Here is a 57,671-nt window from a genome sequence, read left to right as displayed (position 1 = left end):
CTCCGACGGGCGCCCCGGGGTGCTGGTCGTCCAGGGCGGTCCGGGGACCGGCAAGACGGCCGTCGGCCTGCACCGCGTCGTCTGGCTGCTGGATCCGACGAACCGGGGGCTCACCCCGGACGACGTCCTCGTGGTGGGGCCGCACCGGGGGTTCCTGCGCTACGTCAGCCAGGTCCTGCCGAGGCTCGGCAGCCGGGGGGTCGCCACCGTGGAGGTGTCTCGGCTCTGGGACGGCGAGGTCCGCGCCGAGGACACCTCCCAGGCGCACCTGGTCAAGTCCGACGAGCGGATGGCCGAGGTCCTGCGCCGCGCCGTCGAGAGCGGCATCCGCCCCGAGGCGCTGGCCTCCCACATCAGCGACGACGTCTTCAGCACCCCGTACCGAGGGACCGCCCTGACGCTTCCGGCCGCCGAGATCGAGGCGCTCGCCGTCGACGCGCGCGACTCCAGCGGCCCGTACCTGGTACGCCGCCGCAAGTTCGTCGACACGTTCGTCGACCGGCTGCTGACCAGGTACGCCAAGGCGCTGCCCGGCCAGCGCCCGGACGGCGCCCTGCGCTCCGGCATCGAGAAGCACGGCCGGGTGGCCTCCCTGATCAACGCCGTGTGGCCCGCGCTCAACGCCGAGACCATCCTGCGCAAAACGCTGAACGACCCGGAGACGCTCCGGGTCGCGGCCTCCGGCCTGCTGACCGCCGAGGAGCGGGAGACCCTCGCGCGGCCCCGGGTGGCTCGTGCCTCCGAGGAGCCCTGGACGCTCGACGACCTGGTCTGCCTTGAGGAACTGCGCCACCTGCTGTCCGGCGACGAGCCGCGCCGCTACCGCCACATCGTCGTGGACGAGGCCCAGGACCTCACGCCCATGCAGGCGCGTTCCCTCTCCCGCCGCTGCCCCGGCGGCTCCATGACCGTGCTCGGCGACCTCGCCCAGACCACCGGCGCCCGCCAGTACGACGTGTGGGAGCGGCTGGCCGGGATCCTCGGCGGGCGCGACGGCTGGCATCTGGCCGAGCTCACCGTGGGCTACCGGGTCCCGGACGAGGTCATGCGGTTCGCGGCGCCGCTGGCCAGGGCCGTGTCCCTCTCCACCGCGGTTCCCGTGTCGGTGCGCGGCGCCGACGAGACGTCGCTGACGATCACGCGTACCGAACCGGATCGTTTGGCGAACGAGGCCGTCTCGCGGGCGCTGGACCTCGCCACGGCCGGTCTGGAGCGGTCGCGGTCGGTCGCGCTGATCGTCCCCGACGGCACCGCGCTGCTGGAGGAGCTGGAGCGGAAGGTCGGGGAGATCCAGGGGGCCGTTCCCGCGGACGGCGTCCCGCCGGTGAGCGTCCTGCCCGCGACCATGGCCAGGGGCCTGGAGTTCGACCACGTCGTGGTGGTCGAACCGGCCGCCATCGCCGATCAGGGACCCGCCGGGCCTCGACGGCTCTATGTGGCGATCACCCGGTGCACCCAGTCGCTCAGCGTGCTGCACGCGGCGCCGCTCCCGGCCCTGCTGGGCGGCCCCGCCGGCCCGGCGCTCGCCGTACCGGGTGAGCAGGTCCTCGCCGTACCGGGTGAGCAGGTCACCTCGACGCTCGCCATGACGAACGAGCCGACCGCTCCGACGCTCACCGTGACAGACCGGCCGGCCTCCCCGGCTCCGACCGTGCCGGACGCGCCGGTCACCTCGATGCCGGCCGTTCCGATCGTGCCGGTCACCCCGCTCACTACCGACCCGCCCAGCCGGCCCGCCGAGGAGAACACGACCATGGATTCCGGCACGACGGTCACGGGCGACGGCTTCCAGGACTTCGTCTCCTCGCTGGAGGAGCGCGTCCGCGCCGACAGGCGGTGCCACGTCCACGAGCAGCTGCGCCACATGCTCATCGCCGAGCTGCACGGGGCCCGGCTCGCCCCCGAGCAGTCCCCCTTCGCCGACATCACCTGCAAGGGACCGGGAGGGACGGTCCTGTACGAGGTCCTGGGAGAGGGCGGGCACACCTACGAGCGCATGCGCGAGGCCGTGCTCCGGATCATGGAGGTCGAGCACGTCGGCGGGGAGCGCGCGGAACACAGGTTCCTCGTGCTCCCCCAGGCCCCCGAGCCCGCGTGGGCTCCGGCGATGCCCGCCACGGCCTTCACCGTCACGACGATCTGGAGAGACGGTGCCGGGTGGGCCGGGGAGAACCTCGCCGTCGCCCTTGGCCAGGTTTCCCCGGCCGAGTCGACTCCCGGGTGAACTGAGTCAACGGATAGGCTGCGAAGGGACCTTCCCAGGAAGGCACGGTGCCCGCCCACCTCGGCACATCCCGTCACCGTGCCTCCCGGCGGTGGGGTCGCCACCGTCCTGTCCCCTACCCGGAGACACCATGCCTCCTTCTGCCGACCCGTCTGTCTCCGTCACCCTGGCGGAGATAGCCAGGATCGCCGGTGTCGGGCGCGCGGCCGTCAGCAACTGGCGCCGCCGTCACGACAGCTTCCCCGCGCCGGTCGGCGGCACGGACACCAGCCCGCAGTTCGCGCTGTCACAGGTGGAGGAGTGGCTGAGACGGCAGGGGAAGCTCGACGAGGTCGGCAGCCGGGAACGGCTGTGGCCGGAGTTCGAGGCGCTCGGGGACCGCGACACGATGGGGAGGGCGATCGCCGCGGCCGGTGCCCGGCTCGCCCGGGAGGAGGCCGGACCTCCGGCGAGCCCACCGGGCGCGGGACACCTGGCAGACCTACCGGACATCGGCGCGGCCGGAGGACTTCCGGACGACACCGGTCTCTCCGACGCCCAGCGGTCCCTGGTGGAACGCGCGGTCGGCCTGGCGAGGAAACACGGGGCCCGGGAGACCTACGACTTCCTGCTCGGCCGCTGGCTCGACACGCACGTCCGGCAGATCGGTGTCACGCCACCCCCGCTGGCGGCCCTGATGGCCCAGGTCGCCGAACTGTCGCGCGACGGCGAGGCCGGTGACGTCGGCACCGTGTTCGACCCCGCGTGCGGCACGGGCGGTCTCCTGCTCGCCGCCGCCCGGCAGTGGGCCGGCACGGTGGACGCGCCCCCCTCGGACGTCCCGCTGAAACTGCTCGGCCAGGACGTCGACCCGACCCAGGCGGCACTGGCCGCCGTACGGATCCTGCTCGCCGGTCACTCGCCGGGGCGTGAGGCCGCGTGGGAGGTGGACGTCCGGGCCGGGAACACCCTGCGCGCCGATCCCCACCCCGGTGTCCGCGCCGACGTGGTGCTGTGCAACCCGCCGTTCAACGAGCGCGACTGGGGATACGAGGAGCTCGCCACCGACGCCCGCTGGACGTACGGCCTGCCTCCCCGCACCGAGCCCGAGCTCGCCTGGACACAGCACGCGCTGAGCCGCCTGGCGCCCGGCGGGACGGCGGTGCTGCTGATGCCCCCCGGTGTCGCCTCCCGCAAGGCAGGGCGCCGGATCCGGGCCGGGCTGCTTCGTAGCGGCGTGCTGCGCGCGGTGGTCGCCCTCCCGCCGGGGACCGCGCCCCCGCACAGCGTCGCGCTGCACCTGTGGGTCCTTCGAGCACCGGCCGAAGGCGGAACGGGCGCGGGGACCGGGGTGCTGCTGGTCGACGCGGCCGGGGTCCAGCCTGAGCCGTCGGGGGGAACGCAGCGGACGGGCCGGGCGGCGATCGACTGGCCCCTGTTGCACAGGCGCGTGGTGTCGGCCGTCCAGCCGGGAGACGAGGACAGGGACCGGCCGGCCGATCACGCCGTGCTCCCGGTGATCGATCTCCTGGACGACGAGGTGGACCTCACCCCCGCACGGCACGTCCCCAAGGTGGCGGCCTCGACGGACCTGGGCCTGCGGCGCTCGTGGAACCGGTTCGGCACCCTGCTCCACGAGCTGCGGGACCTGACCGCGACCCTGTCCGCGCTCGAACCGAGCGGCGAGGAGCCGGCGGGCCAGGGCGCGGTGACCGTGGGCGACCTGCTCCGGGCGGGCGCGATGACGATGCGGGCCGGGCAGCAACCGGCGGACGGCGCGGTGCGCACCGGAGACGCCCCCGATGACGCCGTGCCCGTGCTGACCGTCGCCGACGTGCTGGCCGGAGGCAGACCGTCCGGCTGGTTGCCCGTGCGGGAGGTCTCGGCGGGAGAGACCGCGGGCACCCTCACCGTGACCGTCCCGGAGGAGGTGGTGGTCGTCGGGGCCTACCGGGCGTTCGGCGCCTGGGTCGACACCGGCGCCCCCACGGTGCTGGGCTCACAACTGTTCGCCCTGCGCGTGGATCCGACGCTGCTCGACCCGTGGTTCCTGGCCGGTTGCCTGCGCGCCCCGGCCAACGCGAGGCAGGCGGGAACCCACGCCTCGACCTCCTCCCGTCTCGACGTCCGCAGGCTGCAGGTCCTGCGGTTGCCCCTTGAGGAGCAGCGCCGCTACGGCGAGGCCTTCCGGCGGCTCACCGCCTTCGAACGGTCACTGCAAGAAGCCAGGGCGATCGGCGGGGAGCTGGTCGACGGCCTGACCGACGGCCTGTCCGCCGGGAGGATGCCCCGCCACTGGCCGGAGCGGGCGCCCCGGGGCGGGGCGTGAGCTGACCACCGGCTCTGTCCAGGACCCGTCGTGTCCTGTCTCGTCGCCGGCCTACTCGATCGCGTCAAGATGGGCGAGCTGTTCGTCGGACCGTTCCCCCTCCGCGTGCGAGCGCACCTCGGCGAGTGTCGGGGCGGGCACCTCCAGCTGTCGGGCCAGGACGGCGATCCTGGCGGAGAGATCCGCCAGGGTGCGGACCTCGCGCAGACGTGCCATTCCCAGCGTCCTCTCCTTCACGGCGCGGAGCCGGGGGGAGTCGTCGTCGCACAGCTCGAGCCGGATCCCGGTCTCCGCCTGTTGCCGGCGGCGCCAGGAGTGCCACCAGCGCAAGGCCGGCGGGTCCATGCTGCACGGGACGCACAGCACCCACTGACACGTCTCTTACCAAGAGAAGCTCCGGGGGGCGTGCGAGAGGAAACGATCTTTGGGGCAAGCCGACGGGCGAAGGCCGGAACCTCGCCACCCCAGTTCTCATGCGAGATCCGCACGTTTTCCCGGAACTCGACGGAACCGCACCATACCTGGCCACTCTGGATCCAGGCCCGAAATCCAGACATGGCCCGCTGGACAGCCCGGCGACCTCGCGATGACCGCGGGTTACTTCTCCACCGAGGCCCGACAAAGTCGGTTGAGTTTATAAAATCGCGACACATCTACCACGGCCCCACCATCCCCACAAGTTCCCCGGAGTCCGGGATAACGCCGCCGGCTCGTGCCGTTCATCGCCACCTTCGCGCCCGGCGGCGGTCCCGCGTGCGCATCGGCGTGGACCCCTGACGCCCGCCGCGCGGAAAGAGCCCGGCCCCCGTGCGGGCGTCCCGGACGGCCACCGAGCTGCGACCTCCGCAAAGGCCATGACACCACGTCAGCATGTCGTCACACTTGGGTGCGACAAAGTCGGCCGATTGCGGCAACCATGAAGCCCTTGAACCCGATTTACGTCATATAAAGCCTAATTCCACATTAAAACAGCATTTATGGTGCACCTTGCACCTGCTGGAACCTGCGGAGCCCGGCTGACATCCAACCCCGTACGACTGGCGTCCACTTATCGGACGTGAGCCGCACATCCCCCAGGTTGATGACATATGAGGTGTCGTGACTATGGCGTCGAACGTGACGCGGTTATATCGGGCGGTGCTGCGCGACCCGGCCGCCCCCATCTCGATCCGGCTGCGCCGCACCTTCTCGGAGTGGGTCGAGCGGAAGGGGTTCCCGCCCCCGGGCGCGGCGCGGGCGATGGTCGAGGCCGAGGCCGGCCGGGCACGGCTCGCGATGGAACGGCGCGGTGACTGCGGCCGCTACACGCTCGACGAGCCGGACGGGGAAGGGCACCTGCGGACCCGGGTGACCTACGCGGAATCGGTGCCGGGCATGACCGGGTGGGTCATCGTCACCGTGGACCGGCACGAGGGGCGTGAGCCGGAACGGCAGCGGCGGGAACCGTACCGGAGCGGAAGGCGCGAACCGGAACGGCGGGAACGGCAGGAGCGGCACGAACCGGCCGTGGTGAGCGTGCCCGGTTTCCTCCCCGCGTACCTGCGCACCGCGCGCATCAGCGACGGCGGCATCCAGGTGGAGGACGGCCCGGTGGTCCTCGACGAGGAGGGCATGGACCGGTTCGTCCCGGTGATGACCGAACCCCGCCGGAGGATGCCGATCCTCGTTCTCTCCGTGGACCCCCAGAACCCGGAGGCCGCGCGGGCCCGTGCCGACTATCTGGCCGGCGCGGTCACCGGCGCGGGCCTGGTGGTACGGCTGGCCGACCTGCGCGCCCAGAACCGGTTCAACAAGGCGATGGGCAGGGAGCTGGGCGTGTTCGGCGGCGGGATCCGCACCTACCTCGCCCCCTTCGACCCCGCCGAGGAACGCCACCCCCGCAGGCACCCGCCCATGGGCGCCGCCATGATCCGGGACCAGGGTGACGCCGCCCTGGACCGGATCGTCGTCGGAGCGGTCGGCGACACCGTCCGTCGCGACCTTCCCGCGGACGTCCAGCGGACGCTCCACGTCGTCTACCGGGTGCTCGCCGGGCGCGCCGACCTGAGCGAGATCGCCGAGGCCGCGCGCCGTCCCGCGAAGACCGACTCCGCCCGCGAGGAGCTGCGACGGCGGATGATGACCATGACCCGGCGCCCGGCGCCCGCCCCGGCCGCCGGAACCGGCGAGGCCGGCCCGGTCTCCACCGGGTCCGCCGGGAAGCAGGGGCCGCCTTCCCCGGACAAGGCCACCGTCATCACGGAGAACGAGGAGACCGAGGAGACCGAGCAGGACGAGGAGACCCGGAAGAACGAGGAGACCGGGAGGAGCGGGGAGGTCCTCTCCGGGGGCGGCGGCCCGCTCTCCGGGGTGGAGCAGATCGCCCAGGTGGTGGCGGACATGGTGGTCAAGGAACTGCGCGGCGATCTGGACGCGGCGCTGGGGCTCGCCACGTCGTCACAGGCCTCCGCCGGTGACCTCGCCAGGGTTCTCCGCGAGCTCCACACGCTCGGCGCGCACCTTTCCGGCCTGCGTGACGTCGTCGCGGAACGGCGTGGCGAGGCCATCCTCGCGGACGAGGAGGGCGACCGTCCGGCCGCCGAGGCCGGGAGCCTTCGCGAGGAGTACCGGCTGCTCACCGAGGAGTACGCCGAGGCCGTCACGAGCGCCAGGAAGCTCACCGAGCGGGTCCGCTGGCTGGAGGGCAGGCTCGCCGCGGCGGGCCAGCCGGTGTACGGCGTGCCCGAGGAGACCCCCGTCTTCGAACCCGCCAGCCTGGTCGCGGTCCTGGTCGAGGCCCGCGAGAGCCTGCGCCACATCGTCGTCGGCGACACCGACGGCGCCGCCGCCCGGCTCGACCTGGACCACCCGGCCCAGTCGCGTACGTGGGCGGCGAAGGCGTGGGACTCCCTGCGCGCCCTGGAGGACTTCGCGAGGGCGCGGTCCGGCGGGGAGTTCTCCGGCGGCTTCTACGAGTGGTGCTCCCACGGCTCCTCCGGCCGCCTCACCATCCCCACCGGGATGCTGTCCATGCGCGAGTCGAAGAGCGTGGTCACCCGCGCCAAGTTCAGCGACCGCCGGACCTTCGCCGTCCCGCCCGAGGTGAACCCGGGCGGGCAGGTCCTGATGGAGTCCCACGTCAAGCTCCGGTCCGTCGGCTACCCCGCGCCCCGGATGTACTTCCACGACGACTCCGGCGGCGCCACCGGCAAGATCTGGATCGGCTACCTGGGCGAGCACCTCCCCAACACCCGTACGAACTGATCGGTGACGGGCACCTGTCGCGTCAAGCCGGAACAACGCCGGGGCCGTGGGTGCGGGGGAGGACGGCCGTCACGACCAGGCCGCCGCCTTCGCGCGGGCGGGCCGTGACGTCGCCGCCGTGGGCCCGGGCCACGGAGCGGACGATGGACAGGCCCAGTCCCGCGCTCTTCGCCGTGACCAGGCGGTCGGCACCCAGGCGGCGGAAGGGTTTGAAGAGTTCCGGGATGTCGTAGGGCGGTACGGCGGGCCCGGTGTTGCTGACCTCCACCTCGACGAGTCCGTCAGGCGCGGTACGGCTGACGACCCGCACCCAGCCGGTACCGTCGCCGGTGTTGTGCCGGATCCCGTTCTCGACCAGGTTGTGCACCAGGCGTTCGAGCAGGAGCGCGTCCCCGCTGGTGGGCGCGGGGCCCGCCGCCTCGTGCACAGTGATCTTCGCGTGCTCCGCCTGCCGGGCGGTCTGCACGATCACGTGGGACACCACGTCGGCCATGTCCACCGGTGACCGGTCTGCGATCTCGTGCTCGGCGCGGGCCAGCAGCAGCAGTCCCGAGATGAGCTGCTCGTGCCGGGCGTTGATCTCCAGGAGGCTCTCGCCGAGCTGCCTGACGTCGGACGACGCCGCTCTGCGATGCATGGCCAGCTCGACCAGCGCCCGGTTGAGCGTCAGCGGTGTGCGGAGTTCGTGCGAGGCGTTGGCGACGAACCTGCGCTGACCGTCGAAGGAGTGGTCGAGCCGCTCGACCATGGTGTCGAAGGCGTCGGCGAGCTCCTTCACCTCGTCCTCCGGCCCGCGCAGAGCGATTCGCGCGCGCAGACCGTGGTCGGCGACCGTGGTGACCGCGATCCGCCGCGCCGTGTCGGTCACCCGGCGCAGCGGGGCGAGCACCCGGCCGGCGACCACCCACCCGAGGCCCGCCGCGGCGGCACCGACCGCGGTCAGCGCGACCGCTCCCTGGGTGAGCAGCGAGGTGACCGCGGCGGTGCGCAGTTCCTCCTCCTGCCGCTGCAGCCACCGGATCGCCGCGGGGCCCGTGAACACGTGGCCGTTCGCGTTGATGAGGACCATCTCCTTCTGCCCGCCCCCGGATCCCCCGTACCTGTCGGTGAAGGACTGGGTCAGTTGCTGGTTGAACAGCAGGTAGGTGACGCCGAGCAGGGTCAGGCCCGCGGCGAGGAACAGGGCGCCGTACACGAGGGTGAGCCGGGTCCTCAGCGTGAGGCGGGGCAACCTGTCGATGATCATGCGATCCGGTACCCCTCACCCGGCATCGTCTCGATGACCGGGGGCTCCCCGAGCTTGCGCCGGAGTTTGAGTATGGTGAGGCGCACCGCGCCGGTGAAGGGGTCGGCGTGCTCGTCCCACGCCTTCTCCAGCAGTCGCTCGGCGGAGACGAGCGCCCCGTCGGCGCGCAGCAGTTCGGTCAGGACGGCGAACTCCTTCTTCGACAGCGGCACGTACCGTCCGTTCCTGAACACCTCCCGACGCGCGGGGTCGAGGGTGATCCCGGCCCTCCGCAGCACCGGCGGCACGGCCGGCCGTGAGCGCCGTCCCAGCGCCTGGACACGGGCGGCGAGTTCGGCGAAGGCGAACGGCTTGGCCAGGTAGTCGTCGGCCCCGAGGGACAGCCCGGCCACCCGGTCACCGATCTCCGCGGCGGCGGTGAGCATCAGCACCCGCGCGGTCGACTCCGATGCGACCAGTTCCCTGCAGACGTCGTCGCCGTGCACGAGGGGCAGGTCGCGGTCGAGAACGACCACGTCGTAGTCGTTGACCGCGATGCGTTCCAGCGCCGCCTCGCCGTCGTGCGCGGTGTCGACCGCGTGCGTCTCGCCGCGCAGCCACTCGGCTATCGCGTCGGCCAGCATCCGCTCGTCCTCCACCACCAGCACTCGCATCGCGTTCTCGCGCCCCCTCGTCATGTACGGACGAGGCGATGGTGCCGTACGCGGTGTTTGCTCGCCGTTAGCGCCGGTGGAAACGCGACCGAAACGCGCTCCCCTGTTGCATCACCTCTCGAACGGCCGGTGGAGAACCGGCCGGCGGAAGAGGAGCTGATATGAGAGTTCTCGGCGCTCTGGCGCTCGCCCTGGTCCTGGCAGGGTGTGGTACGGCCGGCGAAGGCGCGGACGTGGCGTCGGCGGGCGGCGGTGGTGACAAGCCCGCCGTGAGCAGCGCCACGCCGAGCCTGGACCAGCACGAGAGGGGGATCAAGTTCGCGCAGTGCATGCGTGAGAACGGTGTCGACATGGCGGACCCCGAACCCGGCAAGGGCGTCACCATCCGGCTCGACAAGAGCGTCGGCAAGGAGACGGTGGACAAGGCCACGGCGGCCTGCAAGGAGTTCTCCCCGATGGGCGGTTCCGGACCGGACGGGGCGGACCCGCGGAGGGCCGAGTCGATGCGCAAGTTCGCGCAGTGCATGCGGGACAACGGTGTGGAGGACTTCCCGGACCCCGAGGCCGGCGGCGGCCTGCGCGTGACCGGGGCCGTCGGCGAGGATCCGGACTTCCAGGTCGCGCAGGAGAAGTGCGCGAAGGAGTTCCTGCCCGAAGCGGGTCAGGGAGGCTCCTGATGGGCACGGCCACCCGCAGCCCCCTGGACGGGCCGCCGGAGCCGCAGGGGTCAGGGAGGCTCCTGATGGGCACGGCCACCCTCGACGACGGAACGGACATGGACGCGTCCTCTCCCCGTTCGCGGCGACGTCGTGGTTTCGGCCGCGGCAAGAAGGTCGCCGGACTGGTCGTCGCGGTCGCCGTCCTCGGAACGGCCGCCGCGGCCACGAGCGGCATGGTCGGCCCGGGCGGTACCGGAACGGACAGAAGCTCGGTCCTCCTGCCTCCGGCCACCACCCTGGTGAAGCGGCAGACGCTCGCCGACACGCGGGACGCCGACGGCGAGCTCGGCTACGGCCCGGCCGCCACCGCGGTGAGCCGGCAGCCCGGCACGGTCACCTGGCTCCCCGACAGCGGCGCCCAGGTCACCCGCGGCAAGCCGCTCTACAAAGTGGACGACAAGCCGGTGGTGCTGATGTACGGCACGACGCCGGCCTATCGCGACATGCGGATCGGCACCGAGGGGCCGGACGTCAGGCGCCTGGAGCGCAACCTCCGCCGGCTGGGCTACACCGGCTTCACCATGGACGACGAGTACACCGGCGCCACGGCCTCGGCGGTCGCGCGGTGGCAGGACGACCGGGGCCTGGAGGAGACCGGCGTCGTCGAGCTCGGCCGGGTCGTCTTCGCCGGTGGCAAGGTCCGCGTGGACAGCCTGGAGGCCGAGACCGGCCAGCCCATCGCCCCCGGTCAGAAGGTGCTGACCTACACCGGCACCACCAAGGTGATCACCGTCCGGCTACGGACGGAAGACCAGCGGATGGCGAAGAAGGGCGCCAAGGTGTCGGTCACCATGCCCGACGGCAAGAGCGTGGCGGGCAAGGTCACCGAGGTCGCCACGATCATCGAGCCCGGGGAGGGCCCGGACGCGGACCCGGAGACGAGGCTCGAGGCGCTCGTCTCCCTCAGCCGCCAGAAGGCGGCGACCGGCCTCGACCGGGCCGCGGTGGACGTGACCTTCACGGCGTCCAGGCGTAAGGACGTGCTGACCGTACCGGTCTCCGCGCTCGTGGCGCTGAGGGAGGGCGGATTCGGCGTCGAGGTCGTCGAGGGCGCCACGTCCCGCTACCTCAACGTGAGGACAGGACTGTTCGCCGGCGGCCGGGTCGAGATCTCCGGAGACGGCCTCGCCGAGGGCGCGACCGTGGGGATGCCGAGATGACGCCCCCGATGGTCTCTCTGTCGGACGTGACCAGGGTCTACCCCGGCGGGGTCACCGCGCTGGCCGCGGTCTCCATGGAGATCGGACGCGGCGAGCTCGTCGCCATCGTCGGCCCCTCCGGCTCGGGCAAGTCGACGATGCTCAACGTCGTCGGCACGCTCGACCGCCCCTCCTCCGGAACCGTGCGCATCGACGGGTACGACGTCTCGAAGCTGTCGGACAGCCGGCTCTCGGCGTTGCGGGCGACCCGGATCGGTTTCGTCTTCCAGCACTTCCACCTCGCCGCCAAGGTCCCGGCGCTGGACAACGTGGCCGACGGCCTCCTCTACACCGGCCTCGGCCTGTCCGAACGGCGGCGCCGGGCCTCGACCGCGCTGGAACGGGTCGGGCTCGGCCACCGCCTCGACCACGAGCCGCACGAGCTGTCCGGTGGTGAGCGGCAGCGCGTCGCCATCGCCCGGGCCGTGGCCGGGAACCCCCCGCTCCTCCTCGCCGACGAACCGACCGGCGCCCTGGACTCCGTCTCCGGGGCCGGGGTGATGGAACTGCTGCGCGAGCTGAACACCTCGAACACCACCGTCGTGATCATCACGCACGATCGGGAGATCGCCGCGAGCCTGCCCCGGCAGGTGCGGATGCGCGATGGCCGGATCGTCTCCGACTCCGCGATCGGCTCCGACTCCGCGGCCGGATCGCCGCGGCACGCCGAATCCGGGGTGGCGGGATGACCGTGATCGATCAGGCGGGTTCGCCGAAGCCTGTTCCCGCCAGGATGCGGCCACGCGACGTGATGCGGGTCGGCGCGTCCGGCCTGCGCACCCGCCCGATGCGGGCGTTCCTGTCCGCGCTCGGGATCGCCATCGGCATCGCCGCGATGATCGGCGTGGTCGGCATCTCGTCCTCGTCGGGGGCCGAGCTCGACCGTACGCTCTCGGCACTGGGCACGAACCTGCTCACCGTCTCGTCCGGCCAGACGCTCCTGGGCGAGGCGGCCAAGATGCCGGTGGACGCCGAAGCGATGATCGAGCGAATCGGCCCCGTGGAATCGGCCTCCGCGGCCGGGCGCGTCGGCGACGCCGAGGTCTACCGGTCCGAGGAGATTCCCAAGGCCCAGACCGGGGGTCTCACCACCTACGCCGCCCGTATCGACCTCCTGTCCACGGTGGGCGCGACGGTGCGCAGCGGCACCTGGCTCAACGAGGCCACCGAGCGTTACCCTGCCGTGGTGCTCGGGTCGGGGGCGGCGGAGCGCCTCGGGGTGGGCGCGGCGGCGCCGGACACCCAGGTGGTCGTGGGCGGCGTGCGGTTCACCGTCGTCGGCATCCTCGACCCGGTGCCGCTCGCCACCGAGCTGGACAGCGCGGCGCTGATCGGCTGGCCGGTCGCGGAGGCGACGCTGGACTTCGACGGGCACCCCACGATCCTCTATACCCGCTCCGACGAGTCGAGGCTGGAGTCCGTTCGCTCGGTCCTGGCCGGTACGGCGAACCCTCGGGCGCCGAACGAGGTCGAGGTCTCGCGCCCGTCCGACGCCCTCGCCGCCAAGCAGGCCACCAGCCAGGCGTTCACCGGGCTCCTCCTCGGGGTCGGCGCGGTCGCGCTGCTCGTCGGCGGCGTCGGGGTGGCCAACACCATGGTCATCTCGGTGCTGGAACGGCGCCCGGAGATCGGCCTGCGCCGCTCGCTCGGCGCGACGCGCGGGCAGATCCGCACGCAGTTCCTCATGGAGTCGCTGCTGCTCTCGGCCCTGGGCGGGGCGGGCGGGGTCTTCCTCGGCATCTGCGTCACCATCGGTTACGCGCTCTACCAGGGCTGGCCGGCCGTGATCCCCACCTGGGCGACGATCGGCGGCCTCGCGACGACCCTGGCCATCGGCGCCCTCGCCGGTCTCTACCCGGCCGTCCGCGCCTCCCGCCTCTCCCCGACGGAGGCACTCGCCACACCGTAGAACGCGGGCACCCGCCCATTCGTCACTCGCTGGGAGATCACCCATGACCGACCGTGTCCCCCTGCGGAGCAGTGCTCCGGGCGATCCGCGCCCGGCCTGCCGGGAGCCGCCACCGAGCCGTACGTGAACGGGAAGGTCTCCGGCCCTCCCCTGAGCGGCGGCGCCCCCGGCCCCGGCGGGCAGGATGCGGTGGCCCGGCGGCCGGTGACCGCCGCCGTTCCCGGAGACGCCCGGGTCAGCGGTCGGCGAGCCCCTGGAGGATCGCGCGGACCTTTCCGGCGTTGTGGTGGTACGGGCCGTACCTGCGTTCGAGGTCCGGCAGCAGCTCGCCGAGCAGCCGTTTGGCCCGCCCCCGGTTGCCCGCGTCGAGTTCCACCATCCCGATCTGGCTCCGGATCTCCAGGATCCGTTCCTCTCCCGCGCCGAACCGCCTCTCGTCGGCCAGCAGCCGCCGGAGCTGGGACAGGGCGAGGTTCGTCTCCCCGATCGCCGCGTGGCACCCCGCCTCCATCAACCGGCACCGCAGGGCGAGGTTGTTGTCCGGCCCCTCCACCCTGGCGACGTCGGCCGCGAGCCGCTGGAACTCGGGCGCCGCCCGGCGGTAGTCGCCGCCGAGGAAGAGGGCCTCGGCGAGTTCGATCCGCAGGTCGATCACGGCGGAGCTCGTCGAGCCGAAGGAGCCCGCGGCGGGTCCGACCACCTCGGCCAGGAGGTCCGCCGCCTGGCCGAAACGGGCTTCCGCCTTGAGCAGGTCGGCCTCCTTGCGAGCGCGCTCGATGTCGGCCCGCTCGATCTGCACCAGTCCCGTGGCACGCCTGATCCGCGCCGGCCGTACCGGATGGGAGGGCCGCCGGTCCTCGGCGCGCGGGGCGGAGATCCGTCCGAGGACGGTGGCGTACATGCGCACCGGGTGGGACGCGTCCAGGTCGACGTAGCCGGGAAAGGGCGGCAGCTCGCGGCAGAAGTCGAGCAGCCGCTCGTAGACGACGTCCGCGCTCGCCGGCCGCTCCTCGGGCGTCTTCGCGAGCAGCCGCAGGACGAGCCGCTCCAGTCCCTCGGGGACGTCCTGCCGTCTCGCGCGCAGCGGCCGGGGGGCGACGTCGGTGTGGTTGCGCATCGAGGCCAGCGGGGTGGGCGCGGCGAACTGGTTGGTCCCGGCGAGCATCTCGTCCAGGATCACGCCGAGGGAGTAGAGGTCGCTCCGCGGTCCCGCGGTCCCGGCCATGGCCTGCTCCGGCGGCATGTAGGCCGGGGTGCCGAGCACCTCGCCCGTCCTCGTGAGGTTCGTCGTGTCCGTGGTGGCGAGCGCGGCGGCGATGCCGAAGTCGAGGACCTTGACCGTGCCGTCGGGGCAGAGCATCAGGTTGCCCGGCTTGAGGTCGCGGTGGACCAGCGAGCTGGCGTGGGCCACGGCCAGCACCGAGCACACCTGGGCGGCGATCGCCGCGGCCCAGGCCACGGGCACCTCCGTCTCGTCGAGCAGGGTCGCGACGGAACACCCCCTGACGAGTTGCATGACCATGTAGAGGTCGTCACCGTGCGGCCCGCAGTCGTAGATGGTCGGCACCCCGGGGTGTTCCAGCCGGGCGGTGATCCGCGACTCGCGTACGAAACGCCTGGCCAGTTCCTCGTCCCGGCGACCATCGGGAAACCTTTCGGCTTTGATGAATTTGATGGCTATCTGCCGATCCAGGCGTTTGTCGTAGCCGAACCAGACCTCTCCCATTCCGCCGGAGCGACGCGACGTGGGATCCAACTCGTAACGGCCACCGATGATCGTTCCTCTGCCCAAAACGATCCGCCCTCCAGAAATGCCCCGTCTTCCCCAGGAAAATGTAGCGCTCCCGGAGTCCCGTCGTCGTGGGCGAAAGTCTCTCCAGGTCACCGCCCCGCGATCGGATCGGTTCGCGCCGGGCGAGATCGTCGAATGCGTCACGCGTCCGCGGTCCGGCTTTTCACGCGCCCACGTGATACCGGTCAATTCCCGGGTTACTTCCGGACCTCCGGGAAGTGACCGGTGAGGCGGGATCGCCCCGGGCCGGCGATACGCCGCAGATGATCTACGACAGAATGTCGTCCATGGAAGCCCGTATCGCGATAGCACCCTCCGCGGAGGCGAGGACGTCCCACGGACGGCCCGGCTCCGCCGATGTCGAGCTCGACCGGCTACGGCTCGGGATCGAGGAGGCCGTGTCCCGCGGCGGTGGTACCAACGTCCCGCTCGCCGACGCCGACGGCCTGGTGTGGCTCGTTCCCGGCGAGCCGGAGCTGCTCGGGGCGACGCTGGAGGCCCATCCCCGGATCGGGTGGGTGCAGTTCCCCTGGGCGGGGGTGGAGAGGTTCGCGTCATCGGGGGTGTTCGACCGCCCCGTGGTCTTCAGCTGCGCCAAGGGGTCGTTCGCCGGGCAGGTCGCCGAGCACGCGCTGATGCTGACGCTGGCCTGCCTGCGCAACCTCTCCCGCCAGGCGCGGACGCCCGGCTGGTGTCCGGTGGATCCCCGGTCGCTGCACGGCCGGCGGGTGACGATCCTCGGTGGCGGCGGCATAGCCACCGAGCTCGTCCGCCTCCTGCGGCCGTTCGAGTGCCGGATCCGGGTGATCCGCCGCCACCCCGAGAAGGCCGAGGGCGCCGACGGGACACCGCAGACGCCGGAGACACCGCAGACACCGCAGACGCCGGAGACGCTGCCGCCCTCGGCCCTGCCCGCCGTGCTTCCCGAGACCGACATCCTGGTGCTGGCTCTCGCCCTGACGCCGGAGACGAGGCACGTCGTCGGCGCCGCCCAGCTGGCGCTGCTGCCGCCACACGCCGTCGTCGTCAACGTCGCCCGCGGCGCGCACATCGACACCGGAGCGCTCGTCGAGGCCCTCGGCGCGGGGACGATCTCCGCCGCCGGCCTGGACGTGACGGATCCCGAGCCGCTCCCCGACGGGCACCCCCTGTGGGCCGACCCCCGGGTGCTCATCACCTCGCACTGCGCCGACTCCGCCGAGTACGTCGCGCGGATGCTCTGCGAGCGGGTCGAGCGCAACGTGGGCAACCTGCGCGCGGGCCGCCCGTTGGAGGGGGTGATCGACCCCGCCGCGGGATACTGAGGGATACCGGCCGTCGCTCGCACCTGCTCCGGACGGCCCGCGCTCCCACCGCGACGTCCGGCCGACCGGGATGACGGCGCGGCCGGGACACGGGACCGGGCGTCGCGGTGAACCGAGGTCAGCCGCGGGATGTTATCTGCTGGACCGCCCAGCCGTTGCCGTCCGGGTCGGTGAAGAAGACGAATCCCACGTTGTTGAGATCGTCTCCCTCACGGCTCGGGCGAGCGCCGGCCTTGCCCATCACCTGGACCTCGCCGACCTCCACCCCCCGCTCGACGAGGTGCGCGCGGGCCGCGTGGATGTCCGAGACCACCAGTTGCAGGCCCCGCAGCGAGCCCGGCTCCATGTCGACGAAGCCCTTCCCCAGGACGATCGAGCAACCGGATCCGGGGGGAGTGAGCTGGACGATCTGAGGGCCGCCGTCGATCCGGGTGTCGTGGTCGACCGTGAAGCCGACCTTCTTCTCGTAGAAGTCCTTGGCCCGGTCGATGTCGCTGACGGGGACCACCACCACTTCCAGGGTCCAGTTCATGAGATCTCTCCTCCTGGTAGCCGCGGTGGCTCTCCGGCCGGCCGGCGCTCATCTCTTTATAACCTTTTCGTTCTATAACCTTATGGTTTTCTATAGGTCCGCGTGGCGGCTGTCAACCGGAACCGGACCTTCGCCGGAGGCGTCCGCCGTGTCCCTCGGTTCCCGAAGGTGGCGCCGGTAGGCCGCGGGCGAGGCGCCGTAGGCCGTGCGGAAGGCCCGGTTGAAGTGGGAGTCGCTGGTGAAACCCCAGCGCGAGGCGATGGTGCGGACGGGCAGGTCGTCCATCAGGGGGTCGGCCAGGTCGCGGCGGCAGCGTTCGAGCCGTCGCAGGCGGATCCAGCCTCCGACGGTGACCCCCTCCGGCTGGAAGAGCTTGTGCAGGTGGCGAACGGAGATGTGGTGGGCCGCGGCGATGTCCGAAGGCGACAGGTCCGTCTCGCCCAGCCCTCTCTCGATGAACGCCTGGATACGCATGAGGAGGACCCCGTGGGGGTTGGACAGGGAGCCGGACGCGTCCGTGTCGAGTTCGTGGGCCAGCAGGGCGGCGACCAGGTCGAGGATGACCGTCGACAGCCGCAGCGCGTCGGAGGGCGAGCGCCGGCCGGGCTGCGCGATCAGCTGGTGGAGGAGCCCGCTGAGCAGCGCGCCGATGCCGTCCTTGCCCGACAGCCGCACCGCGAGCAACCGTTCGGCCGCCGAGGCCGAAAGCGGCAGGACCTCGCGGGGGAACTGCAGGATCAGGCCGTCGGACACGCTCGGACGGGACCCGCCCGCCGCCCTGGAACCGGCGCCTTCCGCCACGGTCCAGGCGTGGAACGTGCGGGAGGTGTCGTACAGCGTGATGTCGGTCGGCGCCAGCCCGGCCTCCCGGCCCTCCTGCTGGATGCCCGACCGCCCGCGAAGGGTGAGGGAGAGCTGGTAGTGGCCGGGGTCGGACCGGCGGATCCGGCTCGGGCTGCGGCGCGCGTCGAACGAGACGCACCGCACCCGGGACAGCTGCGCCACCCCGAGGTCGAGCGTGCGCATCTCGGCCCAGAAGTCCGCGGCCTGGTCGCTGGAGACGTCCACCGAGACCACAGACTGCGCGACGGCCTCCCACCAGAAGTCGAATCGCTCCTGAACGGGGACGCCGTCAAGCCGTAACACGGAAGGAAGCAGCAACTTTTCTCCCGACAAACACCACAAAAGGGACTAACGACAAACTGTCGGAAATCTCGCATTCTCGGGTGTCCGTTTACCATCTGCCGCGGAGAGCCGAACGGCCCCGCCTGACAAGCGGAAAGTCGCGATCGTCCGCACCTCACCCCCACGTGGGCCCCGGCCACACCCCCGGTGACCGGTCCTCACCCACGTCAACGACCATCACGATTCCAGCGTTCCAGACTTTTTCCGCGTCTCCCGCGAATTACGCCACCGGCGCGAAACACCTGTTCAGCCGCCCGCGCCGATCACTCGCGTGGCGGCGAGGTAGGCGGCGAGCAGGCTCTCGGCGACCGCCGTCACGGTCTCGTCTCCGGGCAGGAAGTACGGGCTGTGCAGTCCCGACTCCGTGTCGGTGCCCACGAACAGCATCAGCGACGGCACGACCGACGCGAAGTGGGCGAAGTCGTCGGCACCGCAGGAGCGCAGCGTGGCGGGCATGTGGTGGGCGACGTCGACGAGGATGCAGCCCGTCTCCTCGGCGAGGCGTGCGTCGTTGACGAGCACGGGCTCCCCGGGCGTGATCCGCACCTCCGCCTCGCAGCCGTGGACGCGGGCCACGCCCTCGGCGACCTCGCGGAAGCGGTGGTGCAGCTGGTGGCGCCACGACTCCGACATCGTACGCAGGGTGCCCCGGGCGGAGGCGTGACCCGGCATCGCGTTGGGGGCGCTGCCCGCCGACACGGTCCCGAAGGTGACCACGGTCGGCGTCATCGGGTCGGCGTCGCGGCTGACGAGCTGCTGCGCGGCCACGATGATCTGGGCGAGCGCCAGGACCGAGTCGCGGGACAGGTGGGGGTAGGCCGCGTGCCCGCCCTGCCCGCGGACGGTGACGGTGAACTCGTCGGAGGAGGCGTTGACCGCGCCCGGCGTGCAGGCCGTCTCGCCGGCGCCGAGCACCGGCTGGACGTGTGCCGCGATCATCGCGCCGACCCGGTTCCTGCGGAGCGCGCCGGAGTCGACGATGTCGCGGGCACCGGAGGGGTGGGTCTCCTCGCGCGGCTGCAGCACCGCGACCATCGGCGCCGGCGCCCGTACCCGGTCGACCGCCCTGGTCAGCGCCACCAGCGCCGCGAGGTGCACGTCGTGGCCGCAGGCGTGCATGGCGCCGTTGCGCGAGGCCCAGGGCACGTCCGTCTCCTCCGGGATCGGCAGGGCGTCCAGCTCCCCGCGCACCCCGACGGCCAGGCCCTCGCCCCCGACGCGGAGGAGCGCGCCGGTCCCGGCCACCCGCTCCGTCGCGTCGCCCTCGGGCAGCGCGTCCAGCACGCGCTTGAGCGTCGGCTCCTCCTTTCCCGACACGCACGGCTCGGCGTGCAGTTCCCTCCGCAGCTGGAAGGCGGCGGGCAGCTCGGCGTGCAGAGCGGCGCGGAGCCGCTCGTGGATCTCGTTCATCGCCGCCCCCCGAGCCGGCGGGCGTCGCGGTTTCCCCTCACGCGTCCTCCTCGGCGGGTGCGGCGAGTACGCGGACGTGAGTGCCGATCATGGATCTCCCTCTGACTGTGCGTGGTGCCGTTCTGGTGGTACATGGGTGACATGGGCGCCGTTCTCGTCGTACGTGATGGTCGTTCTCGTCGCCGGCCTCGGGGCCGGTCACCCGGTCACCCGGTCTCTCCGAGGCCGTAGACGCGGCGGGCGTTCCGCGCGCCGATCATGGTGGCGACCCGGATCGCCTGCGGCTCGCTCCACTCGCCGTCCGCGACGAACCCCCCGAGGACACGGGCCATCGCGCGGCGCCAGAGCAGGGCGCCCAGGTGGTGGAGCTCCGCGGGACCCCAGGCGTCCGAGGAGAAGAGGATCTTGGCGAAAGGCGCCAGCTCCAGGCTCTCGGCCACCAAGGCCACGCTACGCGCCCCGGTGTGGTTCACCCCCAGCCCGACGTCGAGGTAGACGTGCGGGTAGGCCTGGGCGAGGTAACCGGCGTTGCGGTGGTACGGGTAGCAGTGCAGCAGGAGCAGGGGGACGCCCCTGGGCTCGGCGAGCTCGATGAGGCCGCGCAGCAGCAGGGGGTCGGACCGGCGCAGATCGAGGTCGGGGTCGCCGTACCCGGCGTGGAACTGGAGCGGCAGCCCGCGCTCGATGCCCGTCCAGATGAGGTGGCGCAGCAGCACCGGGTCGTCGACGCGGATCGTCCCGGTCCGCTCGGACTCGCGCAGCCAGCGTCCGGCCGCCGCCACCACCTCGGCCGGGGCGGGCGGGGCGGGGTCGAGGTCGAGCCCGTACCGGTAGGCGGCGACGCTCTTCAGGCCGCGCGCCGTACGGCTGCGCTCCCACAGGGCCGCCTCGAAGCGGGCGGCGAACCCGGCGGCGTCGGTCCCCTCGGCGGCGACCCCCTCCGCGACCGACTCCAGGCGGACGATCTCCTCGACGGGCCGCCCCGTGAGGGCCGCCATCGGCGCCGGGCCGAGGATCTCCTCGCCCCCGTAGCCGGTCTCCAGGAGGAAATGATCGACCCCGGCCGCGGCCAGCAGGCGCCGGTTCGCCTCCCCGGCCCCGAGCTCGGCGCGGCGGGCGAGGTAGGTCTCCGGGTCCGGGTGCGGGTCGAGCCCGAGGACGGGCGCGCAGTGCCGCAGGACGGCGAAACCGAGCTGCGAGTCGAACTGGGTCATCCAGCCGGGCACCGGCCGGTCGGACTCGGTGATCAGCTCCTCGAACCGCCTTCGCGGCAGGTCGCCGTCGAGGGCGCCGTGGACGTGATGATCCACCAGCGGTATCGCCCCGATCGCACGCTCCAGGGCACCGGCCCCCGCCGCCACGGCCGCGCGCGCCGGAATTCCGGCCTCCCCCGCCCGGGCCGCGTGTTCCAGGGACCCGGCCCCACCCTCACCACCCCCACCACCCTCAACGGACCCCGCCCTCGCCCTCGCCGGAGAGTCCATGGGTGCCGGGGTCATGGTGGAACGCTCCTCGAGTGTGCGGTGCCGCTGGGATACGAGGTGCCCATGAAAAGGGGATGTCATGCCCCGATGTCCCATCCGGCTCACCCGCCGATCGGGCGCTCCACCTCACCCGCCGATCGGGTGCTCCACCTCACCCGCCGATCGGGTGCTCCACCTCACCCGCCGCCTCACCGGGCGTCCCGTCCGTCGCCGTGCCCGCCGTGCCCGCCGTACCCGCCCCCGCCGTGCCTGCCGCGCCCCTCTTCCGGATGCCGGGTGCGAGGGTGAGGGCGACGACGGCGAGCGGGAAGACGGTGGCGACGAGGAGGCCGGTGCGCAGACCGGAGCCGCCGTCGCCGGGGAGCGCGGCCGACAGGGTGGTAAGGAACCCGCCCGCGGCGGCGGAGGCGTCCGCGGCGGCCCCGGCGATCCAGGGGCCGGCCGCGCCCCCGGCGTCACCGAAGACGGCCAGCACGCCGAACATGGCCGCGCCGCCGAGGGGGAAGCGGGCCGCGGCGAGGCTGAAGGTCCCCGGCCACAGGAGGCTGACCGCCAGGCCGCACACCGCGCAGCCGACGAGGCTGACCACCGGGTCGGAGGACAGGCAGACGACGAGGTAGCAGACGGTCGCCAGCGCGCCGCACGAGGCCATCGCGGGCACCAGCGGGATCCGCTCGCCCCACAGGCCGTAGACGATGCGGCCGATCCCCATCAGGACCGCGAACAGGCACGGGCCCGCCAGGTCGCCCCACACCTTGGAGACGCCCAGTCCCTCCTCCGCGAAGAGGGAGGACCACTGCGACATGGTCAGCTCGGCCGCGCCCGCGCAGAGCATCAGCACGACGGCGGCGGCGAAGGCGGGAGCCCCGAAGAGCGCCCGCAGGGAGGTACGGTGCTCGTCCGGCACGGTCGCGGGCAGCGGCACCTTCAGGAACGCCACCATGTTGACCAGCGGGACGAGCGCCCAGGCGACCGGCAGGACCTGCCAGGCGTCCTGGCCGATCCAGGCCAGCAGCAGCGTGCTGCCCGCCACCACCGCGACCTGCCCCCAGCAGTAGAAGGAGTGCAGCAGGCTCATCGCCGCGGCCTTGCCCTCCTGCGGGCTGGGCAGCGCGTCCACGACGGGGCTGACGAGCACCTCCAGCAGGCCGCCGCCGACGGCGTAGACGACGATCGCGACGCACAGTCCCAGGTACGGGGAGGGCGACACCGCCGGCGCCACCGCCAGCAACACCAGTCCCAGCGCCGACAGGATGTGCGCCAGCACCAGCGGGACGCGGTAACCGGTCCGGTCCACGAACCTCACGGCCACGATGTCGGTGACCAGCTGGGTGGCGAAGTTGAGCAGCACCAGGCGCCCGAGCATCTCCAGGGGCAGCTGGTAGCGGGTCTGGAACACGATGAACAGCAGGGGGGCCAGGTTGTTGACGATGGCCTGGGTGACATATCCGGTGTAGCAGGCGCGGCGGGTGTGGTCGTACGTCATGGGCGATGCGTTTCTCTCCCTGGGGGCGGGCCGTCCCGCACACTACGGGGCCGGACGGCACGGCGGCACACCCACCCCCGGCGACAAGGACCCCCAGGTCACCGCGACATCGTGACACCGCGACACCGGATGCCGGATCGTGAGACCGGATGCCGGGGAGCCCGCCTCCGGCGGACACGACCGCCCCTACCCCTCGGGCCCTCGGCCCTCTTCAGGCCCCCGGCACGCGCCTACTTGAACTGCAGGACCGGGGCGACGGCGGGACGGAGGTGGGAGGAGGTGGGGAGACCGAGGACGAACCAGACGATCTTTCCCCCGGAGGGGGGATGGGCGACACCCCAGTCGTCGGCGAGGGAGTCGACGATCTGAAGGCCCCGGCCGCCGGTGGCGTTCATGTCGCGGGCGCACACGCGGATAGCCCCCTCCCCCGGGTCGAAGAGCTCGCCTCGGACGAGGCTCCTGCCGCCCCGGATCCGCAGCGCGCACGCGGCGCCGCCGTACCTGACGGCGTTGGTGACCAGCTCGCTGACGATCAGCATGCAGTCGTCTATGAGGTCGTCCGCGCCCCACAGGGAAAGCTCCCGGCGGACCAGCGAGCGGGCGTCGCGCACGCTCGTGGGAACGGCGGGCAGCAGGCACTCGCCTTCGTACTCGTGGGCGGCGTCGAGTGACGCCGCAGATGAGTCGTGCTGGAGAGACACTGCGCCTCCTTCTGATGGGAGCGCTCCCATGACAAATGTAGAACATTCACCTACGTCTGTGAATTGATTCCTCCCTAATTGTTTCCATCACATGTCATGAAAAGTGAGGAAGATCAGATTCATGCCATGATCTCCGGCGGCCGGAGAGGCCGACCACCGGCCGGGAACCCGCCCGCGCCGTTCACCTTCCTCGGCCGGGAAGTCGTCCCCCCTCCGGCCGGGAACCCACCCGTACCGCAGCCCCCTCCGAACGGGAACCCGCCCGCGCCGCAGCCCCCTCCGGGCGGGAACCCGCCCCGTACCGCAGCCCCCTCCGGCCACCGATCCGCCCGTGCCGCAGCCCCCTCCGGCCGCGCGCCGGCGCAGGCGCGGCCGGGGAAGCGTCCTCGACGCGGCCGGGGAAACGTCCGTCAGCGCAGCTGGGGAAGCACCTTCGCGCCGAAGGCGTCGATGTAGGCGGACTGCTCCTGGCCCACGTGGTGCAGGTAGATCTCCTCGAAGCCCAGGTCCGCGTACTCGTTGATCCTGGCCGCGTGCCAGCCGAGGTCGGAGGAGACGTTGACGGCCTCGGCCACCTTCTCCGGCGAGACGTCCGCGGAGACCACGTCGAAGAGCTCGGCGGTCTCGAGGTCCCAGCTGACCGGCGGCGAGAAGACGTTGCTCCGCCACTGGTCGTGGGCGATCGCCATCGCCTCGTCGTCGCTCTCGGCCCAGCTGAGGTGGACCTGGAGCGCCACCTTGCCCTTGCCTCCGGCATCCCGGTAGGCGCCGATGACCTCGCGCAGCCGGTCGACGGGTCCTCCCACGGTGATCAGGCCGTCGGCCCACTCCGCGCACCAGCGGGCCGTCTCGGCACTCACCGCCGCGCCGACCAGCTTCGGGGGGACCTCCGGGCGGGTCCACAGCCGGGCACGGTCGACGGTCACCAGCCCGTCGTGACTGACCTCCTCCCCCGCCAGCATCGCCCGGATGATGTCGACGCACTCCCGCAGCCGCTGCTTGCGGAGCTCCTTGCGCGGCCAGTGGTCGCCGGTGATGTGCTCGTTGCTCGCCTCGCCCGTGCCCAGGGCGGCCCAGAAGCGCCCGGGGTACATGGCGCCGAGAGTGCCGATCGCCTGAGCGATGATCGCGGGGTGATAGCGCTGGCCGGGAGCGTTGACCACGCCGAACGGCAGGTTCGTGGCCTGGAGCGCCGCGCCCAGCCAGGACCAGGCGAACCCCGACTGCCCCTGACGTTCGCTCCACGGGGAGAAGTGGTCCGACGACATCGCCGCCCCGAACCCCGCCTGCTCGGCCCGCGTGACCGCCTTCAGCAGCTCTGCCGGATGGATCTGCTCGTGTGAGGAATGAAAGCCATAAGTCGCCATCGTCTCCGGCTACCCGGGAGAGGGACGTCCATTCGGGTGAGCGGCGCGGCACCGCCCGGCACACCGGACGGTACCGCGCCCGGGCCTTTCGGAAGGCCGAGGTCGCCTCCAGAAGGACGGGGTGGCTGCCAGAAGGCCAGGCCGCCTTCTAGAAGGCCGAGGTGTAGGTGACCAGCGACTGCCGGTCGACGCGGGTGGTGGCGTTGTAGCAGATGACGTTGCGGACGAACGCGTTGCCGCCGCTGGTGTTCCAGATGGTCTGCAGGTTGCAGAACTCGGGGCCGGAACCGTACGCGGTGACCTGGACCTGGTCCTTCAGGACCCCGACCCTCGGGAAGATCACCAGGCGCTGGCCGGGCCCCGCCACCTGGATGGTGTTCGTGCTTCCCTGGGAGTTGTAGTTCAGAGCCGAGGGCACCGGCGCGTACGGGCCGGGGTTGGCCGGGGTGGTGTCGAAGGTGTAGGCGAAGTTCTTCGGCGGGATCGCCGCACCGGTGATGGCGCGCTCACGCTGGTAGGTCAGCGTCCATCCGGTGGTGAGCGGCACGTTCGTCGCGTTGTGGCAGCGCACCTGGACCGCCTGCGCGCCCACGCCCGGGGCCCAGGCACCGACCTTGCAGCGGGCGGGCTGGCTGGGATTGACCGCGGTGACCTGGAGGTTTCCGGCGAAACCGGACGAGCCCAGGCCGGGCAGGGTGACCGTCCAGACACCCCCGCCCCCGGCGACGGTGTTCACGCCCCCGGCCGAGTTGAACTGGGTGGCGATGGCGGCGCCGTTGTAGTGCACGTAGCCGAACGCCTGCGGCGCGGGCAGGACGCCGGTGCTCTGCTCGAAGACGATGCTGTACGGCGTGAAGACCGGAGCACCTCCGTACCGGTAGCACTGCACCGCCACCACCAGGTCGGTGCCCGAGGGGCCCCAGTTCTGCGCCTGGCACCAGTAGGCGGTCTCGGAGATCGCCGTGACGTGGACCACGCCGCCGGTGATCGCGATCTGCGGGAACTTCACGAACGTCTGCCCGGCCCCGCCGGGAGTGACGCTGACGTTGAAGCCCACTCCCCAGCTGCCCGCCTGGTGGTTGACGTCGGGGATGCCGGAGGTCACGTTGACCACGGCGAAACCCCACCGGTTGGGAACGGAGGCCTGCGCGCCCGTGGCCGTCGCGGTGATACCCGCGGTGAGCATCGCGATGACACACAGGATTCGCAACATCACTCTTCGTAACTGACGCATGCCGTACTCCATCGGCTCGGGGGGTGGGGCGATCGGACGCGACCGCGATGCCGGCGCGGGAAAATGTCGGGAATCACAGTTCGTCCTGAGCTCTTGATAACCCGCCTGTCCCCCCTTGAGAAGACCCAACCTGACGGGTGAGATGACTCCGTCTTCCCAGATCAGGTCAGGGTTCGGACCAGATGACAGCTCTCTCGTCGAGAGATCGTCCGGCCGTTCCGCCGAGTACCGTATGTACATGCGCAGCCGATCCGCCAGGATCCACGAGACGGGGTGTGAGACCGTGCCGGAGCCCGAACCCAACGTTCCGCGTGTCATGTGGCAGTTGCTCGAGCCCTTGCACGCCGTCACCTATTTCGCCCCCGAGGCTCGGGCGGCGGCCGACGCGGTCGGCATGCGCGGTTTCTGGATGGGCTACTTCGCGGCCAGGGCGGCGCCGCTCGGGCCGGTCGGCCCCGGCGTCGTCACGGCGGCGTTCCACGGCTTCCCCCCGGCCAGGGTCGCCAGGGCGCTCCCCGACGCGTGGACGTTCGCGACCCCCGGCGACGTGCTGCGCGCCCGGCTCGACGGGGCGGGAGCGGCACTGCGGAACCTGCTCACCGACAAGGTGACCGGCTCCGACGACCTGCGCGCGGCGGCGGACCTCGCCTGGGAGGCCGCCGGGCTCGCCGACACCGCCGGCCGGGTGCTCGGCGCGGCCAACCAGGCGCTGCCCGCCCCCGACGAGCCGCACCTGCTGCTCTGGCAGGCCGCGACCACGCTGCGCGAGCACCGGGGCGACGGGCACGTGGCCGCCCTCGTCGCCCACGGCGTCTCCCCCGTCCAGTCCCACCTGCTCAAGGTCGCGGCGGGCGAGACGGACCTGGACCAGCTGCGCCTGGCACGGCGCTGGGACGACGAGGAGTGGGAGGCCGGTGCCGCCGCGCTGCGCGAGCGCGGGTGGGTCGACGACTCCGGCCTTCTGACGGCCGAGGGCGCGCGGGAGCGCGAGCGGATCGAGCGGCTGACCGACGAGGCCGCGGCCGCTCCCTGGCGGGCCCTGGGCGGCGAGCGCACCTCCGAGCTCGCCCTGCTGCTCCACCCGCTGACCATGGCCGTCCTGGAGTCGGGCATCATGCCGCCCTCCAACCCGATCGGCCTGCCGCCCCCCGGGGAAGGCGAGAACGGCCGGGGGCTCACGCTCCCGGCCGTCCCTTCACCGATCGACTGAGGGGGATCAGCCGAACGGCAGCCTCACGATCGACTGGTTGCCGATGCCGAGGTTGACGGCACCGTTGCCGATGGCGTTCCAGACCTCGACCCTCACCTGGCCGTTCGACAGGTTGCCGAGCGCTCCCGAGGAGGACTGCGGGCCGGCTCCCTGCGTGTAGTGCTCCCAGCCCGTCACCGGGTCGGTGGCGAAGTAGGCGTAGGTCTCCACCCTGTCCCAGCTCCCGTTGCCGGTCAGGTCGTAGGAGACCCGGACCTGGGTGCCGTTGGCGACCGAGGTCCCCGCGTCCACGAAGAGGTCGAACGCGGTGGTGCCTCCGTTGTGGCCGGCGGTGAGACCGGTCGCCGTGAAGACCCGGGCGTTGGTCGGCACGCCGTCGTGGTTGCCGTTCGCGGCGGCCACCGCGAGGCTGCCCGCCGTCCCGGCCGTGCCCGGCAGGCCGCCGCCGCTCTGCAGGTAGCGCGTCGCGGCGAAGCCACCCGGGTCCGGGGTCGGCGTGGGAGTCGGGGTCGGGGTGGGCGTGGGGGTCGGGGTGGGCGTCGGGTCGGGGTTCGTGGTGCCGCCGCCCGCGTTGCCGCCACTCCAGGTGAAGGCGCCGGAGGTGACCGTCTTGCCCGCCGGGACGTTGAGCACGGTCCCGTTGGAGAAGGTCACCGTGAGCGCGCTGCCGGTGATGTTGGACGCGACGTAGGTGCGGGCCCCGTTCTTGCTGAACACCTTGGCCAGCGGGTGGTTGGCGGTGACGGAGGTGTCCACCGTGCCGAGGGCGGCCAGGTTGCGGATCCAGTGGAAGGTGTGCGCCCTGCTCTCCCCCTCCTCGGGGGTGTAGGAGCCGGCGGCGCGCAGGTTCGACAGTGCCGCGTCACCGTTGCCCAGCGCCTGGAACTGCCAGAGGATGTCCCGCCACACCGTGGGCGGGCCGCCGTTGTTGCGTACCAGCTCGGCGTAGTTGGTGTTCACGTAGCCGGGGTTGTCGCCCATGTAGAAGTGCCCGCCGGTGACCGGCAGCATGTTGATGCCCTGGATCATCTCCGGCTCGGCGCTGAACCAGGTGGCGTACGCGCCGCCGCTGCCCCAGACCATGCCGACCGTGCTGTGGCCGAAGGCCGCGGGGAAGTTCTGGTCGCGCGAGTCGAACCAGTACTCCTGGATCGCCGCGGCCTGGGTCGTGTAGATGAAGATGCCCGCGTCTCGGACGGCGGTGTTGCCGGTGGCCTGTCCCCACTGGATGAGGGCGTTGGCGAAGTTCTGGCCCTCCGACGACGACTCCTGGTTGTTGCCCGAGCCGAACGCGCCGTGCCCGGACGCCCAGTCGTGGCCCGCGTAGATGTCGAAGTCGCGCAGGTACGGGAAGCGGGTGTCGTTGCGGTCGTAGTTGTTGGCGTCGCGGATCAGCAGGTCCACCATGCCGCCGTACTGGCTGGTCTTCGCCCAGTTGGGGTCGAACTTGGCGAGGGTCGCGGCGGCGGCGATGTAGTAGCCGTAGTGGAAGTGGTGGTCGTTGAGCTCCAGGTCGGAGCCGTACGAGGCCGGGTAGCCGAGCAGGGTTCCCCAGCTCGGGTTGTAGTAGAAGACCCGGCTGGTCTTGCCCGGCGAGGCGGTGAACCAGTCGTTGAGCCGGGTGCGGATGGCGTTCAGCGCGGCGGTGCGCACCGACGTCAGGTTGAGCTGGTCGGCGATCTCCGCGATGCGGGCGGCCCGGCCCAGGCCCTTGCCGGTCCAGTAGGTGTCGTCGCCCCGGATGTCCATCGGGTTGCCGAGCTCGGCGTTCAGCTGGTTGGTGACCGTGGTGAGGTCGGCGCCCGAGCTGTCGGCCACCGCGGGAATCTCGGGCAGCACACCGGTGTACTTCATCGTCGTCCGGAACTGCGTACCGGTGACGATCTTCATCTGGCCGCGCGCCGACACGTACGTCTGCGCCAGCGGCGTCGAGCCGGTCAGGTGGTTCCACTGGTGCGGGTAGAGCGCGATGACCGTGCCGGTCTGGCTGCCCTGCCTGGCCGTGGTGGTGAAGGCGTACGTCGTGGTGAGCGAGCTCGCCGACTGGTTGTAGGCGTACGAGACCCGGGTGCCGGTGACGTGCGCGTGCGCGTACTGGCCGTAGGTGCTCGCCAGGGCCACGCGGTCGCCGCCCGCGGGGAGCGCCGCCACGGAGAAGAAGCCCCTGCCCGCGAGGGCGGAGCTGATCGTCGTGCCGCTCACCGACCAGGTCGCGCCGGTCGGCGCGTAGGCGACGTAGTCACGGCCGCCGGCGGTGAAGCCGATGGTGGCGCCGCTGTTGGACCACACCGTGGGGGTGCCCGCGGTGGTGATCTGCGCGTCGCCGCCGGTGACCTGGAAGTACGCGAACGGCAGGCCGTGGCCGATGGTGGCCTTCATGGTCCGGCCCGCGCCGCTCCAGTACGGGGTGACGGTCCAGTCGCTCCAGCCGTCGACCTTGACGTCCGGCGAGCTCAGGCCCGCGACGCCGACGCGGATGTTCTCGACGTACGGGTAGTGGTACTCGCCGACGCCGGTCGCGGTGCCGCTGATGGCGGGGGTGGTGTTGTAGGAGAAGCCGAGACCGTTGCCGAAGGTGTCGTACGAGATCGGGTGCGCGTGGAGCGGCTCGCCGTACGCGCAGTCGGTCTTCTTGTAGAGGATCGACGACCACCAGTCGTTGGTGGGCACGGCCCCGGCGGGGGCGTTGGCCGTCACCCACTGGCGGGGGTTGGTGGAGATGGAACCGCAACCTGCCGGCAGCGAGCGTCCGGCCGGGAGGGTGTCGGCGTAGCTGCCGGCGCCGACCGTGGCGGCCTCGGCCGAGCGGACGGCACCGAGGCCGCCGAGCAGTCCGGCCACCATCGCGACGACCACGCCGATGGCGAGGCGGCGCCGACGAGTCCTGAGGCGGGTCGCCGACCGGGCGAGTCGTCCTTCACGGGGGGGCGCGCTGTCCGGACCCGTGGTCCGGATCGAGGGATCCATTGGGGGGTGCCTCCGGGGAGAGGAATCGGGCTCTGAAGCTGACCGATACGAGAGAGCGCTCTCTCACCGAAAAGTAACGGGCCGCGTCACGGCAGTCAATGTTTCACGTTGGTAACGAATAGGTAAAGTACAGACGTGCAGGCGGGAGGGCGTAAGCGCAGAAAACAGGGCGTTCCGCCGGACCGCGATGCCTCCTTCGGCTCGCGCGCACCGCATCACTCCCCTGGCCAACGATCAAGAACTGGATCTATCCTGATCTGAGAGCGCTCTCTCCGTCGATCGACGTCAATCGCCGATCGACCGCTTGGCGGTGCCCGCTCCCCCGTTCCCGGGCGCCCCAGGGGAGGGCCGCGAGCCGCGGGCAGCCCCGCACCCCCACCCCCTCCGGCCCGCACATGCCCGATCGCCGAGACGGGCGCGACCGGCGGGGCGGTGACAAAACCAGGACTGGAAACTCAGTGTGACATTCGATTCACTTTGCGTGAGCACTCGCCCGGTCAACGTCCCCTGATCGGCGTCCCCGAGAAAGCACCGGCTCCGGAAGTGCCCGGAAGGGCCCGGCCGGAGCCGTTTCGCGCGTTCATCTGAAATCTCGCGCGTTCATCTAAAATCGCCCCCGTGGAGAACCCCGCCGTCGAGCACGACGACGCCGCGCGAAGGGAGAAGCCGCCGATGCACACCCCCGACCGGATCGAGACGGAGATCGCGGTGATCGGCGCGGGGCTGATGGGCTCGGCCACGGCGTGGGAGCTCGCCCGCCGAGGTCACGCCGTCACCCTCATCGAGGCGTACGAGGTCGGCCACCGGCACGGCAGCTCGCACGGCACCTCACGGATCTACCGCCGGGCCTACGCCGACCCGGAGTACGTGCGTCTCACCGGCCTGGCCGGGGAGCGCTGGCGCGAGCTGGAGAACGACACCGGGACGGCGCTGCTCCGCGTCACCGGCGGCGTCGACCTCGGCGCGGGGCGCGACCCCGAGGGGATCGCCCGGCTGCTGGCGGAGGCGGGCGTGCCGCACGAGCTGCTCTCTCCCGGGGCCGCGGCCGAGCGGTGGCCGTTCATGCGCTTCGAAGGACCGGTGCTGCACCACCCGGAGGCGGGCACGGCCGACGCCGACGCGGCGGTGGCCGCCGCGGTGAACCGGGCGGCCGAGCTGGGCGCCCAGGTGCTCACCGGCGTACGGTTCACCGGCGCGGAGCTCCTGCCCGGCGGACGCGTCCGGCTGCGCACCGAGGGCCCGGAGGTGACCGCCGCCACCGTCGTCGTCGCCGCGGGCGCCTGGCTGCCGGAACTCGCCGGCCGGCTCGGCGTGCCGGTGGGGCTGCCCCCGCTACGGGTGACCCAGCAGCAGGTCTTCCACTTCCGCTCGCACGATCCGGACGCCCGCTGGCCCGTCTTCGTCCACATGGACGGCACGCAGATCTACGGGCTTCCCTCGGGCGGCGACGGCGGCTCCCGGCCCGCGGTCAAGGTCGCCCAGCACGACGCGGGCACACCCGTCACCGCCACCACCAGGGACGGCGTCGTCGAACCGGCCTCCCGCGCCGTGATGACCGCCCACGTCCGGAGGTGGCTGCCCGGCCTCGACCCCGCCCCGGTGGCCGAGGCGAGCTGCCTCTACACCATCACCCCCGACGAGGACTTCGTCCTCGACCGCGTCGGCCCCCTCGTCATCGCCTCCCCCTGCTCGGGCCACGGCGCCAAGTTCGCCCCCCTGATCGGCCGGATGACCGCCGACCTGGCCCTCGGCCGCACCGAGCCCCACCCCCGCTTCGCCCTCCGCCGCTTCACCTGAAGGACCCGCACCGTCTCCGGTCATCCGGCCCCGCCGAGCAGCGCACTACTTCAGGACGAGGACGAGCGTGACGACGACCTGCTGGGACGACCGGGAAGAGCTTTCATCCGGCGGCAGCCTCACGGAGCTCCTCGAAGGCGCCCCATGAAGCCGCCGATCTTTTCCTCGGCGGACGGCAACAGGATCTCGCGGCAGCCGGAAGGCTGGTGTCACGCCTCGTCCGGCGCGTACGGTGTTCGACGCGGCGGGCGGATCCGGATGAACGGGGTTGAGCGGATGAGCGCGGAGGAAAGGCTCGAACGGGCGAGGCTGTTCTACGAACGCGCGGTCTTCGACGGTGAGGCCGGAGTGCTGGAGGTCGCCGATCGGGAGCTGGACGCGGTCGAGGCCGGTCTGGCGCTGGCCCGTGGCCGGATCATGCACGCGCGCTTCTTCGAGGACGGCGAGGAGGATCCGCGCGAGCTGCCGCTGTTCGAGCGCGCGACGGAGCTCTACCGGGCGCTCGGCGACCTGCGCGGCGAGAGCGAGTCACTGCTCTGGATCGGCCTCCTGCACCAGGTCGTCCGCGGGGACCACGACACCGCGGTTCCGTTTCTCGAACGGTCGCACGAGCTCGCGACGCAGGCCGGTGACAAGCTGCTGATGTCGTACGCGCTCCGGCACCTGGGTACCGCCGAGCACGCCGCCGGGCGGCTGGAGACGGCGCGGGAACGGCTGGAGGAGTCGGTACGGCTCCGCCGGGAGCTCGGTTTCCTGCCGGGTGTCGCCGCGAACCTGGTCGGGCTGATCTACATCGCCGCCGCGCAGGGCCGCCGTGACGACGCGCTCGCGCTGGCCGAGGAGGCGAGCGCCCTCGCCGAGGCCGCCGGCGCGAGGAACATCGCGCGCCAGATCGAGGAGGCCCGCACGCGGGTGTAGGCGGCCTCGTCCCTGTCGGACCTTCCGAAAGACTGTCGGACCTTCCGAAAAGCCGGGAGACCGGCGCGGTCACGGCCGTCTCCCGGGCCGGGTCGCCAGGAGACGGCCGTGTCCGGTCTCGCCGGGCCGCGTTACCTCAGAGGCCGCGTCACCTCAGAGGCCGCGTCAAGTTCAGGGGCTGGAGAGCACCTCGTCGAGCTTGGCGGCGAACTCCTCGTGCCGGGTGCTGAAGGCCCCGTGGTCGCCGGGGAACATCACGTGCCGCCCCCCGATCTGTTCGGCGACGACGAAGGAGGCCCGGTAGGGCGGTTGCCCCTCCGACTCCTCGCCCGCCACCGTCACGACGCGCGCCGAGGAGGCCCGGAGCGCGTCGACGTCGGGGAGGTGGCTGACGAACGGCGGCACCTCGTAGCCGATGAAGAACTCCGTGTTCTTCTTCATCCGCGCCAGCGCCTCCGCCATCTCGGGGGTGGGCTCTCCCTGCTCCCCGCGGGTGGCCGCCTCCTCGTGCTCGCTGCCGGTCCTGTCGAACCCGGTGGCGAAGGCTCGCATGGCGGCCTCGGTCCCCTCCTTGGCGAACGCCTCCTCCACGTTCCGGATGACGTCGCGCCAGCGGTCGCGGTCGGGCAGCAGCTCGAAGAGCGGCGGCTCGTGGGCGACCAGGACGCGCACCTGCTCGGGGTGGCGGGCGGCCAGCTCCAGCCCGATGATCGCACCGGAACTGTTGCCGAAGACGTACGCAGGCTCGTCGGCGGTGACGCCCGCCTCCACCAGCACGCGGTGCGCGTCGTCGGCGTGCGTCTCGATGCTCTGCGGCTCCGGCGGCCCGTCCAGGGGGCTGCGCGAGTTGCCGCGCCGGTCGTAGGTCACCACCGTGTAGCGGTCGGCGAGCCGCCGGGCCAGTTCGGCGTATCCGGCGGCGTCGTAGATCCCGCCGCAGATCAGCAGCAGGATCGGGCCCGAGCCGCGGATCTCGTGGTGAAGGGTCGCGCCGGGCACCTTCAGGGTGTTCGTCTTCGTGGGCCGCATGGTCGTTCCTCCTCGAAAATCGTCGTCCGTCTCGTTCCGCCGATCGCAGAGAATCGGAGCCACGGATGCGTTCTCGGCATCCCTGCCCGCAAGACTTCAGGGAAAGGGTGCCTCCTCCTGGGGCAGGCCGCCCCGGGTGGGCGGCACACGGGGAACCGCGCCGTCACCGTCCTCCTCTCTTCCCAGCGAGGAGGACACCACGGCCTCGCCGACCTGGCCGACCCGGCCGTCATGGCGGCCGGAGCGGCGAGGCGCGTCGTAGTAGTGCGGGTCCACACTCCTGATGATGCCAGCCGGCACCGACAGTTCCGGGCCCGAGCACGGTGCTCCCCCGCCCGCCTCCGGCCCGCCGAGCATGCGCGGGAGGCCCGTGCGGATTCACCGCGCGGGCCACGTACGCGCGAAAGGCTGCCACGTACGCGCGGAAGGCCCACGTGGATCCACCGCGCGGGCCGAGCATGCGCGGAAGGCGTGTGCTCAGCCGGTCAGGGCGGTCACCTTCGGCTCGGCGTTCCACCGCGAGGCCCCGTGCCGGTCCAGCAGGACCTGTACCTCGTCGGCCTCGGGCATGTTCCGCCGTACGAAGATCTCAAGCGCCTCTGTCAGGCACGCCCCGGCCCGGCCCGGCTGGCCGAGGTAGGAGAACGCCTGGCCGAGCGCGACGAGCGCCTTGCCCTGGATCCATTCGTCGCCCGCCTCCACCATGAGGCCCAGCGAGTCCTCGGCGCAGTCGACGGCACGGTCCAGCTGTCCCAGGACGAGGTGCGTCTCGGCCATCCGCAGCAGGGTCGCCCCCTCCCGGACGCGCTGCTTGAGCCTCCGGTACGCCTTCCGCGTCTCCAGGAGCCGGGAGAGCGCCTCCTCGGGGCGCCCGGCGTCGCGCAGCACGACGGCCGACTGGTACAGGATGTCGGGATCGGCCCCGCCGCCCAGCTCGCGGATGGTGCGGTCGGCCAGTTCCACGGCCTCCACCGCCTCGGCGGTCCTGTCGACCGACGCGAGCGCGAGCGCCATGTTGCCCAGGCCGACGGTCTCGCTGCTTCGATCGCCGAGCCGGCGCCAGACCTCGACCGCCTCGGCGTACAGCGCGATCGCCTCGGTCTTCGAGCCGCGGCTGGAGACGGCCAGGGCCAGCAGGTTGAGGCTCTCCGCGTACCGTGCCAGGTCGTCCTCGGCGAGGCTGAGGTCCCGCGCGGCGACGCCGTCCTCGATCGCCGCGTCGAGGAACCAGCGGCTCGTCCAGAACCCGCCGCGCACGCACCGGGCGTGCGCCTCGGCGCGGCGGTCCCCGCGGGCCGCCGCCGCCTCGACGAGGGCTCCGGCCGCCCGCTCGTAGCGCTCGGGGGTCACGTCGGTCTCCAGCACGTCGGACGCCATGTCGAGCAGCCGTATCGCGTCGGAGAGAACGCTGCCCGGAGTCCGGGCGATCTGGTGCACGCAGCTGATCACCCCTTGCTCCTCGTCCTCCGCCCAGCTCACCGCGGCCTCCTCGTCCGCGAAGGAGGGTCCGGGAAAGGAGGGTCCGGGCAAGGACGGTCCCGCGCCGGCCGGCCGGTCCGGGCCGGACACCGGGGCGCCCGGATAGGTCAGGCGGTAGGCCGACGTCATGCCGGCGAGGTAGTAGCCGAGCAGCCTGGCCAGCGCGGCCCGCCGGACGTCCTCGTCGTCCGGCCGCGACCGGGCGAAGATCTTGAGGAGGTCGTGGTAGCGGTAGTGGCCCGGCGAGGGCGACTCCAGCATGCTCACGTCCACCAGCGCCTCGCACACCTCCTCCGCGTCCGGCTCGTCCAGGCCGAGCACGGCCGCCGCCGAGCCCAGCGAGAAGTCGGCCGCGTCGGGGACGGCCAGCAGCCGGAACGCCGAGGCGAGCCCGGCGTCGAGCTGGTCGTAGCCGAGGGCGAACGTCGCCTCGACGGCCAGGTCGTCCACCCGCAGTTCCGCCAGGCGCCGGCGCTCGTCGGCCATCCTGTCGCGCATCCTGGCCACGCTCCAGGCGGGCCGCGCCGCCAGCCGCGAGGCCACGATCCTGATCGCCAGGGGCAGGTACCCGCACGCCCCGATCAGGTCCGCCGCAGCCTCGCGCTCGGCGGCCACCCGAGGCTCCCCCACCACCTTGCCCAGCAGCGCCATCGCCTCGTCGTGGGGCAGCACGCCCAGATCGACCTGGCGTACGCCGGACAGCCCGACCATCTTCGCGCGGCTCGTCACCAGTACCGCGCATTCGGCGGCCCCCGGCAGCAGCGACCGTACCTGCGCCACGTTCGCGGCGTTGTCCAGGACGACGAGCATCCGCCGGTCCGCCAGCGTGGAGCGGTACAGGGCCGCCCGCTCGCCCGGTTCCTCGGAGTCGGCGGGAACCTCCGCCCCGAGGGAGCGCAGGAACCTGCCGAGCACGGTCTCCGGCGCGAGCGGCTGCGCCCCCGAGCCCCTGAGGTTCACGAAGAGCTGGCCGTCGGGGTAGTCCGGCGCGAGCCGGTGCGCCACGTGGACGGCCAGGGTGGTCTTGCCCATGCCGCCCGCGCCCGACACGGCCGAGATCACCAGCGCCGAGGCGTTCCCCGCCCTCAGGGCGTCCACCATCTCGTCGACCTCGGACTCCCTGCCGGTGAAGTCCGAGGTGTCGGCGGGGAGCTGCCGGGGCACCTGCCTGACGGCCGGGCTCGCCGCCTTCCTCAGGCCGAGGGCGGGGTCCGCCGTGATGATCCTCTGATAGAGCTCCGCCAGCTCGGGCGAGGGGTCGATGCCGAGATCCTCGGCGAGCAGTTCCCGGGTGTCGGTGAAGACGCCTATCGCCTCGGCCTGCCTGCCCGAGCGGTACAGCGCCAGCATCAGCAGGGCGGCGAGCCGTTCCCTGGCCGGGTGTTCCCCGCGGAGCGCGGTCAGTTCGGCGATGACCTCGGTGTGCCCGCCCTCCTCGACCTCCCGGGCGAGCCTGAGCTCCTGCACGGCGAGCCTCCGCTCGCCGAGCCGGATCCGCTGGCCCTCGGCGTAGCCCCCCTCCAGCCCGGCGAGCGGCTCTCCCCGCCAGAGCGCCAGAGCCTCGCCGTACCGTCCCTCGCGGGACAGCTCCTCCATCGTGGCCAGGTCGCAGGTCCCGCCGGCGAGGGCGTACCCGCTGCCGATCGAGGTGATCACCTCGGCGCCGAGGGCGGAGCGCAGGCGTGAGACGTAGGTGCGCAACGTGCTCATGGCGGTGCGGGGACGGTCCTCGCCCCAGATGGCGTCGAGCAGGTGGCCGTGGCCCACCGCCCTGCCCTCGGCCAGGAGGAGGACGGCGAGGACCAGCCGCTGCTGGGGGGAGCCGATCTCCACCTCGTCGCCGTCCCGCCAGACGCGCACCGGCCCCAGTATGGAGAACCGCAGTCCAGGATCACTCATTTTGACAGCGCTGTCTTTCGCTCGTTCTCGAACGGTCCCATGGAAGCGCCGCCGTTCTCTCGCGCCGGGCTGCCGCCCGACGAGATCCGGGCCGTTTCGTCCCGCCGTGCCGTTCCGTGCCAGCTCACCACGATGAAGCATCGTATGGCAGCACATCGGCATTCGCCGAAAAACCGGCGAACCTCGTAATTTTTCACATTCGGGATGTTTCACCAGTGATCGCGGCGCCGACCCGGGCACCCACCGCGAGGTCGGCGGCCACGCCGACCGCGCGGGCGGGCCCGATCACTCACATCGGCGGACCGCCCGGAGCGTCCCGGACCGGCCGGAGAACCCGAACCGCCGCAGGGCGCCGCTTCCACCGGCACGCAAGCGGCTTCCAGCAATTCGCAACCACTTACATGAAACTTTCCGTACAGGAACCAACGCAACACGGTCGTTACGTTTCATGTATTAGACGAAATCTTGCAGCAATCTGTTCGTCATTTTAAGGTGTGGATACCCCCCGGGCACCACCGGCCGGCGTCTGCGACGTTCCGGCCGCGAAGCGTCCGGCTCTTCGTAAAGTGAAGGGTCAGCCGATGAAGAAGTCCGGCAGGCTAAAGGCCTGGACCATCGCCACGATCGCGGCGCTGACGGCGGGAGGGCTGGTCTCCTTACCGGTCGCCCCCGCCACGGCCGCCGCGAGGGCCGACTCCCCGTTCGACTTTCCCGGGCGCGGCGCCACCGTGCCCTTCTTCGAGATAGAGGCCGAGGACACCGCCCACTCGGGCCAGGTGATCGGCCCCGACCGGATCTACGGCCGCCTTCCCTCGGAGGCCTCGGGCCGCAGGGCGGTGACGCTCGACTCCTCGGGCGAGTACGTGGAGTTCACGCTCACCCGGCCGGCGAACGCGCTGTCGCTGCGCTACAGCGTCCCGGACAACGCCTCGGGAACCGGTCAGAACACCACGGCGAGCCTGCGGCTCAACGGCACGCATCTGAAGGACCTGACCCTCACCTCCAAGTACGGCTGGTACTACGGCGGCTACCCGTTCAACAACAACCCGGGTGACACCAACCCGCACCACTTCTACGACGAGACGCGGACCATGTTCGGGTCCACGCTCGCCGCGGGCGCCAAGGTCCGTATCCAGCACACCGGCGGCATCCCGGTCACCGTGGACCTGGCCGACTTCGAGGTCGTCGGCGCCCCGATCGGGCGCCCGGCCGGCTCGCTGTCGGTCGACGACTTCGGCGCGATCAAGAACAACACGGGCGTCGACAACACGGCCGCCTTCCAGGCCGCGGTCAACGCCGGCAAGGCCCAGGGCAAGGAGGTCTACATCCCCGAGGGGACCTACAACCTCTACGACCACGTGGTCGTCGACGGGGTCACCCTGCGCGGAGCCGGTCCCTGGTACAGCGTGCTCGGCGGGCGTCACCCCACCCAGCGCAACCGGGCCGTCGGCGTCTACGGCAAGTACGTCCAGGGCGGCGGCTACGGCGGCGAGATCCGCGCCCACGAGGCGGGCGGCCCGAGCCGCAACGTCACGCTCAAGGACTTCGCCATCATCGGCGAGATCATGGAGCGCGAGGACAACGACCAGGTCAACGCCATGGGCGGCGCGATGACCGACTCGGTCGTGGACAACGTGTGGATGCAGCACACCAAGGTCGGCGCCTGGATGGACGGCCCGATGAACAACTTCACCATCAAGAACAGCCGCATCCTCGACCAGACCGCCGACGGCGTGAACTTCCACACCGGGGTCACCAACTCGACCGTGACGAACACGTTCCTGCGCAACACCGGTGACGACGCCCTGGCCATGTGGCCGGAGCGGATCCCGAACGTCGGCAACAAGTTCACGTTCAACACCGTGGGCGTCACGCTGCTGGCCAACAACATCGTCACCTACGGCGGCAGGGACATCCAGATCACCGACAACGTGGTGGCCGACACGGTCAGCAACGGCGGCGGCATCCACATCGCCAACCGCTACCCGGGCGTCAACTCCGGCCAGGGCACCGCGGTCGCCGGGACCCACACCGTCGCCCGCAACACCCTGCTCCGGGCGGGCAACAACGACTTCAACTGGCACTTCGGCGTCGGAGCCATCTGGTTCAGCGGGCTCAACGAGCCGGTCAACGCCACCATCAACGTCACCGACACCGACATCCTGGACAGCTCGTACGCCGCGATCCACATGATCGAGGGCACCACGAGCACGGTGAACTTCAACAACGTCAACATCGACGGCACCGGCACGTACATGATCCAGGCGCAGTCGGGCGCGAACATGACGTTCAACAACGTCAGCGCCGACCACATCGGCGCGGGCGTCGCCATCCACAACTGCGTCGGCGCGGCCTTCACGCCCGTCTTCGGCACCGGCAACACCGGCTGGAGCCCCAGCAGCACGACCTGCACCGGCACCTGGCCCACGCCGAACTACATCTACCCCGGTGGCGGCGGCAACACCGGCGGCCTGTCCGGCTCCCCGGGCAGCCTGTCCTTCGCCGCGCGCCAGGTCAACACCACCAGCCCCGCGCAGGCCGTCACCATCACGAACGGAGCCGCCACCGCGGCCCCGATCGGCTCGGTGACCGCCACCGGCGACTACGCCCAGACCAACAACTGCGGCAGTTCCCTCGCCGCGGGCGCGACCTGCACGGTGAACGTCACCTTCAGGCCGACCGCGACGGGCACCCGCACCGGCACGCTCACCGTCGCCAGCAGCGCCCAGGGCGGCCCGGTGACCGTGAGCCTCTCCGGCAGCGGCACCAACGGCGTCGCCCTGAGCGCCTCCCCGGGCAGCCTGTCCTTCGGGGCGCGCGCGGTCGGCAGCACCAGCCCGGCGCAGACCGTCACGGTCACCAACACCGGCACCGCCTCGGCGACGCTCGGCACGGTCGCCACCACCGGCGACTACGCCCAGACCAGGACCTGCGGCACCACCCTCGCCGCCGGCGCCTCCTGCACCGTCAGCGTCACCTTCACCCCCACCGCCTCGGGCACCCGTACGGGCAGCCTGACCGTCGCGAGCAACGACCCGAACAGCCCGCTGACGGTCGGCCTGAGCGGCAGCGGCACGAGCTCGACCACCAACCTCGCGCTCGGCGCGACGATGACGGCGAGCAGCTCCAACGGCGGCTTCCCGCCGGGCAGCGCCAACGACGACAACGCCTCCACCTACTGGGAGTCGAACGGCAACGCCTTCCCGCAGTGGCTGCAGGCCGACCTCGGCAGCGCGCAGAGCGTCGGCTCCGTCACCCTGAAGCTGCCGCCGCCGGCAGCGTGGGCGACCAGGACGCAGACCCTGTCGGTCCAGGGCAGCACCAACGGCACCACCTGGACCACCCTGAAGGCCTCGGCCGGATACACCTTCAACCCGGCCACGGGCAACAGCGTCACGATCCCGCTGACCGGCTCGTCCGTGCGCCACCTGCGGCTCAACGTCACCGCCAACACCGGCTGGCCCGCGGCCCAGGTCTCGGAGTTCCAGATCTTCCCGGGCGGCGGCGACCCCACGCCGACCGTGTCGCTGGCCGCCTCCCCGGTCAGCCTGACGTTCGCCGCCAGGACGGTCGGCAGCACCAGCCCGGCGCAGGCCGTCACGGTCACCAACACCGGCACCGCCTCGGCGACGCTCGGCACGGTCGCCACCACCGGCGACTACGCCCAGACCAGGACCTGCGGCACCACCCTCGCCGCCGGCGCCTCCTGCACCGTCAACGTCACCTTCACCCCCACCGCGACGGGCACCCGTACGGGCACCCTGACCGTCGCGAGCAACGACCCGAACGGGCCGCTGACCGTGGCCCTGACCGGGACCGGCGGCTCGGCGCCCGTCACCAACCTGGCGCAGGGCAGGCCGACCACGGAGACCAGCCACGCCCAGGTGTACGGCTCGGGCAACACCGTGGACGGCAACGCGAGCACCTACTGGGAGTCGAACAACAACGCCTTCCCGCAGTCGGTCACGGTCGACCTCGGCTCCACGCAGAGCGTCGGCCGGGTCGTCCTCAAGCTGCCCCCGGCCGCCGACTGGGCCACCCGCACCCAGGCGGTCGCCCTCCTGGGCAGCACCGACGGGACGAACTTCACCGGTGTCGTCGGCTCGGCGACGTACACCTTCAACCCCGCCACCGGGAACACGGCCACCATCACCTTCCCGGCCACCAGCAGGCGCCACCTGCGCCTGACCTTCACCGCCAACAGCGGCTGGCCCGCCGGTCAGCTCTCCGAGTTCGAGGTCTACGCCTCGTAGTCCCGTGACCCTGTGACCGACCCGGGCACCGGATGGGGCGAACCCGCCCCATCCGGTGCCTTTCCATCTCGGTCGTACGGATCGGACTCGCGCTGTCAACCAAACATCCCTGTCCCCCGTCTCCCCTTATGCCCCATCTGTCGTAAGCAGGAGGCGACGTGCGCGTCCGTTCGGTTCTCCCAGTCGCCGCCCTGGCAGGGGGCCTGGTCCTCCTCTGGCACCCCATTCCCTCCTCCGCGGAGCGGGACGTGGTCGTCGCGGCCGGCATCGTGGAGTACGAGTGCACCACCGACGGCGTGACGGAGAAGCAGACCATCCAGATCGACGTCGAGATGACGATGCCGGCGAACGCCACCGCGGGACAGCAGTTCACGATCGGCTGGCGCGGCACCTACTCCGGCACCGGCCTGACGGCGCCCGCCGCGGGACTGCCCGCGGGCACCAATCTGTACGCGTACGCCTCCATCAGCGGCCTTTCCGGGGTGACCTCCGCCACCGGGGTGGGCACCCTCGACGCGGTCGCCGCGGGCGGGACCGTCGCGCTGCCGACGGCCCCGGTCTCCCTCGCGACCACCTCGGCCAACGCGGGCAGCGCCACGGTGAAGCCCGCCGCCGTCAACTTCGGAACCCAGCCCAACCAGCCGCTGATCGAGTGCGAGCCGCTGAACGGGGACGCCCTGACGACCTACCCCCTCACCGTCGCCGGGGGCGGCCAGGCGACCGATCCCGCCCCGACGGACACGGCCACGCAGCCCGTCGGCCCGCCCACGACGGATGAGGACACCCAGGCCGCCGAGACCCCGCAGGACGCGAACGGCGAGATCGACGAGACACCGGCCGGAGGAGCCGACACCGGAGGCGGCGGCGAGAGCGGCCCCGACGGGCGGATGCTCGTGCTCACCGGCTCCCTGGTCACCCTCGGCGCCGTCTCCGGACTGCTGTGGCGGCGACGCGGCGCCAGGACGGCCGTGGGCCGGCGGGCCTGACCGCGCCGGAGGATGATCCCGGCCCGGAGCCGGCGCCGACCCGGCACGCCAGGACGCACGAGGTCGTGTCGGGAGGCGCCGGGTGGCGGGCCTGACCGTGAGCCGCGGCGAGCGGCCAAGCAGGATCGGCCAAAACGCCGAAGGCGTTCGGAAACCAAAAAACCGCAGATCGAAGATCTGCGGTCATGGTGCGCCGCCAGGGACTCGAACCCCGGACCCGCTGATTAAGAGTCAGCTGCTCTAACCAACTGAGCTAGCGGCGCTTGACTTCGACAAGCTTACCGGATCCGTCACCGTGGTCCGTACATGAGTAGATATATGCCGCCAAAGAGCACCGGACGGCGAGATTCACGTCCCGGGGGTGGCGGTCGAGGCCCGCGATGACCTGCGGATTCGAGTGGAAACAAAGGCGAACGAACAGTGTTCCGCTCCCGCTGACTTGGGGAAATGCCGTTTAGGGCTCCTCGCTCGGGTACGTGACCGGAGCCCGGAGTATCAAGTCAAGGGAGATGTTCAACCATGCAACCTGAGCTCTGGAACTATCGAACCGACGTGTACGACCAGGACAGGACGCTCGACGTCGCCGGGTACCACGTCGAGGCCACCGATGGGAAGATCGGCTCCATCGACGAGGCGACGTACGAGGTCGGCGAGAGCTACCTCGTCGTCGACACGGGACCGTGGATCTTCGGCAAGAAGGTCCTCCTGCCGGCGAGCACGGTGACGCAGATCGACCCGCAGGAGAAGAAGGTCTACGTCGCGCGCACCAAGCAGGAGATCAAGGACGCCCCCGAGTTCGACGAGGCGAACTTCAAGGAGCCCGCGTACCGCGACCGTGTCGGCGAGTACTACGGCCGCTTCCCCTTCGGCGGGGGCCCCGGAACCTTCTGATCCGGACCTTCCGGGCACGGGTCCTGTGATCCGGAACCTTCGGACCCGGGATTTCCAACCCGGCACACCGGACGAGACGACGAGAGGGGCCCCGCCGAAACGGCGGGGCCCCTCCGCGTTCCCGGGACGGTCGTGTCTCACGGCCAGGTCGGGTCGCCGGAGGAGTCGATGGGGCCGGGGATGACGTCAAGGCGCTGGAGAAGGATGAGAAAGGTGGAGGCGTAGGGGGAGTCCTGGACGACGGCGGCGACGCGGTTCCAGTCGACCTGCTCGCGCAGGGCGCGGACCTGGGGCAGCAGGGAGCCGTAGTCACAGCTGTGCTCGGAGAGCGGAAGCAGCCAGGAGATGACCAGATCGGTGGCCTCCAGGACGGGCAGGATCACCGCCGAGGCCTTCATCGGCTCCGCCCGCTTCAGCAACTCGGGGGTGACCGGGTGGTCGCAGATCGAGAAGATCAGATCCACCAGCCTGCCCTCGTCGAAGGCCTTGACCAGCCAGTCCTCCGGCGGCTGCCTGGACGTCTCGAATCCCAGCTTGCCCAGCGCCTCGAGCGCGAGCGGCACGTCCTCCTGGGGGAGGACGAAGTCGACGTCGTGAAGCGAGGGGGCGGCTCCGCGCGCGTAGGCCGCACAGCCTCCGGCAAGAGCGAACCTGACGTCCGCGTCCTTCAACCCGCTGCTCGCTCGCTTCAGCGTTTCCAGGATCGCGTCGGTGACCTCGTGACTGTGGCTTCCCATAGCCACCGCCGTACCCCGTAACTCCCCAGGTAGGCATGTCAAACCTTTGCTTGGGTAAACGATGCGCATGATTCAACCTGAACATGCGCAAAGGGAACATCCCGAGCCCGGAGAGACCCGCAAGGAACGTGTCGACCGCGAGCTCGGCGAGTTGTTACAGGGCCTGCGTGTCGCGGTCACCGGCGTGCAGGTGCTGTTCGCCTTCCTGTTCAGCCTGCCGTTCGCGGCGGGCTTCAACAAAGTGGACGCCCTGGGACACTGGTTGTTCTTCATCGCCCTGCTGAGCGCGGCCGTCGCGTCCGTCTGCTTCATCACCCCCGCCGCCCAGCACCGCCTGCTGTTCAGGACCGGGCTGAAGGAGAAGATGCTGCACCGCGCCAACGCGCTCGGGATCGCGGGGGCCGCCGGGCTCGCGGTCGCGATGACGAGCTCGGTGGCGCTCGTCGCGGAAACGGTCCTCAACGCCTGGCCGGCGGCGGTGTTCGCCGCGGTCGTGGCCCTGCTGAGTGCCTGGCTGTGGTTCATCCAGCCGATAGTTGATCTGTACAGAACCAAGGATGATGAAGATGTTAAGTAGTGAATTGTGAGGGCAGAGGCCGGTTATGGCTACCTTGCTTTGGATCATCGCAGTCGTTCTCGTCATCTCCGGGATCTACGTCATCCTGGCCCGTCGCGATTTCCTCTGGGGAATCGTCCTCATCGTCCTCGGCTTCCTCGTCGGCCCCGGGGGTGTGAGCATCTTCAATGTGTGACGCGGGCCTCGCGCTCGCCGCACACATGACCGGTGCGAGCCCAGCGCTCGCACACCGTCCAGGTGCGGGCCACACGACCCGCACGCGATCCCGTACGGCCTGATGTCCGTACGCCGTCCGGTGCGGGCCTGAGGCCGGCACGCTTCTCGACGCGGGCACCACGCCCGCGAAGAACATCCGTAAGAAGCACGTAAGCGCCCCGAACTCCCACAGAAGCCTCGCGGGCCGGGTATCCCCCGGCCCGCTTCTTCATGTCCCGCTTCTTCATGTAACGCGTCGGAACGCGTCAGAGGAGATACACGCCGTACGCCCGGCCCAGCACCGGCAGCGCCACGTTGCGCACCCGGATGCCGCCCGGCGTGACACCCTTCTCCGTACCGGCGTGGGCGTGCCCGTGGATGATCAGATCGGCGCCCTCGGCGTCGACCGCCTCGGCCAGCAGGTAGCTGCCCAGGAAGGGATAGATCTCCAGCGGCTCCCCGGCGAGGGTGTCCTTGACCGGCGAGTAGTGGGACAGCACGACCCTGCGGTCGGCCTGCAGCTCCTTCAGCGCCACCCGCCAGCGGTCGGCGATCCGCTTGGTGTGCCCGACGAACGCCTTGATCTCCGGCTCGCCGAAGTCGCTGGCGCACTTGCCCGCGTACCCCCCGCCGAAGCCCTTGCCGCCGACCACCCCGAGCCGCATCCCGTCGATGTCGAGCACCGTCGCGTCGTCGTGCAGGACCTCGATCCCGGTGTCGCGCAGCAGGGCGGCGATCTCCGCGGGCTGGTCGGAGTGGTGGTCGTGGTTGCCGAGCACGGCCACCACCGGGATCGGCAGGTCGCGGAACTCGTCCGCCACCACCCGCGCCTCCTCCATGGTGCCGTGCCGGGTCAGGTCCCCGGCGAGCAACAGGACATCGGCCTTCTCACCGACGTCGTGGAGGTGCTCGCGATAGCTCCCCTTGCGGCTCTCGTCCAGGTGCACGTCCCCGACCGCCGCGATCCGCACGTCCCTCACAGCCTCTCCTCCCCCACCGGGTCCCGCACGTCCACGATGTCCATCTCGTTGTGGACGGCCAGCCCGGGGGCCGCCTCACCGGCGACTTCGGCGATCAGCTCGCTGCGGTCGGTGCTGGCGACCTGGCCGCGCAGGTAGAGCTGATCACCCCGGATGTCCACCCGGATGCCGAGTTCCGTGGTTCTCTCGTCCTCGGCGAGCGCGCGTTGCACGCGCGCCGCGACGTACTGGGGAGCCTCCATCGTCGAACTCCTTTCCGTCCAAAACTGCTCGCCTTCCCGTGAATCCCAAGGTCAAACACGTTTAAAGCCCCCGGTCAGGGCAGGGGAGGCCGGTATGCCTAGGACGCAGGCACGCCCGCCCCGTACACCCGGTGGAGCCGTGTCCATGAAGATCGCGATGGTGTCAGAGCATGCCAGTCCCCTCGCAGCCGTCGGCGGAGCCGACGCCGGGGGCCAGAACGTCCACGTCGCCGCCCTGTCCCTCGCGCTCGCCGCGCGCGGGCACGAGGTGACCGTCTACACCCGCAGGGAGTGCCCCTCCCAGCCCGAGGAGACCTCCCTGGCCCCCGGGGTCACCGTGGTCCACGTCCCCGCCGGACCCGCCATGCCCCTGTCCAAGGACGACCTGCTCCCCTGGATCCCCGACTTCGGCCGGTGGCTCGCCAGGCGGTGGAGCGCCGCGCCACCCGACATGGTCCACAGCCACTTCTGGATGAGCGGCCTGGCCGCCCTGGCCGCCGCGAGGGACGCCGCCGTCCCCATCGTGCACACCTTCCACGCCCTCGGTACGGTCAAGCGCCGCCACCAGGGCACGGACGACCCCAGCCCGCGCGAGCGCCTCAAGATCGAGGCGATGGTCGCCTCCCAGGTGGACGCGATCGTCGCGACCTGTGCCGACGAGGTGGCGGAACTGCGCAGGATGCGGATTCCGCGGAGCCGGGCGAGGGTCGTGCCCTGCGGCGTCGACGTGGGCTCCTTCACCCCCGCCGGCCCGAGGAGGGACCTCGGCCCGGGGCCCGTCCTGCTCGCCGTCGGCCGTCCCGTCCGCCGCAAGGGCGTGGACACCACGATTCACGCCCTCGCCCGCGTTCCCGGCGCCACCCTGGTCGTCGCCGGCGGCGACCTGGACGACCCGGAGGCGGACCGGCTCGCGCGCGTGGCCGCCCGGTGCGGCGTGGCGGACCGCGTCAGGTTCCTCGGCAGGGTGGGCAGGGATGACGTCCCCACCCTGATGCGCTCGGCGGACGTCGTGGTCAGCATGCCCTGGTACGAACCGTTCGGCATCGTGCCGCTGGAGGCCATGGCCTGCGGCGTACCGGTGGTGGCGTCCGCGGTGGGCGGGCATCTGGACACCGTCGTCCCCGAGGTCACCGGCCTGCTCGTCCCACCGCGAGAGCCCCACACGCTGGGCGGCGCGCTGCGCCGGCTGCTCGCCGCGCCGTCCCTGCTGGCGGCCTACGGGGCGGCGGCCGCCGCCCGGGCACGCTCACGCTACGACTGGAACCGGATCGCCGCCCAGACGTCCGCCGTGTACGCGGAGGTGCTCTCCTCCCGCGTCCCGGCGCGGCGGGCGGCCCGCGCGCGCCCGTGTCCCGGAGCCGCCTGACGGCTCCCGCGTCCCGGAGCCTCCTGAGGCTTCGGACATACGGAGGCCCCCGGTCCCGCGGACGGGATCGGGGGCCTCCGGCGCGAGGCCGGCCGCCGGTGACGGCGGCGACCTCACGGGGTCACTTACCGGTGGCTCTGTGGATGCTCCGGGACGCGGAACGGTCGATCGCGGCCTTGACCACGCCGAAGATGGCGCCCTGGATGGCCGACGCCACGAGGATCTCGCCCCAGCCGTACTCGTCCGACGTCGCCTGGGGGGCGTCGTCCTTGCCCGACGCGAGCTTCCAGACCTGTTTGAAGATGACCCCGGCGATCGCACCGCCGAGCATTCCGCTCACGGCACTCGCACCGCGGGATACGACTCTGCTCACGTCCTGTGCCCTCCGTTCGCGTTCATTGAAACGACACGCCTACCCGCGGGGACCGTCTCCTAACGGACCCGGATTCCTGACGGACCCGGAGCGGCCGGCGGTACCCGCCGGCGTCGCGGCTCCCCTGCGGGAGAGGTCCGCGGGATCACACCGCCGGGGGGTCGTTGTAGTGGCGCTCCTGGTAGGTGCGGCGCTGGGTGACCGGGTCGTCGATCACCGTGGTGGTCGTGGAATCCGGCACCACCGCCCGGCGGGCGAGGCTGAGCCGGTACACGGCGAACAGGAGCCACGCGAGACCGCCGATCATCAGGATGACACCGACGATGTTGATGTCGAATCCGGCGATGTCGAATTCGACCGCCCACGTGAGAATGGCGCCGAGCATAATGAGAACGATGCCGCCTGCGATGGTCATGGGATCTCCTCCTTCGAGCCAACCCACCCCATCTATCCCTCACGCGGATCTCAAACGTCACCCCACGGAGGTAGATGCGGACCGCGGCCTCCCGCCCGTCGTCACAGGCCTGCCGGCCCCGGAAAAGCCGTCGGCCGCGCCCCCCGCCCGGCAGGCGGAGAGCACGGCCGAAGGAGTCGCGCGGGAGGTGGTGACCACCCCGGGGCGGATCACCGGACACGGCACCGTACACGGCACCGGCCGGATCGCCGGACGAATCACCGGGCGGGTCACTCGGCGGGCAGGACCGCGCCCTTGTACCTGTCCTGGATGAACTTCTTGACCTCGGGACCGGTGAGGAGCTCGGCGAGCTTCTTCACGCGGGGGTCGTCCACCTTGGCCGGAACGGTGACCAGGCCGTTGGCGTACGGGTTGCCCTCGCCCTTCTCCAGGATCAGGGAGTCGGTCGCGGGCTGCAGCCCGGCCTCCAGGGCGTAGTTGCCGTTGACGATCGCGGCGTCCACGTCCTCCAGGGAGCGGGGCAGCTGGGCCGCCTCGAGGGGCTTGAACTCCAGTTCCTTGGGGTTGCCCGCGACGTCACGCTCGGTGGCCTTGACACCGACGCCCTCCTTGAGGGTGATCACGCCGTTGTCGGCCAGGAGCTTGAGCGAGCGGCCGAGGTTGCTCGCGTCGTTGGGCAGTGCCACCTGGGCGCCCTGGGCGAGCTCGGAGACGTTCTTGATCTTCTTGGAGTACAGGCCGAGCGGCTCGATGTGCACCGGGGCGACCCAGCTGAGCTTGATGTCCTTGCCCTTGGAGAACTCCTCCAGGTACGGGATGTGCTGGAAGTAGTTCGCGTCCAGGTTGCCCTCGTCCAGCTGGGTGTTGGGCTGGACGTAGTCGGTGAACTCGACGATCTCCAGGTTCAGCCCGGCCTTGGCGGCGAGGTTGTCCTTGACGTACTTGAGCACCTCGCCGTGGGGCACGGGGTTGACCCCGACCCTGAGCGGGGCGTCGGCCTTCGGCGTGCCGTCGGCGGGCTGGGCCGTGTCGGTGGACGTCCCCCCGCACGCGGCCAGGGTCCCGGCCAGGACCAATCCGGCCACGACCCCAAAGATCTTGCGCATGACTCTCCCCTTAATTCCCCTTATAGCAAGTAGGGAATATATCTCACATAAGGGAGTGTAAGGACAAATCCTTACTGGTCGCGCAGGGCCAGCATCTGCGCGATCTGCGCCGTACGCGAGACGTCGACGCGCTTGGCCATCTCGGTGACCTGGGAGTGCAGCCCGGTGGCGACCTCCACCTTGGCCATCTGGGCGGCGTCGTCCTGCTGGGCGATCAGCATGTCGAGGAACCTCCGCTCGAACTCGGCCGGCGGGGCGGCGATCAGCGCCGCCATCTCCTCCTCGCTCACCCCCGGCATCCCGCCGTGGGCGGCGTGCTCGTCGTCCTTCGCCGTCGCGGGCTGCCCCCAGGCGTCCAGCAGCCCGGACATCGAGGCGGACTCGCGTTCCTGGGTCACGCCGATCGCCTCGGCGAGCTCCTTGACCTCGGGGCGGACCGGCCGCTCGCGCACCAGCCGCACCAGCCGTACCCCCTGGGTGTTGTGGGGCACCATCATCTGCAGGAACATCACGTCGGGGGGGTTGAAGGCGACTCCCGCCGCGGTCCCCATCGGCGGGGCGGGCGAGGGGGTGGGCAGTCCCGCGCCGGCGCCGTGCGCCGAGTGGTCGGAACCGTGGTCGCCCCCCTGTCCTGAGCCCTGGTCCGCGCCCTGTCCGGAGCCGCCGTACGCGCCGTGATCGGAACCCTGGGCGGAGGCGGGGGGCGTCAGCTGGACGGGGACGCCGGGGGCGCCGTGCCCCCCGTGACCGGCCGGACCTCCGCGGAGTTCCTGGATGCTGCCGGCACCGCAGCCGGAGAGCAGGAGAATTCCCAGGACGACCGTCGGGACCACCGGAACCGCACGCTTCATGACGAACTCCTCGGTTCTCGGGAGGACTCTCGGGAGAGCGACGATCCCGGCCGGGGCGGCGGCGGCCACCCCGGCCGGATCTCACCGGGTCAGACGCGTCGCCACAGGGCCGCGACGTTCGGCGGCTCCCAGCCGGCCAGCGCGGTGTGCGCCTGCAGGCACTGGTAGGTCACGCCGCCGTAGGTCACCGTGGCGCCCACCGCGTAGGCGGTGCCCGCCGCCCAGGTGCCGCCCGGCTGGCTCGTCGGGGTGGGCGTCGGGGTCGGGGTGGGGGTCCGCGTGGGAGTCACCGTCGGGGTCGGCGTGGGGTCGGGGTTGGGGTTGGTGCCGCCGAAGTTCACGTCGGAACAGGTGTAGAAGGCCTCCGTGCTGCCCACGATGCGCTGCCAGATCGAGAAGATGAGCTGGCGGCCGCTCCGCTGCGGGAGGTTGATCGTCCAGTCGGTGAACTGGGTGGGGTTCTGGTTGTTGAAGGTCCTGATGTGCTCCAGGTCCGACCAGCGCAGCGGCTGGGTGGGGCTCCAGCTCTGCTTGGTGATGTAGAACTCGAAGTTGCTGTTCGCGTGTGGCGCGGTCGCGTGGTAGGTGACCGTGAGCGGCCCCGGGGAGACCGAGGTGGCGGGCCAGTCGGCCCTGGCGAGGTTGAGCCCGCGGTACTTGTCCCGCCCGGCGCCGCACAGCTGGCCGTCGGGGATGATCTGGCGGTGGTTGCCGCCGGCCTCGAGCCGGGACACCTCGTGCCAGTCGTAGAACGCCTGGGTGCCCCCGGCCGCGACGGCCGCCTTGCACGCTTCCGACTTGGGGGTCTCCGGGCCTTCCGTCTTGCAGACGTAGGCCCGGCTGGGCGGGTTGGACATGGACCCGTGGGCGACCGCCGCGGTGGACGGCAGCAGGGCGAACAGGGACCCTACGCTGATCGCGGCGGCCGTACCGGTGGCCAGCTTGTGTCGCAGATGCACGTGGACTCCTCCTGGAGCGAGAAATGGGAGGCGGGACTGTCCAACGAGCCGACGGATAGCACGTTATTAACAAGAAACCTTACTAAGGGTTCTGGCCATAAGACCAGTGATACGGCCATATCAGTCCATGACCAGCACGACCTTGCCCCGCCCGTGCCCGGTGGCGACCTCGCGGTGGGCGTCCGCGGCCCGCTCCAGCGGATAGGTCCTGCGCACCGGGAAGACGAGCCTGCCCTCGGCGTACAGGGCGGCGAGCTCGGCGAGGCGGGACGCCAGCCGCACCCCCTGGGTCCGCTGCACCCCCAGCTCGGCGGCCCTGCCGTGCTCGACGAGCGTGACGATGCGCTCGGCCTTCACCAGCTGCAGGGAGACCTCCAGCGCCTCGCCGCCCGCGCCGTCCAGGACCATGTCCACCCCGCCGGGGGCGAGGGCGCGCACCCGCTCCAGCAGGCCCTCGCCGTACGTGACGGGGGTCGCGCCGAGCTCGCGCAGGTAGTCGTGGTTCTCCTCGCGGGCCGTGCCGATCACCGTGGCCGCCCCCCAGAGCCGGGCGAGCTGGACCGCCGCGGTGCCGACCGCGCCCGCGGCGGCGTGGACCAGGACCGTGTCACCCTCACCCACCCCGAGCTGGCGCAGCGCGATGTGGGCGGTCTGGGTCCCGGCGGTGAAACCGCCCGCCACCTCCCAGGGCATCTTCGCGGGCTTGGGCGTGACGTTCTCCGCGGGCACGACCACGTACTCGGCGTAGGAGCTCAGCAGGTTGAAGCCCAGGACCTCGGCACCGACGGAGATCCCGTCCACGGTCCCGTCCACCCCCGCGCCCACCTGGTCGACCACCCCGGCGAACTCGTTGCCCGGCACGCGGGGCAGCTCACCGCCGACCCCCTCCGGGGTCCACCCCGCCCGGATGGCCAGGTCGAACGGCTGCACGCCCGCGGCCCTGATCCGCACCCGCACCTGCCCCTCGCCCGCCTCGGGCGTCGGAAGCTCCGTCGCCCGCAACACTTCGGGACCGCCGAACTCGAAAAAAGCAGCTGCCTTCACAGGATTCCCCTTCGCTCGTTTACGCCGTCGCCCAGCCTGCGACCTCAAGCACTGTTGAGGTCAACTCGTGTGCTCCGGGTCCGGCGCGAAGGAGCGGCCGGTTCCGATGTTCCTCAGCGGGAATTCCGGTGCTCCGGACAGGCTCCCCCGGTCGCGGCAGAGACCGGCGAGGCCGTCGGCGCTCTCGGAGCCACCGCGTGGATTGGAAGCCCTCAACCTGCCCGAAGGTCCAAGGCCCGCGCCGGGGCCAGGCGCCGGATCAGCTGGTCGGCGACCTCGTCGAAACGCGTGATGTCGACGAACCCGCGCACCAGCAGCTGAACGCCCTGCACCTCGGAATAAACCAGCCACGCGACCGATTTGACGTCCTCGATCGGCGCGAAGACCCCTTGGGTCACACCCAGTGAAAGCGTGTCGGCGATCCAGTCGATGTTCTGTTGCATGAATTCCGAGATCTGGCCTCGCATGCCTTCGGGCAGAAGCTCGAAGTCCGCGACCAGCCTCGCACACAGACACATGGCCACACCCCCGGAAAGGGCGTCACGCACCAGATCCAGGTATCCGGAGAACCGGTCGAGGGCGCTCCCTCGCTCCTCATCCAACCTGTGCAGATTGTCCATGAAAGTGCTCGTGTATCGCCCGATGAGGGCATCACCAAGGTCCGCCTTGGCTGGATAGTGGTGGTGAATGCTGGCCGATCGGATGCCGACTTCCGCCGCCAGGTCGCGGTAACTCACCGCCGACCAGCCGCGAGACCTCATCAGGTTCTCCGCGGCGTCAAGCAGTCGGGTGGCCGTAACGCTGCCAGGTTGCGCCAAGTGCCTCATGGTCGCACCATACCTTTCCCCATCCGGCCCCGGCCGGCATGGTCTGTCGTGCGGATCGACGACCACACCGTCACCGGCCGATCATCATTCGGCTCGGCCTCCGAGGTCACCTGGCCGGCCGCCCGGCCCTGGGTCCACCGTCGGCCTCGGGAGATCCTGACCTCCGGATCACCACCTTGGCGGCGATTAGCCTATCTAGTACTAGGTAGGCTATCTTCCGTGGAGTTCCCGGTCCAACGTGGAACCAGTACGGAAAGGTCTGTAATGCACGCCCAACTCATCACGTACCGACTCACCGACGTACCTCGCCAGGAAGTCATCGACAACCTGATCAAGCCGTACACCGAGTACTTCGCCAAGCTGGAGACGCTCGTGTCCAAGGTCTGGCTGAACGATGAGGCCACCGGCAACTACGGCGGCTTCTACGTCTGGCGCGACAAGGCCGCGTTTGACGAGTTCATGCAGTCGGATGCGGCAGCGGACATCATCGGCAAGCCCTTCGTCGTCGAGCTGACCTCCCGTGACTGGCCGATCGACGTCGAAGCCAGCCAGGCGACGCGGGGAATCCCCTCCTGACGACAAGGCGCGCCAGGTGGGCACCTATGTCGTGGTGACGGTGCCCACCGACACGCATGTGCCGGAGTGCTCCAGGTGCCGGCACCGACATTCCGATCTTGCATGACCGGCGGCTTCGGGAGTGCGGCCACGGCGAGGGAGGGGACCACCGGCCGGCCTGACAGGTGGCCGAACCACGGCCGACCGAGGCCGCGGGCCGATGGATTCCGCTCGTCTTCGACGCCTTCGAGGAAGACGACCGCCGCGCGGGACGGGGACGCCGGACGCGCGAAGGCCGGGCGCCACGGGTGTGGCGCCCGGCCTCACGGTCTGGTCACCGGTGAGAGAACCCGGTTACCCGATCAGGTGTTTCATGATCTTCTTGATGGTGGCGGCGCGTTCGGCGGGGGTGGCCACCTGCTCCAGGCCGAAGCCGAGGAACACGGTGTCCTTCGTCGAGACTGCCGCCGTCTTGTCGGCCTGGGCCCTGGCGAAGTCGCCCGCGTTCGCCGGGCTGCCCGGGGGCGGTCCGGGGATCGCCCAGGCGCCGAGACCGGACTCGAAGCCCTCGGCGGCGAGCTGGCCGCCGGTGGTGGTGATCCTGGTGTCGTCCACGAACGCGCCGACGCCGCCGGTGCCGGGGTCGGTCACGTAGCTGATCGACACCTCGACCTGCTGGCCCGCGTACGCGGACAGGTCGAAGGCCACCTGCTGCCAGCCGCCGGAGCTGCCGGTGAAGGCGTTCCAGGAACCGCTCGTCCCGGTCGGCGTGCAGGGGTTGCCCGGGGTCAGGTAGCGCAGCAGCCACGGGTGCTCGTCCAGCAGGAAGCCGGCCTCGCACTCGGTCGGGACGTCGGTGGCGGTGCCGCCGTTGAGGTCGGGCAGGGTCGTCCAGTTGTCCTGGCCGACCGTGTGCGCCTCGACGATGACGTTGTCGTAGCCCTGCTCGGTGTCGTACGAGAGCTGGAACTGGAGCTTGGGCTGCTGCGCGGCGGTGACGGCCGCCAGGTCGACCGTGCGCGTCAGCCTCTTGTACGCGTCGTCGGTGTGCGGGCCCGCCACGTACCAGTCGCCCTCGACCGGGTCGAACGGGCCGGTCGCCCCGATGTAGTCGGCCGCGGCCGAGCTCTTGAACTGCGGGAACTGCGCGGGTGGCAGCGTGTCGCTGGTCACCTGCAGGGTGCCCGCCTCGTCCAGCGGGTTGTCGGCGAGCGCCTGGCCGCCGAAGGTGCCGCTCGTGCCGTTCAGCCCGGGACCGGTGCCGGTGAAGCCGGTCGGCCCGACGCGCGGGTTGCGGCCGTAGACACCGAGGTAGTACTGGGCGAAGTCGTCGGCGAGGATGAGGCACTCCTCGAAGAAGCCGTCCTGGCTGGTGATGACGCAGTCGGAGTCCGGCGCGCCGTCCAGGCCGTAGTAGATGCCGCCGAGGCTGGCGCCGAAGAAGCCGAAGTACGCGGCGGTCTCCCCGGTGTAGAGCAGCTTGCCTCCCTCGTTGAGGTAGTCGCGGACCGAGACGGTCAGGTCCTGCTGCTGCCGCTTGACGTCCATGTCGGGAAGCGGGCCGAACGGGGTCTCGGTCTCCACGTCCTGGGCGTCCATCGCGAGCCGGTCGTCACCGAGGTACCAGGCCACCGCCTTGAAGTGGCCGAGCACCCCGAGGTGGTGCGGCACGCCCTGGGCGTCGACGTCCCACGTCTCGGAGGAGTATCCGGCGGTCTGCAGCGCCTGCCTGTACTGCGCCGCGTACTTCGGCGCGGTCACCGACGCCGGGTAGTCCGGGTTGAAGCCGGTGTAGTCCTCGTTCGCCACGACGAGCACCTTGGCCTTGGACTTCTTCTCCAGCTTGTACGTGAAGTGCTGGCTCTCCACGGTCCCGGTGCCGGGTTTGTAGCCGGTGAACCAGACCTCGACCTTGTCGCCCGGTTTGGCACCCTCCACCTTGGAGCGGTACTCGGCGAAGTACAGGTCGTTCTCGTCGCCGTACCGCTCGCCGCCGTTCCACTCGCTGAGGCCGCGCAGGCGCACGGGGCCGCCGTTGATCCGGAAGCGCAGCTGCTTGGTCAGCAGGGAGCGCCGCATGGTCACGGCCACCGGCTGCGGGTCGCCGTACGAGACGGTGAAGCTGTCGGGCCGGAAGTCGGGGACCGTGCGGTTCACCGGGGAGACCGGGGAGTCGGGAGTCTTCACGGACTTGGCGAGGTCGACCGCGAGCGGGACGTTCTTGGCGAACTCCGCCTGGATCAGGGCCTCGCTGTCGGGGAAGGTGAAGCCCGAGCCGCCCGCGCAGTCGGCGAGCGTCCACTCGTCGTCCGGCACGCTCTCGACCGCCACCTCGCAGGTGGTCATCTCCGGCGTGATCGTCAGCGCGTCGTGCTTGTTGGTCATGTGACCGTCGGTCTCGCCGTTGGTCGTGTAGAGCTCGGCGCCGATGTCGGGGTCGTAACCGGGTACGGCGGGCGTCGCGTCGTCACCGAGCAGCGCCTCGAAGATGAGGTCGTCGGGAGAGGGCGTGGCCTGCTGCCAGCCGATGCCGTACAGCAGCAGCTGGGCGGCCGAGTGGTAGTTGAGGATGTAGGTGAAGTCGACCCGCCCGGCGAGGTTGTCGACGGCCCTGGTCTCGGGCTCCGACTGCGCGCTCGGGCCCCGGTAGGTCTGGCTGGCCGGGTTTTCGGAGGAGCCCTCGTTGTCGTAGCCCCACTTGTAGGCGAAGTTACGGTTCAGGTCGACGCCGTCGGCGCTGGTGAGCTGGCCGTCGCCGTTGTTGTCGCGGAGGTTCTTGCGCCAGAGGCGGTTGTCTCCGGTGAAGCTGTGGTCGTAGCCGTCGGGGTTGGAGACGGGGATGAACCAGAGCTCGACGGTGTCGACCAGCTTGGTGATCTCGGGGTTGGTGCCGTAGCCGTTCAGATAGTGGAGCAGGAGCCTGCGGGTCATCTCCGGGGTGATCCACTCACGGGCGTGCTGGGCGGACATGTAGAGCACGGCCTTGCGCGCCCCGTCCTTGAGCTGCCGCGCGCCCTTGGTCACCTTGATCGCGGTGAGCGGCTGGCCCTTGACCGTGGTGCCGAGGTCGACGACCTTGGCGATGTTCGGCTTGGCGTTCGCCGCGTTGACGATCTGCTCGCGGATGCCTCCGGCGCCGCTGTACGGCTTGAAGACGCCGTCCCCCTTGGCCGCCTGCCTGCTCGCCGCCGCGGACTGCTGGACCTTCAGGCCGAGGCCCGCCTTGCGGAGCTGCTCCGCCTGGGCCGCGCCGAGGATCGCCTCGACGGTGACCTTCTTGCCGTCCGCGGACTTGGTGATCCGTAGTTCCTCGCGCTCGACACCCGACTTCAGCAGCGCGTCCAGCTGTTCCGCGGTGAGCTCGCCGACGTAGACGTGTACTCCGTCGTCGCCGGCGGGTGGATCGGGGACCGCTGACGCGGGCGTGCTCACGACCAGGCCCAGGAGCAGCACCGCGATTGCGAGAATGGCTAATCTCGCACGTTTCATTGCAACCTCCGTACATCCCCCGAAAAACAGGAATGCCCGAAATCTGGGCTATAGCCGGACCTGAGTCAACGTCAATCCTCGCCAGCTTTTCGCCGTGACCTGATGTGGTCACGGCGAGCCCGGGTCTTCCGAAATCACGAGAGACGTGCAGGGTCTGATGACGGATCGCCCGCACGGTCTGCCCTGCGTACAGCACGTCACCGGCGTACCGGCCTGGTCGAGTGCTATAACGGGCTTACCGTCCGGCCGCGGACCCACCATCGGAATTCGCGGCCGCCGAGGTCTCCTCCCGCCTGAAAACCAGTCCAGGGATGAGGGGCGTATGAGAAGTCTTCTGTCGGCCGTGCTGCGGCGCGCCGGGGTTTCGAGGCCGGCCGGGGTGCCGGGGGCGGGAGCCTTCCTTCCGGCGCGGGCCGGCCGGTCCGGGGCCTCCCTGCTGGCGGGGGCTCTCACCGCCCTGGTCGCGCTCGGGTGTGTCGTGGCGACGCCCCGTGCCGCGGGTGCGGTGGTGGCGCCGGTGGGTCTGGGTA

General features: G+C 71.2%; 46 protein-coding genes and 1 tRNA gene (1 of these 47 running past the window's edge). 19 read left to right on the top strand and 28 right to left on the bottom strand.

The window, feature by feature from the left end:
* A protein-coding gene (locus tag AB0F88_RS42325; protein ID WP_362697604.1) for a hypothetical protein crosses the window boundary here: on the top strand, positions 1-2,224 show its 3' portion. 782 nt of this gene lie to the left of the window's left edge; 2,224 of the gene's 3,006 nt are visible here — the last part of the coding sequence; its start codon lies off the left edge, out of view; its stop codon occupies positions 2,222-2,224.
* A 130-nt stretch (positions 2,225-2,354) separates the two neighbouring features.
* Entirely contained in the window at positions 2,355-4,532 is a 2,178-nt protein-coding gene (locus AB0F88_RS42320) for an N-6 DNA methylase (RefSeq protein WP_362697601.1), read from the top strand.
* Between the two features lie 51 nt (positions 4,533-4,583).
* Here AB0F88_RS42320 and AB0F88_RS42315 read toward each other — a convergent pair whose 3' ends face one another.
* Positions 4,584-4,877, bottom strand: a complete 294-nt coding sequence (locus AB0F88_RS42315) for a hypothetical protein (RefSeq protein WP_362697598.1) — start codon at positions 4,875-4,877, stop codon at positions 4,584-4,586.
* 771 nt (positions 4,878-5,648) lie between these two features.
* Between AB0F88_RS42315 and AB0F88_RS42310 the strand changes: the two genes are divergently transcribed.
* Entirely contained in the window at positions 5,649-7,775 is a 2,127-nt protein-coding gene (locus AB0F88_RS42310; protein WP_362697595.1) for a hypothetical protein, read from the top strand.
* 22 nt (positions 7,776-7,797) lie between these two features.
* On the opposite strand, the gene AB0F88_RS42305 is transcribed toward AB0F88_RS42310, so the two are convergent.
* Positions 7,798-9,021 (bottom strand): HAMP domain-containing sensor histidine kinase, encoded by a 1,224-nt coding sequence (locus AB0F88_RS42305; protein ID WP_362697592.1) that lies wholly within the window; start codon positions 9,019-9,021, stop codon positions 7,798-7,800.
* The gene (locus AB0F88_RS42300; RefSeq protein WP_362697661.1) at positions 9,018-9,674 is read right to left on the bottom strand and encodes a response regulator transcription factor; all 657 of its coding nucleotides are present in this window, start codon (positions 9,672-9,674) and stop codon (positions 9,018-9,020) included. The genes AB0F88_RS42305 and AB0F88_RS42300 overlap by 4 nt, the downstream gene beginning before the upstream one ends.
* A 161-nt stretch (positions 9,675-9,835) precedes the next feature.
* Here AB0F88_RS42300 and AB0F88_RS42295 point away from each other — a divergent pair, with 161 nt between their 5' ends.
* From AB0F88_RS42295 to AB0F88_RS42280, 4 genes are read left to right on the top strand one after another with little or no spacing between them, the layout of a single operon-like run.
* On the top strand, positions 9,836-10,351 hold the full coding sequence (locus AB0F88_RS42295) for a hypothetical protein (RefSeq protein ID WP_362697589.1): 516 nt from the start codon (positions 9,836-9,838) through the stop codon (positions 10,349-10,351).
* Positions 10,351-11,553 carry a peptidoglycan-binding protein gene (locus AB0F88_RS42290; protein ID WP_362697587.1) on the top strand — a complete coding sequence of 401 codons (1,203 nt, stop codon included), beginning with the start codon at positions 10,351-10,353 and terminating at the stop codon, positions 11,551-11,553. The genes AB0F88_RS42295 and AB0F88_RS42290 overlap by 1 nt, the downstream gene beginning before the upstream one ends.
* Complete coding sequence (locus AB0F88_RS42285) at positions 11,550-12,281, top strand: ABC transporter ATP-binding protein (RefSeq protein ID WP_362697584.1); 732 nt, start codon at positions 11,550-11,552, stop codon at positions 12,279-12,281. Before AB0F88_RS42290 ends, AB0F88_RS42285 begins: the two co-directional genes overlap by 4 nt.
* The gene (locus tag AB0F88_RS42280) at positions 12,278-13,501 is read left to right on the top strand and encodes an ABC transporter permease (RefSeq protein ID WP_362697581.1); all 1,224 of its coding nucleotides are present in this window, start codon (positions 12,278-12,280) and stop codon (positions 13,499-13,501) included. Before AB0F88_RS42285 ends, AB0F88_RS42280 begins: the two co-directional genes overlap by 4 nt.
* A gap of 235 nt (positions 13,502-13,736) precedes the next feature.
* On the opposite strand, the gene AB0F88_RS42275 is transcribed toward AB0F88_RS42280, so the two are convergent.
* Positions 13,737-15,227, bottom strand: coding sequence for a serine/threonine-protein kinase (locus AB0F88_RS42275; protein WP_362697578.1), 1,491 nt, complete (start codon positions 15,225-15,227; stop codon positions 13,737-13,739).
* Positions 15,228-15,580: 353 nt separating this feature from the next.
* On the opposite strand from AB0F88_RS42275, the gene AB0F88_RS42270 reads away from it, so the two are divergent.
* Complete coding sequence (locus AB0F88_RS42270) at positions 15,581-16,597, top strand: D-isomer specific 2-hydroxyacid dehydrogenase family protein (RefSeq protein ID WP_362697575.1); 1,017 nt, start codon at positions 15,581-15,583, stop codon at positions 16,595-16,597.
* Positions 16,598-16,715: 118 nt separating this feature from the next.
* Here the strand turns inward: AB0F88_RS42270 and AB0F88_RS42265 are convergent, their stop codons facing one another.
* The 8 genes from AB0F88_RS42265 to AB0F88_RS42230 all read right to left on the bottom strand — a co-directional run bounded on the left by AB0F88_RS42265 (position 16,716) and on the right by AB0F88_RS42230 (position 25,996).
* Entirely contained in the window at positions 16,716-17,129 is a 414-nt protein-coding gene (locus AB0F88_RS42265) for a VOC family protein (protein WP_362697572.1), read from the bottom strand.
* Between the two features lie 90 nt (positions 17,130-17,219).
* The gene (locus AB0F88_RS42260) at positions 17,220-18,275 is read right to left on the bottom strand and encodes a helix-turn-helix domain-containing protein (RefSeq protein WP_362697570.1); all 1,056 of its coding nucleotides are present in this window, start codon (positions 18,273-18,275) and stop codon (positions 17,220-17,222) included.
* A gap of 285 nt (positions 18,276-18,560) precedes the next feature.
* Entirely contained in the window at positions 18,561-19,724 is a 1,164-nt protein-coding gene (locus tag AB0F88_RS42255; protein WP_362697567.1) for a M20 family metallopeptidase, read from the bottom strand.
* A 206-nt stretch (positions 19,725-19,930) separates the two neighbouring features.
* Complete coding sequence (locus AB0F88_RS42250; protein WP_362697564.1) at positions 19,931-21,223, bottom strand: amidohydrolase family protein; 1,293 nt, start codon at positions 21,221-21,223, stop codon at positions 19,931-19,933.
* 136 nt (positions 21,224-21,359) lie between these two features.
* Positions 21,360-22,694 (bottom strand): MFS transporter, encoded by a 1,335-nt coding sequence (locus AB0F88_RS42245; RefSeq protein ID WP_362697561.1) that lies wholly within the window; start codon positions 22,692-22,694, stop codon positions 21,360-21,362.
* A gap of 230 nt (positions 22,695-22,924) precedes the next feature.
* Entirely contained in the window at positions 22,925-23,395 is a 471-nt protein-coding gene (locus AB0F88_RS42240; RefSeq protein WP_362697558.1) for an ATP-binding protein, read from the bottom strand.
* 410 nt (positions 23,396-23,805) lie between these two features.
* Entirely contained in the window at positions 23,806-24,762 is a 957-nt protein-coding gene (locus AB0F88_RS42235) for a TIGR03885 family FMN-dependent LLM class oxidoreductase (protein WP_362697555.1), read from the bottom strand.
* A 148-nt stretch (positions 24,763-24,910) separates the two neighbouring features.
* Positions 24,911-25,996, bottom strand: coding sequence for a hypothetical protein (locus AB0F88_RS42230; protein WP_362697552.1), 1,086 nt, complete (start codon positions 25,994-25,996; stop codon positions 24,911-24,913).
* A gap of 238 nt (positions 25,997-26,234) precedes the next feature.
* Here AB0F88_RS42230 and AB0F88_RS42225 point away from each other — a divergent pair, with 238 nt between their 5' ends.
* Positions 26,235-27,206 carry a hypothetical protein gene (locus AB0F88_RS42225; protein ID WP_362697549.1) on the top strand — a complete coding sequence of 324 codons (972 nt, stop codon included), beginning with the start codon at positions 26,235-26,237 and terminating at the stop codon, positions 27,204-27,206.
* Positions 27,207-27,212: 6 nt separating this feature from the next.
* Here AB0F88_RS42225 and AB0F88_RS42220 read toward each other — a convergent pair whose 3' ends face one another.
* Positions 27,213-30,173 carry a glycosyl hydrolase gene (locus AB0F88_RS42220; RefSeq protein WP_362697546.1) on the bottom strand — a complete coding sequence of 987 codons (2,961 nt, stop codon included), beginning with the start codon at positions 30,171-30,173 and terminating at the stop codon, positions 27,213-27,215.
* Positions 30,174-30,791: 618 nt separating this feature from the next.
* On the opposite strand from AB0F88_RS42220, the gene AB0F88_RS42215 reads away from it, so the two are divergent.
* Both AB0F88_RS42215 and AB0F88_RS42210 read left to right on the top strand, forming a co-directional pair.
* Positions 30,792-31,970: an FAD-dependent oxidoreductase gene (locus AB0F88_RS42215; RefSeq protein WP_362697543.1), complete on the top strand. Its 1,179-nt coding sequence runs from the start codon at positions 30,792-30,794 to the stop codon at positions 31,968-31,970.
* A gap of 276 nt (positions 31,971-32,246) precedes the next feature.
* Complete coding sequence (locus tag AB0F88_RS42210) at positions 32,247-32,888, top strand: tetratricopeptide repeat protein (RefSeq protein ID WP_362697540.1); 642 nt, start codon at positions 32,247-32,249, stop codon at positions 32,886-32,888.
* A gap of 171 nt (positions 32,889-33,059) precedes the next feature.
* On the opposite strand, the gene AB0F88_RS42205 is transcribed toward AB0F88_RS42210, so the two are convergent.
* The 3 genes from AB0F88_RS42205 to AB0F88_RS42195 all read right to left on the bottom strand — a co-directional run bounded on the left by AB0F88_RS42205 (position 33,060) and on the right by AB0F88_RS42195 (position 37,295).
* A complete protein-coding gene (locus AB0F88_RS42205) occupies positions 33,060-33,917 on the bottom strand; it encodes an alpha/beta hydrolase (protein ID WP_362697537.1) in 858 nt (285 codons plus the stop codon).
* 96 nt (positions 33,918-34,013) lie between these two features.
* Positions 34,014-34,217 (bottom strand): hypothetical protein, encoded by a 204-nt coding sequence (locus tag AB0F88_RS42200; RefSeq protein WP_362697534.1) that lies wholly within the window; start codon positions 34,215-34,217, stop codon positions 34,014-34,016.
* A 177-nt stretch (positions 34,218-34,394) separates the two neighbouring features.
* Entirely contained in the window at positions 34,395-37,295 is a 2,901-nt protein-coding gene (locus AB0F88_RS42195) for a BTAD domain-containing putative transcriptional regulator (RefSeq protein ID WP_362697531.1), read from the bottom strand.
* A 581-nt stretch (positions 37,296-37,876) separates the two neighbouring features.
* Between AB0F88_RS42195 and AB0F88_RS42190 the strand changes: the two genes are divergently transcribed.
* Entirely contained in the window at positions 37,877-41,548 is a 3,672-nt protein-coding gene (locus AB0F88_RS42190; protein ID WP_362697528.1) for a choice-of-anchor D domain-containing protein, read from the top strand.
* 158 nt (positions 41,549-41,706) lie between these two features.
* Positions 41,707-42,534: a hypothetical protein gene (locus AB0F88_RS42185; RefSeq protein ID WP_362697525.1), complete on the top strand. Its 828-nt coding sequence runs from the start codon at positions 41,707-41,709 to the stop codon at positions 42,532-42,534.
* Between the two features lie 186 nt (positions 42,535-42,720).
* Here AB0F88_RS42185 and AB0F88_RS42180 read toward each other — a convergent pair.
* Positions 42,721-42,797 (bottom strand) — tRNA-Lys (locus AB0F88_RS42180).
* Between the two features lie 256 nt (positions 42,798-43,053).
* Between AB0F88_RS42180 and AB0F88_RS42175 the strand changes: the two genes are divergently transcribed.
* Positions 43,054-43,425 (top strand): PRC-barrel domain containing protein, encoded by a 372-nt coding sequence (locus AB0F88_RS42175; protein ID WP_362697522.1) that lies wholly within the window; start codon positions 43,054-43,056, stop codon positions 43,423-43,425.
* A 137-nt stretch (positions 43,426-43,562) separates the two neighbouring features.
* Here AB0F88_RS42175 and AB0F88_RS42170 read toward each other — a convergent pair whose 3' ends face one another.
* Positions 43,563-44,162, bottom strand: a complete 600-nt coding sequence (locus AB0F88_RS42170; RefSeq protein WP_362697519.1) for a hypothetical protein — start codon at positions 44,160-44,162, stop codon at positions 43,563-43,565.
* A gap of 67 nt (positions 44,163-44,229) precedes the next feature.
* Between AB0F88_RS42170 and AB0F88_RS42165 the strand changes: the two genes are divergently transcribed.
* A complete protein-coding gene (locus AB0F88_RS42165; RefSeq protein WP_362697516.1) occupies positions 44,230-44,739 on the top strand; it encodes a DUF6328 family protein in 510 nt (169 codons plus the stop codon).
* 25 nt (positions 44,740-44,764) lie between these two features.
* On the top strand, positions 44,765-44,914 hold the full coding sequence (locus AB0F88_RS42160; protein ID WP_362697514.1) for a GPGG-motif small membrane protein: 150 nt from the start codon (positions 44,765-44,767) through the stop codon (positions 44,912-44,914).
* 286 nt (positions 44,915-45,200) lie between these two features.
* Here AB0F88_RS42160 and AB0F88_RS42155 read toward each other — a convergent pair whose 3' ends face one another.
* Entirely contained in the window at positions 45,201-45,914 is a 714-nt protein-coding gene (locus AB0F88_RS42155) for a metallophosphoesterase (RefSeq protein ID WP_362697511.1), read from the bottom strand.
* The gene (locus AB0F88_RS42150) at positions 45,911-46,156 is read right to left on the bottom strand and encodes a BON domain-containing protein (protein WP_362697508.1); all 246 of its coding nucleotides are present in this window, start codon (positions 46,154-46,156) and stop codon (positions 45,911-45,913) included. The genes AB0F88_RS42155 and AB0F88_RS42150 overlap by 4 nt, the downstream gene beginning before the upstream one ends.
* A 145-nt stretch (positions 46,157-46,301) precedes the next feature.
* Here AB0F88_RS42150 and AB0F88_RS42145 point away from each other — a divergent pair, with 145 nt between their 5' ends.
* Positions 46,302-47,522 carry a glycosyltransferase gene (locus tag AB0F88_RS42145; protein ID WP_362697505.1) on the top strand — a complete coding sequence of 407 codons (1,221 nt, stop codon included), beginning with the start codon at positions 46,302-46,304 and terminating at the stop codon, positions 47,520-47,522.
* Between the two features lie 121 nt (positions 47,523-47,643).
* On the opposite strand, the gene AB0F88_RS42140 is transcribed toward AB0F88_RS42145, so the two are convergent.
* The 7 genes from AB0F88_RS42140 to AB0F88_RS42110 all read right to left on the bottom strand — a co-directional run bounded on the left by AB0F88_RS42140 (position 47,644) and on the right by AB0F88_RS42110 (position 53,097).
* Complete coding sequence (locus tag AB0F88_RS42140; protein WP_329084950.1) at positions 47,644-47,895, bottom strand: DUF4235 domain-containing protein; 252 nt, start codon at positions 47,893-47,895, stop codon at positions 47,644-47,646.
* 145 nt (positions 47,896-48,040) lie between these two features.
* Positions 48,041-48,310: a DUF6458 family protein gene (locus AB0F88_RS42135; RefSeq protein ID WP_362697502.1), complete on the bottom strand. Its 270-nt coding sequence runs from the start codon at positions 48,308-48,310 to the stop codon at positions 48,041-48,043.
* Between the two features lie 269 nt (positions 48,311-48,579).
* On the bottom strand, positions 48,580-49,416 hold the full coding sequence (locus AB0F88_RS42130) for a MetQ/NlpA family ABC transporter substrate-binding protein (protein WP_362697498.1): 837 nt from the start codon (positions 49,414-49,416) through the stop codon (positions 48,580-48,582).
* Positions 49,417-49,487: 71 nt separating this feature from the next.
* A complete protein-coding gene (locus tag AB0F88_RS42125; RefSeq protein ID WP_362697495.1) occupies positions 49,488-50,267 on the bottom strand; it encodes a DUF305 domain-containing protein in 780 nt (259 codons plus the stop codon).
* 89 nt (positions 50,268-50,356) lie between these two features.
* A complete protein-coding gene (locus tag AB0F88_RS42120; RefSeq protein WP_362697492.1) occupies positions 50,357-51,226 on the bottom strand; it encodes a lytic polysaccharide monooxygenase in 870 nt (289 codons plus the stop codon).
* A 120-nt stretch (positions 51,227-51,346) separates the two neighbouring features.
* A complete protein-coding gene (locus AB0F88_RS42115; RefSeq protein ID WP_362697489.1) occupies positions 51,347-52,270 on the bottom strand; it encodes an NADP-dependent oxidoreductase in 924 nt (307 codons plus the stop codon).
* A gap of 212 nt (positions 52,271-52,482) precedes the next feature.
* On the bottom strand, positions 52,483-53,097 hold the full coding sequence (locus tag AB0F88_RS42110; protein ID WP_362697486.1) for a TetR/AcrR family transcriptional regulator: 615 nt from the start codon (positions 53,095-53,097) through the stop codon (positions 52,483-52,485).
* 264 nt (positions 53,098-53,361) lie between these two features.
* On the opposite strand from AB0F88_RS42110, the gene AB0F88_RS42105 reads away from it, so the two are divergent.
* The gene (locus AB0F88_RS42105) at positions 53,362-53,673 is read left to right on the top strand and encodes a YdhR family protein (protein WP_362697483.1); all 312 of its coding nucleotides are present in this window, start codon (positions 53,362-53,364) and stop codon (positions 53,671-53,673) included.
* A gap of 333 nt (positions 53,674-54,006) precedes the next feature.
* Here AB0F88_RS42105 and AB0F88_RS42100 read toward each other — a convergent pair whose 3' ends face one another.
* Positions 54,007-57,141, bottom strand: a complete 3,135-nt coding sequence (locus AB0F88_RS42100) for a M14 family zinc carboxypeptidase (RefSeq protein ID WP_362697480.1) — start codon at positions 57,139-57,141, stop codon at positions 54,007-54,009.
* A gap of 322 nt (positions 57,142-57,463) precedes the next feature.
* Here AB0F88_RS42100 and AB0F88_RS42095 point away from each other — a divergent pair.
* Positions 57,464-57,671 (top strand): hypothetical protein (locus AB0F88_RS42095; RefSeq protein WP_362697477.1); only part of this gene is annotated, 208 nt, incomplete at its 3' end.

Source organism: Streptosporangium sp. NPDC023963, assembly GCF_040639135.1.
In the GTDB taxonomy this organism is placed as follows: domain Bacteria; phylum Actinomycetota; class Actinomycetes; order Streptosporangiales; family Streptosporangiaceae; genus Streptosporangium.
The sequence above is the reverse complement of the archived record's forward strand: the minus strand, read 5'-3'. Positions and strand labels throughout refer to the sequence as shown.

What these genes read in the sequence shown, in the direction of transcription:
- AB0F88_RS42235 (WP_362697555.1), bottom strand. Translation starts at nt 24,762, where the DNA reads ATGGCGACTTATGGCTTTCATTCCTCACACGAGCAGATCCATCCGGCA.
- AB0F88_RS42255 (WP_362697567.1), bottom strand. Translation starts at nt 19,724, where the DNA reads ATGAACGAGATCCACGAGCGGCTCCGCGCCGCTCTGCACGCCGAGCTG.
- AB0F88_RS42170 (WP_362697519.1), bottom strand. Translation starts at nt 44,162, where the DNA reads ATGGGAAGCCACAGTCACGAGGTCACCGACGCGATCCTGGAAACGCTG.
- AB0F88_RS42190 (WP_362697528.1), top strand. Translation starts at nt 37,877, where the DNA reads ATGAAGAAGTCCGGCAGGCTAAAGGCCTGGACCATCGCCACGATCGCG.
- AB0F88_RS42305 (WP_362697592.1), bottom strand. Translation starts at nt 9,021, where the DNA reads ATGATCATCGACAGGTTGCCCCGCCTCACGCTGAGGACCCGGCTCACC.
- AB0F88_RS42160 (WP_362697514.1), top strand. Translation starts at nt 44,765, where the DNA reads ATGGCTACCTTGCTTTGGATCATCGCAGTCGTTCTCGTCATCTCCGGG.
- AB0F88_RS42250 (WP_362697564.1), bottom strand. Translation starts at nt 21,223, where the DNA reads ATGACCCCGGCACCCATGGACTCTCCGGCGAGGGCGAGGGCGGGGTCC.
- AB0F88_RS42175 (WP_362697522.1), top strand. Translation starts at nt 43,054, where the DNA reads ATGCAACCTGAGCTCTGGAACTATCGAACCGACGTGTACGACCAGGAC.
- AB0F88_RS42300 (WP_362697661.1), bottom strand. Translation starts at nt 9,674, where the DNA reads ATGCGAGTGCTGGTGGTGGAGGACGAGCGGATGCTGGCCGACGCGATA.
- AB0F88_RS42100 (WP_362697480.1), bottom strand. Translation starts at nt 57,141, where the DNA reads ATGAAACGTGCGAGATTAGCCATTCTCGCAATCGCGGTGCTGCTCCTG.
- AB0F88_RS42270 (WP_362697575.1), top strand. Translation starts at nt 15,581, where the DNA reads ATGGAAGCCCGTATCGCGATAGCACCCTCCGCGGAGGCGAGGACGTCC.
- AB0F88_RS42165 (WP_362697516.1), top strand. Translation starts at nt 44,230, where the DNA reads ATGATTCAACCTGAACATGCGCAAAGGGAACATCCCGAGCCCGGAGAG.
- AB0F88_RS42230 (WP_362697552.1), bottom strand. Translation starts at nt 25,996, where the DNA reads ATGCGTCAGTTACGAAGAGTGATGTTGCGAATCCTGTGTGTCATCGCG.
- AB0F88_RS42105 (WP_362697483.1), top strand. Translation starts at nt 53,362, where the DNA reads ATGCACGCCCAACTCATCACGTACCGACTCACCGACGTACCTCGCCAG.
- AB0F88_RS42220 (WP_362697546.1), bottom strand. Translation starts at nt 30,173, where the DNA reads ATGGATCCCTCGATCCGGACCACGGGTCCGGACAGCGCGCCCCCCCGT.
- AB0F88_RS42125 (WP_362697495.1), bottom strand. Translation starts at nt 50,267, where the DNA reads ATGAAGCGTGCGGTTCCGGTGGTCCCGACGGTCGTCCTGGGAATTCTC.
- AB0F88_RS42205 (WP_362697537.1), bottom strand. Translation starts at nt 33,917, where the DNA reads ATGCGGCCCACGAAGACGAACACCCTGAAGGTGCCCGGCGCGACCCTT.
- AB0F88_RS42130 (WP_362697498.1), bottom strand. Translation starts at nt 49,416, where the DNA reads ATGCGCAAGATCTTTGGGGTCGTGGCCGGATTGGTCCTGGCCGGGACC.
- AB0F88_RS42195 (WP_362697531.1), bottom strand. Translation starts at nt 37,295, where the DNA reads ATGAGTGATCCTGGACTGCGGTTCTCCATACTGGGGCCGGTGCGCGTC.
- AB0F88_RS42285 (WP_362697584.1), top strand. Translation starts at nt 11,550, where the DNA reads ATGACGCCCCCGATGGTCTCTCTGTCGGACGTGACCAGGGTCTACCCC.
- AB0F88_RS42320 (WP_362697601.1), top strand. Translation starts at nt 2,355, where the DNA reads ATGCCTCCTTCTGCCGACCCGTCTGTCTCCGTCACCCTGGCGGAGATA.
- AB0F88_RS42210 (WP_362697540.1), top strand. Translation starts at nt 32,247, where the DNA reads ATGAGCGCGGAGGAAAGGCTCGAACGGGCGAGGCTGTTCTACGAACGC.
- AB0F88_RS42145 (WP_362697505.1), top strand. Translation starts at nt 46,302, where the DNA reads ATGAAGATCGCGATGGTGTCAGAGCATGCCAGTCCCCTCGCAGCCGTC.
- AB0F88_RS42110 (WP_362697486.1), bottom strand. Translation starts at nt 53,097, where the DNA reads ATGAGGCACTTGGCGCAACCTGGCAGCGTTACGGCCACCCGACTGCTT.
- AB0F88_RS42280 (WP_362697581.1), top strand. Translation starts at nt 12,278, where the DNA reads ATGACCGTGATCGATCAGGCGGGTTCGCCGAAGCCTGTTCCCGCCAGG.
- AB0F88_RS42265 (WP_362697572.1), bottom strand. Translation starts at nt 17,129, where the DNA reads ATGAACTGGACCCTGGAAGTGGTGGTGGTCCCCGTCAGCGACATCGAC.
- AB0F88_RS42150 (WP_362697508.1), bottom strand. Translation starts at nt 46,156, where the DNA reads ATGGAGGCTCCCCAGTACGTCGCGGCGCGCGTGCAACGCGCGCTCGCC.
- AB0F88_RS42225 (WP_362697549.1), top strand. Translation starts at nt 26,235, where the DNA reads ATGCGCAGCCGATCCGCCAGGATCCACGAGACGGGGTGTGAGACCGTG.
- AB0F88_RS42295 (WP_362697589.1), top strand. Translation starts at nt 9,836, where the DNA reads ATGAGAGTTCTCGGCGCTCTGGCGCTCGCCCTGGTCCTGGCAGGGTGT.
- AB0F88_RS42315 (WP_362697598.1), bottom strand. Translation starts at nt 4,877, where the DNA reads ATGGACCCGCCGGCCTTGCGCTGGTGGCACTCCTGGCGCCGCCGGCAA.
- AB0F88_RS42135 (WP_362697502.1), bottom strand. Translation starts at nt 48,310, where the DNA reads ATGACCATCGCAGGCGGCATCGTTCTCATTATGCTCGGCGCCATTCTC.
- AB0F88_RS42275 (WP_362697578.1), bottom strand. Translation starts at nt 15,227, where the DNA reads ATGGGAGAGGTCTGGTTCGGCTACGACAAACGCCTGGATCGGCAGATA.
- AB0F88_RS42290 (WP_362697587.1), top strand. Translation starts at nt 10,351, where the DNA reads ATGGGCACGGCCACCCGCAGCCCCCTGGACGGGCCGCCGGAGCCGCAG.
- AB0F88_RS42245 (WP_362697561.1), bottom strand. Translation starts at nt 22,694, where the DNA reads ATGACGTACGACCACACCCGCCGCGCCTGCTACACCGGATATGTCACC.